Here is a 57,671-nt window from a genome sequence, read left to right on the forward strand (position 1 = left end):
GACGAATACCGAGCGAACCGCTCGCGGCATCCATGGTCAAGTAAGGATCGGTGGAATTCTCGAGGTGCGCGATGGCGGAATTTCCCACACCCATCAACGTGGCGGCAGTGTCGGTGGCTGCAGTCAACAGCTCCGACAGCTCGGCGACGACTGCGAACCGACTGAGGTCGGCCAGGGCTTTTTGCTCCTGTGCGTGTCGGCTGGCGGTTACGGCATCGGCCGCCATCCGGGCACTACGTTGTTCGACGGTGTGCCGATGCCGGATGATCGAGACGACGACGTCAGGTCGGCCGTCCGGGGTGTGAACGACGTATGCCGAGACCACGACCGGAATACCTGCACCGGTCCCGTGATGGCGTAGTTCGCAGTAGCCGTCCCACCTTCCCTCGGAACGCAGCGCCGTACCGATCTCCTCGGCGCGCTCACGGCCGTCCGCAGTGAGAAAATCCAAAGCCGGCAGTGTCGATGCCTCGGCCCAGTCGGACACGCCGATGAGTTCCAAGCCTGCTGGGTTGATGTGGAGAACTGTGCCCGTCAGGTCGGCGAGTGCAACGAAGTCCGGCGATCGCTCCAGAAATTGCCGAAGCGACATCACATCGTCGGCAGCATCGAACATCGGCCCTCCGATCTGCGTCGCTCGGTGTTCGAGCGGCTCGGGCAACGTTATTCGGCCACCGAGTTCGATGGGTTCGAACACGAGCGGGCTGTAACCCGATTGTCAGAAGCACGCCGCCTTCGGACAATCGACAGCGGTTGCGGTCAGAGACTTCTCCGCCACGGAGAACGCGAGCTTCGATGGGGCCGAAAAACAACTGGGCCAGCAATACATTTTCCGACTCGGACCCTCCCCGAGAATCACGTGCAGCGAGTCGGATGTCTTCACCAATTGTCTCGGCAATTCCGCAGAAATTCGGAACGTAGAGAATGCCCGATGACCCGTCCGCACACAGCGCCGAAAAAATCGATTTCATTGCTAGCCTCGCCTTCATGGTCATCGACGAGTGGCTGCTCGATTCCGATTCAGCGATTCGATGGCAGGTCCTGCGCGATCTGCGCGACGCGCCGCCTGCTGATGTGGCGAGTGAGCGCAACCGAATTGTGTACGAAGGCTGGGGCGCTCGTTTGCTTGCTGCACGCGACCCGAACGGCCTGTGGGCCGGAGGTGCTTGCTTCCCATCGGGTTGCGACGGCGATTTCTCAGGAGGGCAGCCGTGGACTTCGACGCTTCATTCGTTGACGTTGCTGCGCGAGATAGGTGTCGACCCGTACGCCGGTGAAGTACGGACCGCCATCGAGGCGGTGCGCCGGAATTGCCGGTGGGAACACGCACGCCAACGGTTCTTCGACGGTGAAGTCGAGCCCTGCATCAACGGGAGGACCGTCGCCGTGGGTGCATATTTCGGAGTCGACGTCGACGCGATCGTCACCAGACTGGTGAAAGATCAGCTCGCCGACGGCGGCTGGAACTGCGAGGCGGAGTACGGATCGACTCGCGGGTCTTTTCACTCGACGATCTGTGTGCTCGAAGGGTTGCTCGAGCACGAACGAGCCACGGGCGGCACTCCCGCGTCGATTGCCGCACGCCACCGAGGCGAGGAGTACCTTCTGGAACGCCGGCTGGCCAGGAGGGTGAGCACGGGGGAGCTCGTCGAACCGAACTGGTTGCTTTTCTCCTTTCCGACCTGGTGGCATTACGACCTGCTTCGTGGAGTCGACTACTTCCGAACCGCTGGATCTTTCGTCGACCCGAGGTTGACGGAGGCAATCGAACACATCCGGTCGAGACAGTGCGACGACGGCACTTGGCTGCTGGACAGAACTCACGCCGGTGCGGTCCACTTTCCGATGGAGAATGGCGATGGGCGTCCGAGCAGGTGGAATACCCTGCGCGCCCTGCGAATCATGAGATGGTCCGGAGTGGACACATCGTGACAATCCGCGCGTGAGCCGGCGACCGAGTGAGCAGCGAAAACCTCTGTGCGGACATCGGTTTGGTGAACCGATGCCGAATTCGCCGAGCCTCAAGAATTCTCGAGCCAGAGGGTTCCCGGATCGGACCGGACTGGTTAGAATAGTGCGGTGTCGGGGATCGACCACAACCAGGTGGATCGAGCGGGTTCGGCAGGCGAACCGGCTTCGGTGTTATTGATCGCTGATCCCGGCAAACCCACTGCGCTCGCACACCGGGTGGCTGCGCACCTACCGCAACACTTACGAAGCAGAGACCACCGCGAACGCAGATGGACGTCGCGAGTACGCAGTAAGCCGTACCTCTCTGGAGAGCAAGCGGACTTGGCGGACGTTATCGACGCTGTCGATCCGTCTTCGGAGGACGCAGAAATCGTCGTCTACCTCACCGATCTGCCACGGCGAGAAGACACCATGCCGGTGGTGGCCGACGTCAGCGCCGAACGATTGTTCGCACTCATCTCCGTTGCAGCGGTGGGTGGTGTGCATATCGAGGACCGCGTCCGCACGGTGACCGAACTGGCAATCGCCTATGCCGTGGGTGAACCGGAACTAGCCCCACCCGGCGCACCATCGCGGTTTCCCAGCGAGAACATCGAGGGCGGAACACGCTTCTTCGCACCCTCGGGACTTCGACGGTTGCGGCTGTTGTCGGGGATGGTGCGGGCGAACCGGCCGTGGCGGCTCGTGACAGGGCTGTCGAAAGTGCTGGTCGGAGCTTTTGCCACCGGAGCGTTCGCGCTGGCTACCAGCACGATTTGGTTGTTCGCCGACACAATGGGCCCATGGCGAATGTGCGCGGCGACGATTCTCTCCATTGCGGCGATGGTTCTGTGGCTGATTCTCGATCACGAATTGTGGGAGCGGCCGAAATCACCCGAAGAGCGAGACAGATCTGTGCTGTACAACGCAGCGACAGCCGTGACGTTGGTGATCGGCGTTGTCGTCCTCCACATAGCCCTGTTCTGCATGCTGCTGGGGGCCGCGTGTCTCACACTTCCTCCGGGACTGCTGTCCAGCACCCTCGGACACGCGGTCGGCTTTTCCGATTACCTCAGTCTCGCTTGGCTACTCGCGTCCATTGCGACCATCGGTGGGGCGCTCGGTTCGGGCCTCGAAGACGATCGCGCAGTCACCGAAGCCGCATACGGTGTGCGGCAGAGGCAACGGATCGAAGAGACGCAGGCACGCTCGAACGACCCGGAATGACACTGCGACCGATAGAATCGTGGCCCTCTTCGGCGGCGGCACGGATTCGTCGGCCGACCATCGGGGACTGCCCGGGTTCGCAACGCGCACAGTCTTTTCGATACCGGGCGAAAGCATCAATGGCACCCAAGATGGTTCGGGTGGTGCGCGTCGGGTTGCTCCATGGGATGAAGCGGTCACGGTTGTTCCGGTACCGATGGTCCGTAGTTTCGGTCTACCCTGTGGTCGGGCCGTGACTGGCGCTGTGGATGGATCACCATCGGGAAGCGGCCTCGTCTGTTGACGTCTGCCGCGCGCCTGGGCTCCCACCGAGCCGAGGAGAACCATGAGCCACACCCCACCGCGTGATACCGCCGATTCTGATGCACGTAAGACGGGTGGACTGGCGCCACCGATCACGGCAGGCGTGGTCTCGGCCTTGGTCGGGTTCACCAGTTCGTTCGTGGTAGTCCTGAGCGGCCTGACAGCGGTAGGAGCGAACCACGAGCAGGCCGCCAGCGGCCTGCTCGCTGTCACCGTCGTCATGGGTCTGGCCTGCATCGTCCTTTCCTGGCAGACTCGGCTGCCGATCACCGCCGCCTGGTCCACCCCCGGCGCGGCCCTGCTCGCGACCACCGGCACCGTCGATGGCGGTTGGCCCGCCGCGGTGGGGGCGTTTTTGGTCACGGGGGTGCTGATCGTCCTCACCGGTTTGGTACCCCAGCTCGCGGCGCTGGTCACCCGCATCCCCACCTCGCTTGCCCAAGCCATGCTCGCCGGGGTCCTCCTGCAGCTCTGTCTCGGCCCGGTCACCGGGTTGGCTGTGAACCCGATCGCTGTCGCCCCGGTTGTCCTGACTTGGCTTGTTGCACTTCGGTTCTCGCCCCGTTGGGCCGCGCCCCTCGCCTTTCTCGCTGCCGCAGTCGTCATCGGCATCACCGTGGCAGCCGGCGATACCACGGTGGGCCCGGCGGACCTGCTACCTCGGGTCCATTTCACGTCGCCGACGTTCACTGTCGCGGCTCTCGTCGGGATTGCACTTCCGCTGTACCTCGTGACCATGGCTTCTCAGAACGTCCCGGGTGTAGCGGTCATGGCCGGTCTCGGCTACCAGGTTCCGTGGCGGCGATCGATGGTTGTGACCGGCGCAGGCACCCTGCTCGGTGCGACCGCCGGCGGGCATGCGATCAACCTGGCGGCAATCAGCGCCGCCTTGGCTGCCGGGCCGGACGCGGGTGTGGATCGCACTCGCCGATGGATTGCAAGTCTGACTGCGGGAATCGTCCTGATGTTGCTCGGCGTGGCGTCGGCGTCGTTCGGCACACTCGTTGCACTTGCCCCCGTCGGAGTCATTGCCGCGGTCGCAGGACTCGCCCTACTCGGGACACTCGCCGCGTCGTTGACCGCCGCGTTCGCTGATCCGGTAGAGCGAATCCCCGTCGTCATCACTTTTGTGACCGCCGCGTCCGGCACAGTCATCGTCGGTGTCAGCGCTGCCTTCTGGGCGCTCCTGGCCGGGCTGGCTGCACGCTTGCTGCTGGGCAAGCCACGGTCCGCCGCTTGACGTCCTGGGTACCAGCGTGAGTCGACGGGGTGCCGGGGCGAGTGTCGGTCATGAACACCGGTGTGCCGATCCGGTATTGACCTTCCCCCTGGGGGAGGCATCACCGTGGTGTCATGACCACAGAATGGGATGCACTCCCGGACAACGTGCAGAAGTTCATGACCGCACTCGACGCCCGACAAGGCGCTCGAGTGATCACCGTGTTCACCGAAGCTGCCGTCGTGACCGATGAGGGTCGTGATCACTCTGGCCGCGAGGAGATCGAGGCCTGGCTGACCGCCTCGGTCAATGAGAGTGAGTACACCTACACAACGGAGTTCACGGGAGCGACCGCGACCGGCACGACCGTCGACGTCACGCAGCACCTGGAAGGCAATTTTCCCGGGGGAGTCGTCGACCTGCACTACCGTTTCACTCTGGACGGCGCGCTGATCAACCGGTTGGTGATCGAGCCATGAGCAAGCGATGGTTCATCACCGGTGGCACCCCAGGCGGCTTCGGCATGGCGTACGCCGAGGTGGCTTTGGGCGCGGGGGACCGCGTGGTACTCACGGCGCGGCGTCCAGGGGAACTGGCGTCGTGGGCCGATCAGTATGGTGACCGCGTTCTCGTCGTGCCCATGGATGTCACGGACGCGGCACAGGTACTGCAGGCGGTACGAACGGCCGAAGAGCATTTCGGCGGTATCGACGTGCTGGTCAACAACGCCGGTCGCGGCTGGTACGGATCGATCGAGGGAATGGACGAAGCCTCGATCCGGGCAATGTTCGAGCTGAATTTCTTTGCAGTACTGTCCGTTACGCGAGCCGTGCTACCAGGAATGCGCACCCGCAGAAGTGGGTGGATCGTCAACGTATCCTCAGTGGCCGGACTTCTGGCGGCGGTCGGATTCGGCTACTACAGCGCTACGAAATACGCGATCGAAGCCGTCACCGACGCTCTGCGCCAGGAGGTTGCCGAGCACGGCATCTCCGTGTTGGCGGTCGAACCAGGGGCTTTCCGCACCAACGCCTACGCTGGATTCGCCGACGAGCCTGTCGCGGAAGCGATTCCGGATTACCACGACATGCTGGAACAGGTTCGTGCCGATTTCGTCGACATGAACGGGGTGCAGCCGGGCGATCCGTATCGTGGTGCCCGTGCGGTGATCGAAGCGATGGCTCAGGACCCGCCGCCACGCCGACTGATCCTGGGCAACAGCGGGTACGACGCCGTGATCGGTGCGCTGGAACAAAACTTGGGCGACATCCGGTCGAACGAAAGGCTTTCTCGGAGCGCGGATTTTCCGGAGTAACCGAGTTGGTGGAGCTCTTGCTGATTCTGCTGCGGCTGCACGAGGGGACCGGTGAGATCCAGCGGTTGATCGTCGGAGGCGGACTGATGAGAGCCGAACAGAAGCGCAATTCGTGAAACATGCCAGGCGTAGGCTCCTGGCATGTCGTTCAGAATCCTCCGCTCCGACCACGTCGGCTTCGCCGTCGGTTCCCTCGATGACGCCCTTCGGTTCTGGATCGATGGTCTCGGCGCGGTCCTCGAACGCACCGGTGAGATGGGTGGAGAGTTTCTGGGAGAGGTCACCGGAGCGCACGGGGCTACAGTCCGGATGGCGGTGGTATCCGTTGCGGGGCAGACGATCGAACTGCTGGAATATCGCAACGTCGAGGGAGAGCAGGGATCCTCTCGACCCCACGATCCTGGTTTCGCGCATCTTGCCTTCGAGGTCGACAACATCGACGCGGTCCTGACGCGAATCGCGGACTTCGGGTGGACGGCGCAGGGAACTCCTCAACCTATTGCCGGCGGGGCAAAGGTGGGCACCCGCGTGATGTACGCGGTGGGTCCACACGGAGAGACGATCGAATTCATGGAGCCGCCGCAGTGACAACCGATTACCCAGGTCGATCGAACGTTCAGGACATTACCTGACATAATGTTGATTATCGGCAAACTGTCGACCTGCAGTTCGCTGGGATGGACTCGTGGTTCGCTGCATCCCAACCAGTTTCATCGACGCAGTCGATTCGGCTGAAGCTCTTCGTTGTCCGAAGTCTGCGTCGACGCGACGCGTCCCGGTGGTATCGAAATGCCTGCGGGGAAATGTGGCGGGTTTTCCGGTCAACAGCTGTCGCAGCCGGCCCGCTGACTGCCCGCTGTCATGGGATCGGCGCACTGCGGACCGGACGGCACCCTCTCCCTCTCTGCTCCTTCCTCCCCGTTGTTTCGTCACTGTGACGAAACAACGGGGAGGAAACCCGTTCTGGATATCCACTGCCGCGTCGGCCGATTGTGCTGGCTACCGTAGACGAACTCTGGTTAGAGTTCGTTCGATGGACGCCTTTCTCGAGACATCCCGTCGCCGGAACTTCCACCGCCGAGTTGCTGCAGCCGTACTGATGGCCCTCATTGCATCGTTCGGCCTCGTCGGCTGCTCCGACGATCCGTCCGGCGGAGACGCCGGCTTCGAGGGTTTGACCTCGGGTCAGCGTGTCTACGACCGAACGGGTTTTTCCCTGAATCCGGCGCAGACCGCGGACATCCAACGTCAGTTGGAGAACTTGAAGTCCGACACCGGTGCGGACGTGATCGCGTACGTGCGTGAGCTCGACGCGGACCCCGACGACACGTTGGATCAAGTAGAAGACCTGCAGCAGAGATGGGTGTCCCTGACGGGCGTCGACCAGGACACTGCAGGCGCAATACTGATCAACCGGGAGCCTGGAAAGATCGACGAGGCTCGCGCGGGCATCTTCGTCGGCTCCACGTACGACGACGGTAACGTTCCGCGGGACGAACAAGAGGCCATCATCGAGGACACACTGATTCCGCCGCTGCGAGATGGTGACGTCGCACGAAGCTTGACCGCGGGCATAGATCGCCTGGCGTCCGACATTCGCAACGGTCCGCCGGTGACTGCCCTGGACAGATTCGCCGACGGTCCAGGCTCGACCTGGCTGCCGTGGGCCGGTTCGGTGTTCGCGCTTCTCGGGCTGCTTCTGGTGGGAACGGTGTTTCGGGGACGAGCGAAACCGACTGTCTCCCAACAATATCCGACGACCGTTCGACCGGACCAGGCCACCGATGCAGCGTACGCGACCGCCCTGGTGCACCGCAGCGCGCAGCCCAGCGGCGTACCGGGGGCCGTACTGGCGCTTGCCACCGCCGATGCGCTCACCTTCGAGCAGGACAAGAAGCCGGGAAAGGTCGGCAAAGGAACAGTCAAGATCAGGTTTGTCGACCGAACCCGTGCCCGGGGCGAGGTTCAACAGGCGGTCTGGTCGATGCTCGCCGAACGAGCCGAGGACGATGTCGTATCCGGCGACGAGTTGAAGAAGATCGCTCGAGGCCCCGGTGCAACCAAAGAACTCGTGGAGAAAACACTGCGGGACAGCGGATTCGTTGCCGACGGCTCAGGTCGACGCCGGACAGCGTTGGCCGGTTTGGGCGTACTCGGCGGCGCTCTCGCGATCGGAGGAATTGCCGTGGCGACGTCGGGTGCACCGACGATGTGGCTCGCGGTGGTGTTGTCGGGCCTTCTCTTCGTTGCAGGACTGTGGACGGCGATCGCCTACTCACGCTTCTCGGTCGCGGGCCTGGACGCCTCTCGCCCCTGGGAGGCGTACCGCGACGGACTGAAGCAGGCCGCCAAGGACAACGACGAGTCGGTCGATCTGAACGTAGCCCTGCCGGACATCGTTGCGTTCGGTTTGGCCCCGTTCTTTCGGAAACGACTCGAGGCCGCAACCGACCCCGGGAGTGACACGCCGCTACGAGCCTTCACATCACCCGCGGATGCCGACTATGCGGCGGGTGTCCCGGTGGTCCTCCCCTGGTCTGCGTTCTCCGGTGTGTTCGTCTCCAGCAGTAGCGGATCCGTTGCGTCCGGTGGAGGTGCAGGTGGAGGAGGCGGAGCGGCAGGCAGTACCTGACGACTCCCCCATACGTTTCCGGCGACCGCCTCCATCACTCGCACCGCCGGCCTATCCGGTGTTGTCCGGTGTACGCGGCTCGTCGGGCTCGGAGTCGGTGCGATCGTCGATGTATTCCGGGGTCGAATGCCCCACCTGGTCGGCCAGTTCCAATCCCGCGCCGGCGTAGACGTTGAAGGCGATATCGACGCCCTGGTCTTTTGCCCACTGCACCTCGTCGTCGTACCGTGCGACCGCCGCCACTGTTCCGCCGAAGCCGGACTCTCGCAGACACGCCAGTGCAGTGACGTTCGCACCGTGCCGCGGCATGGCGAGCACCGCGATCCGGACGGAATCCGATCTGCGTAGTCGGTGCCAGAAGTCGAGGTCGGTGGCATCGCCCTCGATGACACGCAGTCCCTGCTCGGCCAGTCGACGGATGCGCGGGCCGTCGTAGTCGACTCCGACGACGTCCAATCGGTAGTGCTCGTTCAGTCGCTGGTAGGCCGCGAACCCCACACGCCCCATGCCGATGACGACGACTTCGGCGTCGCCGGCATCACCGGGGCGTTCCTCGGGGTGGAGGCTCTGCTCGTCCTGGACGGGCAGCCGGCTCGCCATCTTCTCGACCATCAGGTGGCCGCGGCCATTGACCAGCGCGGACACCACAAAACTCAGAGCCACCGCGATCGACATCTCGACCAGCCACGTGGGTTCCAGCAGCCCGGTCGTCACTCCGACGGAGACGACGATCAGACCGAACTCCGAGTAGTTCATAAGACTCAGTCCTGCGAGCAGGGCCGTTCGATACCGAAGTTTCATCGCGGCGAACAGCGCTACGTAGAGCACGGATTTGAGCGGCAGAACGAGCATCATCAGCAGAGCGACAACGAGACTGGGCACATCGGGTAGTCCGGACAGGCCTATCGAGACGAAGAAGCCCACCAACAGAAGTTCCTTGAGGTGGAACAGAGACCGTGCGAGTTCGGACGACGCGGAATGCGACGCCAACAGGACACCGATGATCAAGGCACCGAGGTCACCTTTGAGGCCGAGCGTGGAGAACAGTGCGTACCCCGGAACCAGAGCCATCACGATGCCGAACAACGACTGCATCTCGCCGTGTCCCAGCCCGCTCCAGATTCTCCGAAGAATTCGCGTGAGCGGCCACAGCAGGACGAGGGTGAAGGCCCATGGGCTGGGCAGAGTGCCGCTGGTGACCGTCAGGAAGACGACGGCGACGATGTCCTGCATGACGAGGACGCCGATAGCGACGCGGCCGTAGAGCGCATGCGACTCCCCCCGCTCCTCGAGTACCTTGACGACGAACACGGTGCTCGAGAACGAAATGGCGAAGGCCAGGAGTGCGATGGTCGTCAGGCTTTGCCCGGACAGCATGGCCAGGCCGGCCACTGCGGCCAACCACAACACCGTGGTTCCGAGCGCGACGCTGATCGCGAGATGGACCGACGTGGTGAGCCAGACCTCGCGGCGCAACAGAATGCGGAGATCGAGCTTGAGGCCGATGGCGAACAACAGCAGCGTCACCCCCAAGTCGGCGAGCAGGTCCAGCTGCGGCACCTCACCGACATCGAGAGCGTTGATGACGAACCCAGCCGCCAGAAAGCCGACCAACGGAGGAAGTCGCACCGCCATCGCGAGTCCGCCGAGGCCGAATGCGATGACGAGATAAATCGCGGCAACAGTCATGCTCGGTCTCCTCGGTCACGGATCGATCGGTCCGCTGACGCGTCGACGACGTCTGTGCACCCAGCCGGAACGAGCAAAGTAACCCGCGGAGTGGGAAATTGCAGGACAGATGGAATCCAGGGACGCCAACGGCGACCGACGACGTCGAAGCGTCGTCGGTCGCCGCAGACCTTATCCGGTCTCGATGCCCACGTCGGAGCGGGTCAGAGCTCGAACTCGGCCGGGTCGATTCCCACTGCGAAGCATGCGTTGCGAACGGCGGCCTTTTCGTGGTCGTCGAAATGCCCGTCGGCACCGCCGATGATGATGCCGATCTGGATGACGGCACGGGCCTGGTCCGGCTTGGACTTCAACTTGCCGATCGTCGCGGTGGCCTCGACCTTTCCGAAATCGAAGTCACCCTGCAACTTGTCGCAGTACCAGTCGAACTTCTGGCGGAGCTCATCGGACTCGAAGACGCGGAGAGCTTCGTTTCCGGCGATCAGCGCTGCCGTCTTCTGCCGCTCGGCCGGATCGATCGTGCCGTCCGCGGCGGCGATGAGAGCGCACATCGCCATGCTGCCGTTGGCGAACTCCTTGTTCTTGAACTGGCTGGTCTTGGTTTGCAGCTGCCCGTTCAATTCCTGTGCTTTGGACTTGAGTTGATCCCAGAACGCCATGGAGCTCCTCTGTGTGTCTTTGCGTCCGCGCAAGACGCGCGTGCGTCGCCCATTGTCCACGGAGACGGTGAACAACGACGGGAGCGATGTCGTCGACCGTCGCGCCGCACGAAGGACGACAGCGAGGAGCTTCGGAAATACTCAGCGCAGCCGCTCGGCATCGTGTGCTTTCGCCACGAGCTCGATGCACAGGCGCTGCAGTTCGTCGGCGGCGGCACCTTCTGCCACTGCGGTGCTGACGTCCTCGGCCGCGCAGCGCAGTTCGAATGCGCGATCCGCAACGGCCGATGCTTCTTCGGCGGTCAGCACGACGGCGTCGACGGGAATGGACGTCCCCTTGACGGCACTGCGCTGCTCGTACGCGCGTTGTCTGCACGATTGCCGGCAGTACCGTCGTTTGCGGCCGGTGCCGACATCGTCGATGGGACGTCCGCACCACTCGCACGTCTGGTTGCGACGGGTTTTCACGGACATGGTCGCTCAGCCTACTTTGCCGGCGAGGTAAGATGCCTTGATCTGCGCGGGCGAGCCGGGAACGAACGGACGCTCGACGACGTTGTAGATCAGTGGGTGGACGACGAAGCTCGGCCGCGCCGAAACCGGCCGGTGGAATCGGCGCACATACCTACTATCGATGGAGAGGACTTCACTATGGCAGATCGTGTACTTCGAGGTAGTCGACTGGGAGCCGTCAGCTACGAGACCGATCGTGATCACGATTTGGCACCCCGCCGCGTGGCTCGCTATCGCTGCGACAACGGTGAGGAATTCGACGTCCCGTTCGCCGACGACGCCGAGATTCCCGGTACGTGGGCGTGCCGTAACGGACTCGAGGGTTCTCTGATCGAGGGCACCGCGCCCGAGGCGAAGAAGGTCAAGCCTCCCCGTACCCACTGGGACATGCTCCTCGAGCGCCGTTCGGTGGATGAACTGGAAGAGTTGCTGAAGGAGCGCCTCGATCTGCTGAAGGTCAAGCGACGCGGAGCCTGATCCCCTGACCGATGCACCGCCCGATTGGAAACAATCCGGCGGTGCATTTTTTCGATGGGTTGGAAACTCGGAGATTTTTTTCGGGTGACTTGTGTGATTATTGTCGTTCAGCGTCCGTTTTCTTCGAGTTTGAGTGGCGCGAAAACGGCTCGGGATGACACCATCGAACATCGCATGTAGTCGGTTACCGAGTCTGTGATGATCGCGGTAACAAATGTCGGCTGCGACCGATAATCATCAGCACCGTAGTCGTCGAAAACAGGGGGCATCAACTCGTGAGCCAGGGTTCCGATCAGTGTCTGCACGACGATCCGCGGACGGCGGCGTCCGACTCGGAATCGGACGGACGCGTTGCGGTCGGCGAACAGAAGTTGGCGGAACTGCGCCGCGAATTGGACGGTATCGACGAGGTCTTGCGCGCAGCCGTACGCGACCGAATCGATGTGTGTGTACGGGTGGCCCACGTCAAACGCGAATTCGGTATTCCCATGATGCAGCCGGGCCGGGTGGGCGTGGTGACCGAACGGGCTCGTGAGTTCGCGTCCGCGAACGGATTGTCGCCCGACTTTCTCGAAGAGTTGTACAAGTCGATGATTGCCGAGGCGTGTCGCGTCGAGGATCTCATCATCGATTCTCCGGGGCCAGAATCTGGCTTCGAGGGCGAACGATAGAGGTACGTCGATGACGATCAGAACCCTCCTTGTGGACAATTACGACTCGTTCACCTACAACCTGTACAGCCTCCTCGCCGAGGTCAACGGCCGACCACCGACCGTGGTCAAGAACGACGTCGCGTGGTCTTCCCTCGACTTCGCCGCGTTCGACAACGTCGTGATCTCGCCCGGTCCTGGCCGCCCGGACGTCGAGCAGGACTTCGGTATCAGTGGTCGAGTGATAAGCGAATCCGGTCTCCCGATTCTGGGTGTCTGCCTCGGCCATCAGGGGATGTGCCACCTCTTCGGGGGCGAGGTCGATCTGGCCCCCGCACCGATGCACGGCCGCATCACCGACATCACGCACACCGGGGTGGATCTGTTCGAGGGGATTCCCTCGCCGTATTCCGTGGTGCGCTACCACTCTCTGGTCGTCACCCGGACTCCCGCCGACTTCGAGGAAGTCGCCTGGACCCCGGACGGTCTGGTGATGGCGGTTCGTCATCACAGCAAGCCGTTGTGGGGAGTGCAGTTCCACCCCGAGTCGATCAGCACCGAATACGGGCGTGAGCTGCTGGCGAATTTCCGCGATCTGACGCTAGCGCGGTCGAGCGCAGCGAACGCAGCGGGGACCCACGATTCGATGTTCACCATCGAAACCCGCACTATCGACAGCGATTTCGACTCCGAGCGCGTGTTCCAGACGCTGTTCGCGCACGACACCAAGAGTTTCTGGCTGGACGGAAGCGCCGCACTCGAGCCCGAGTGCCGATTCACCGTCATGGGCGATTGCTCCGGGCCGCACGCCGAATACGTGACGTACTCGGTAGCCGAGACGATGGTGACCGTCGAGGGCTCCGACGGCACGAAAGAACACATCCACTCGACGTTCTTCGACTACATCGACGCCCAACTACGTCGCCGAGCTACTCCCCCGCGGCACGATCTTCCCTTTGCATTCGGACTGGGCTACGTCGGCTACCTCGGGTACGAACTCAAGGCCGATACGGGCGGGCAGCTGGTGCACACCTCGGCGACCCCCGACGCCTCGATGGTGTTCTCCGATCGGGCATTGGTGTTCGACCACGAGGCCGGCACCCTGTACTTGATGGGGTTGGCCGATACCCCCGGGGATCCGGTCCTCGCGCAGTGGTTCGACTCGGTCACCGCAACGCTGAGTGGACTGTCCGAGAAGGCGCAGACCGTGAGCGCGCCCAGCGGGATACCTGCATCCGGTGCTCCGTTGCTCGGCGCAGAGCTGTCCCTCGAGCCACGGCTGAGGCACGATCGCACGCATTACCTCGACCTCATCTCTCAGTGCCTCGCCGAAATCCGTTCCGGTGAAACCTACGAGGTCTGCCTGACGAACACTGCCACCGTGGCCGGTTCCATCGACCCCGCGGCGACGTACTCCTACATGCGGGAAATCAATCCCACCCCGTACAGTGCCTTCTTGAATTTTCCCGACGTCTCGGTCCTGAGCGCCTCCCCCGAGCGATTCCTGCGTATCGACGCCGACCGCATCGTGGAGTCCAAGCCCATCAAGGGAACTCGGCCGCGCGGGGCCACCCCCGAAGAGGACAACGCACTCAAGGCCGACCTCGTCGCGAACGAGAAGGACAAGGCCGAGAATCTGATGATCGTCGATTTGGTGCGCAACGACCTGGCTCAGGTGTGCGTTCCTGGTTCGGTACACGTGCCGAAGCTGTTCGACGTCGAAACCTATGCTCCCGTGCACCAATTGGTCTCCACGGTTCGTGGCCGGCTGCGTGACGACGCGTCGGCTGCCGACTGCATCAGAGCGGCGTTCCCCGGCGGCTCGATGACCGGCGCTCCGAAGATTCGCACGATGGCAATCATCGACAAGCTCGAAGATGGGCCGCGCGGAGTGTATTCCGGTGCCATCGGCTACTTCTCGATCACGGGTACGGCAGATTTCTCGATCGTCATTCGCACGATCGTGGCGACCGAGCACGAGGTCACGTACGGCGTTGGAGGCGCGATCGTCGCGCTCTCGGACCCCGACGAGGAGTTCGAGGAGACGATGGTCAAAGCGGTGTCGATGCGTCGAGCCCTCACGGGCCGGACAGCGAACAGCGGGTAGAGCGCACGCGCTCTACCCGCTGTTCCACATCTCTCGGCCAGTGGCCGTCGTGCTCTACGCAGTGGTGAAGTACTCGAACACCGCAGGCTGAGCTTCGGGGTTGGCGTTGTTGATTCCGATGACCGTGCCGGCGACCGTACCGATCACGGTTCCGATGATGCAGCCCGAGATGAAGTTCGGGAAGATCGAGACGCAGCCGATGGCGAAGCCGAGGCCTGCACCGATGGCCGTGCCGACGCCGCCGCCGTTGTTCCATCCGATGGCGAGCTGGTTGACCATGTTGTCGAAGGCCTGCTGCTTGGTCTTCGCGCCTGCGACCTCAGCGACAGGAACGGTCTGCGGGGTGAGAGTGAGCTCCCGACCTTCGGCACCGATCAGGGGCGCAATGGAGTAGACGGTTCCATTGATGGAGTACTCCAGCGGGATCGACGCCACCGTGGAGCCGGCCTGGTCGACGATCGACACCGTCTCGCTCGTCGCATCGACGCGGAAGAGACCGGCGTCGAGGATGGTCTTGACGGTTCCATCCGGGTTGACCGACGTCTGGTAGTTCATCGACTCCGACGTCGGATCCGCTACGGCCTGGCCTGCGCCGGTGGCTACGGCTGCGGTCAACGCCACCGCGACCGTTGCTGTTCTGATCAGTTTCACTGTGTCCCCTGGTAGTAGTGATTCGCATTCGACCACTCGAGTATCGAAAGCCGATGGTATTCGAGCGAGTGCTCTTTCACGGAAGAACACTCGCAAACGTTATGGATATGTATTGCCCAGATGTGCGTCGACAACCGGACCGATCACCGAGACAGCATCGGGATTGGTCATTTCGTTGTGGAAAACGTCCACACCGTGGATGACGATATCTCCTGACACGTACGGTCGCCATTCCTGTGGTGACCGAACAATTCCGTCACTCGCGCCTTTCGTTGCAGAAAAGAACAAAACATTTCCGTCGAACACGTCCGGGATGAACTCGGCCATGATTCGCGTCGAGTTCTCGAATCCTGCATTGATTCTGCGCAAATGATCCGCCGTGACACCGGTGGTCTGCCCCAGGGATTCGTCGAGCAGTTCGACACCACGTTCGTAGGTCAACGGCTCGGACGACGCCTGAGCAGTCAGATCCAGCCCCAGACCCGCGAGCAGGTTCTCGACGCTCAGCTCACCGTCGGCCGTCTCGTCATGGCCGTCGACATAGCTGTCCAGCAACGCGAGAGTCTGCACTTCGCTGCCGGTGCTGCGTAGTTCCACGGCGATCGCATGGGCGAGCGAACCACCGAGCGACCACCCGAGCAGGTGGTACGGACCGACCGGCTGGACAGCCCGAATCTCGTCGGCGTACCGGTGCGCGAGGTCTCGAATCGAGCCGAACGGCGTGCCTTCCACGATGCTGGGCAACTGCAGGCCGTACACGGGACGGTCGTCACCGATCTGGGACACCAGGCCCGCATAGCCCCACGACAACCCAATTCCGGGATGGACGCAGAACAGCGGTTCCTTGGAGCCTGTGCTGCGCAGTGGGATGACCACTCCGAACACCGAATCCAGTTGCGCACCGGACGAATCGACGTCCGACGCGACCCGAGCCGCGAGCCCTGCCGGGGTCGGATCGACGAACAACGCCTGCAGCGGGACGCGAACTCCGACCGCGTTCTCGATAGCCGGGCCGATCTTGGTTGCCACCAGCGACGTGCCACCGAGCTCGAAGAAGTTGTCGTCCATACCGACTCGTTCGACACCCAACACCTCGGCGAACGCGTCGGCGATGGCTGCTTCGAGATCGGTACTCGGTGCCCGATACGGCGTCGTCGACACCGTCAGTTCCGGCACCGGGAGCGCGCGTCGATCCAGCTTGCCCACCGGAGTGAGGGGGATGTCGGCGAGTTCGATGATCGTCGACGGGACCATATGGCGCGGAAGAACGGTCGCGACACTGTCGCGCAATGCCTCGACGTCCACCGATGCACCCTCGGCCGGCAGGACGTAGGACACGAGAACCGTGTCTCCCGACGCCGCATTGTGACCGATGGTCGCCGCGAAGCCGACCTCGTCGTGATCGGTGAGCGCGGAGTCGATCTCGCCGAGCTCGATACGGAATCCGCGGACCTTGACCTGGAAGTCGCTGCGTCCGACGAACTCGAGCACACCGGTACTCCCCCAGCGCACGACGTCACCGGTTCGGTACATCCGCTCACCGGCGGTACCGAACGGGTCTGCGACGAAGCGTTCGGACGTGAGCCCGAACCGTCGCAGGTAACCGCGTGCCGTACCGGGGCCTGCGATGTACAGCTCGCCCGACACCCCGGCCGGGACCGGCCGCAGACGTGCGTCGAGCACCAGGAACCGGAATCCGGTACCCGGCCGGCCGACGTCCACCGTGCCGCCTGGCATCAACGGACCGCCGACACTCGCTTGAATGGTCGTCTCGGTCGGACCGTAGCCGTTGAACATCTTGCGGCCCGGTGCCCACTTCGCCACCAGCTCCGGAGTGCAGGCCTCGCCGCCGACGGCGAGGACGCGGACCGTGCCCAAACGCGTCTCGTCGATCGAGGACAACGCCGCCGGAGTCAGGAACGCGTGCGTGACATGTTCCGATTCGAGCAGGTCGGCCAGTTCGCTGCCACCGAACGTTCCCGGCGGCACGATCACGACGGTGGCACCGACGCCGAACGCCATCGTGAGCTCGTACACCGAGGCGTCGAAACTCGGCGAGGCGATGTGAGACACCCGCGAATCCCGGGTGGGACGGAATCGATCGATCACCTCGGCCTGCAGGTTGGCCAGGCCCCGGTGCCGCACTGCGACGCCCTTCGGGCGACCGGTCGAACCCGAGGTGTAGATCAGGTACGCCGGGTGGTCGAGGTGCAGCGTCGCGGTGCGCTCGGCATCGGTGACTGCGGCCACGGGATAGCGAGAGAGCTCCGATGACGTCTCGGGATCGTCCAGGACGAGCCACGGCACGGTGTCGGGCAGCGACTGCCGACTGTCGACGTCGGTCAATCCCATTGCTGCACGCGAATCTTCGAGCATGTGCGCAATGCGGTCGGCCGGGTAGTTCGGGTCGACCGGCAGGAATGCCGCACCGGTCTTGGCGACCGCCCACACCGACAGAACCGACTCGATGGACCGAGGTAGTGCCAAGGCGACGAACGTTTCCGGTCCGACGCCGTAGTCGATGAGCATTCGCGCGATTCGGTTCGACCAACTGTCGAGGTCGGCGTAGGACAGGCTCACGCCCCGATACGTGACGGCGACCGCGTACGGGTCGAGCGCCACCGAGGCGGCGAGCATTTCCGGCCACGTTCGCAACGCGACGTCGGCGGACCCGCGAGCCGGTGCCAGAGCCTGCTTCTCGTCGGCACCGAGAATGTCGATATCCCCCACCGCGGTGAGTCGATCGCTGCCGACGGCGTCGAGTACGCGAACCAGTCGCGCCGCGATCGCATCGACGGTGGACGCGTCGAACAGCGAGGTGGCGTAATCGAACGCTGCCTCGAATCCGGTCGGCCGCCCGTCGTCGTCGAAGGTCTCGGATACCAGGAGTTGCAGATCCTGCTTGGCCACGGGAACGTCGAAGTCGAAGCCCTCCACGCGCAGATCCGGTAGCTCGAGTGACGCCTTCTCGTTGTTCTGGAACGACAACGCCACCTGCGACAGCGGTGCATACGCCGTCGATCGCGTGGGATTGAGCACCTCGACGATGCGCTCGAACGGCATCTCGGTGTGATCGAAGGCGTCGAGGTCGTGTGCTTTCACCTGCGTGAGCAGATCCACGAACGAGGCGGAGTCGTCGATCCGGCTGCGCAACACCAAGGTGTTGACGAACATGCCGACGAGATCGTCCAGTGCCGCGTCGCCGCGCCCTGCCACCGGAGTGGTGATCGCGATGTCGTCGGTACCGCTCAGGCGCGCCAGCACCACCGCGAACGCGGCGTGCAACACCATGAACATACTGACGTTCTGCTCGCGGGTGATCTCGACGAGTGCCCGATGTATCTCGGCGTCGACGGTGAAGCGAACCCGGCCACCCCGGAAATCCTGCGTGGTGGGCCGCGGGCGATCCGTGGGCAACGGCAGCAGATCGGGTAGACCTGCGAGCGCTGTCGACCAGTACTCGAGCTGGGCCGCGGCCACGCTCGACTCGTCCTTCTCGTCGCCGAGCAACGAACGCTGCCACAGCGTGTAGTCGGCGTACTGCACCGGCAAGGGATCCCAGCCCGGCGCTGCTCCCGTGGTGCGCGCCGAGTACGCGAGCACCACGTCTCGTGCCAGCGGTGCCATCGAGGCTCCGTCGGCCGCGATGTGATGCACCACCATCGCCAGCACGAAGACGGGATCGGCATCGGTATCGGCACCGACGACGTGGAACAGCTCGACGTGCACCGGAATCTCGGTGGTCACGTCGAATCCACGACCCGCCAGGTGCGCCACCCGGTCGGTCAGCACACCGGCGTCGATCGATTCCGGCTCGACCACCGGAGCCACCTCGACGGCCGGATGTACGAGCTGGACCGGGAAGTCCGGTCCGTCCGGGAACGTCGTCCGCAGCGATTCGTGCCGCTCGAGGACGTCGACGACTGCCGCGGCGAGGGCCGCAGTATCGAGCTGCCCGGTCAACTTGACGACCAGTGGCACGTTGTACGCCGCCGAGGTGGTGTCGAACTGGTTGATGAACCACATGCGTTGCTGTGCGAGCGACAGCGGGATGTGATCAGGACGTTGTGTCGCAACGAGATTCGGACGCTGCGCCCGTGTGGACGTTGCGCCGACCGCGCTCGCCAATCCGGCGACAGTCGGCATCTCGAAGATCGTGCGCACGCCGATCGTGGTGCCGAGTTCGGCGTTGACGCGGGCGATGACACGGGTGGCGCTGAGCGAGTCTCCACCGAGCTCGAAGAAGCTGTCGTCGGCACCGACCCGATCGACGTCGAGAATCTCGGCGAACACGGCGGCCACGGTGAGCTCGGCCGGCGTGCTCGGCTCGCGGTACGACGTCGCCGACCCGAACTCGGGCACCGGCAACGCGGACCGATCGAGTTTTCCGACCGGCGTGAGCGGAATGGCGTCGAGCACGACGATGGCTGCGGGAACCATGTGCGACGGCAGCATGCCGGCCAGGTGGTCACGCAGGACACCGGTATCGAACGCGTCCGCCGCGCCCTCGGTGGTTCGTACGTACGACACCAGAACGGTCGCTCCCGAGGGACCCGGAGTGCCGAAGGTCGCGGCGAAGTCCACGGAGGGATGCGATGCGAGCGCCGCGTCGATCTCGCCGAGTTCGATGCGGAAGCCGCGAACCTTGACCTGCGAATCACTTCGACCGACGTATTCGATCGTCAGATCGGGCGACCACCGCACCACGTCTCCGGTGCGGTACATCCGCGCACCGGGTACGCCGAACGGGTCGGCGACGAATCGCTCCGCCGTCAGGCCCAATCGATCGTGGTAACCGCGGGCGAGTCCGACACCCGCGAGATAGAGCTCACCTGCGACGCCGACAGGAACGGGCTGCAGCCGTGAATCGAGCACCACCTCGTACACGCCACGAACAGGACCACCGATCGAGACGGTGTCACCTGCAGTCATCGGCGTGCTGATGTTGGACATGATCGTGGCCTCGGTCGGACCGTAACCGTTGTAGAGATTCCGACCCGGTGCCCACTTCGCGACCAACTCGGCCGGCACGGCCTCGCCGCCGACGACGACGTCGGCGAACGTGTCGAGCCCGCTCGGGTCGACCGACGCCAGAGCCGACGGGGTGATGAAGCCGTGGGTGACCGACTCCGCTGCCAACAGTGCCGCGAGTTCGTCGCCGCCGTAGACGGTGGGCGGCACGATGATCATCGTCGCACCGACGCCGAAGGCGAGCAGGTACTCGAGCACGGATGCATCGAAGCTCGGCGACGAGACATGCAGTGTGCGTGAATCTTTCGTGATTCGGTATCGCTCGCGCTGCTCGGTTGCGAAATTGTCGAGACCGGAGTGCGTGACGACGACACCCTTGGGCACACCCGTCGAACCCGAGGTGTAGATGGTGTACGCCGCGCTCTCGAAGGCGATGCGTCCGTTCCGCTCGGTGGCGTCGATCGGCTCGTCGCTCACTGCGTTCGGGCCGTCCGTCGCCAGATCGTCGAGGACGATCCAGGGCACGGTCGACGGTAGGTCGTCGAGATGGGCGCGGGTGGTGACGCCGAACGTTGCTCCGGAGTCGGCCAACATGTGCTCGATGCGATCGGCCGGGTAGTTCGGATCCACCGGAACGAATGCCGCGCCGGATTTTGCGACGGCCCAGACCGTCAGCACCGATTCGATCGATCGTGCGATGCCGAGTGCCACGAAGGTCTCGGTGCGCACGCCGTGGCCCAGCAGAATTCGAGCGAGTCGGTTGGACCGACGGTCCAACTCCCGGTACGTCATTTCGCCGTCGGTGCTGCGCAGTGCAATGGCGTCCGGGTTCACCGCGGCAGCGTCGGAGAAGATCTCCGGCAGCAGCCGGGCCGAGCGTCCATCGGGTCCGAACACCGGTGCCAGCGAGGCGAACTCGGCGTCACCGAGGAGTCGCAGCCGTCCCAGTGGCTGCTGTTCGTCCTCGAGCACGGCGTCGAGGACACGCTCGACGCGATCGACGATGGCGTGTACAGCATCGACGTCGAACAGTTCCGGCAGGTACTTAGCCTTCAGGTTGAGGCGTTCGTCGACCGACGAAACCAGAGTCAGCGGGTAGTGCGCTGCGTCGGTTCCGAGAATGTCGGTGACCTGCATACCGGCGAAATCGGTTGCCGCAGAAGCGCCGGCCCGGTCGACGGGGTACGACTCGAACACCGTCAAGGTGTCGAAAGCCACGCCTGCACCCGCTGCGCGTTGGATGTCGGTCAGGCCGAGGTAGTGGTGGTCCAACAGCGAAGCCTGCTCGGCCTGAACCCGATCGACCAGTGCACCCAGCGTTTCGCTCCGGTCGAGCGTGACCCGGACGGGCAGGGTGTTGATGAACAGCCCGATCATGCCCTCGATACCCGGAACCTCCGGCGGACGACCCGACACCGTCGCACCGAACACGACGTCCTCGCGTCCGGTGAGGGTGGCCAGCACGACGCCCCATGCGGTCTGGACGAGGGTGTTGAGGGTCGATCCACGGCGAGCAGCGAAGTCACGCAGTGCCGCGGTGGTCTCGACCGACAACGACCGCTCGGTCTCCCGCGACACGGTGGACAATTGCCGGCCACGATCGTCGGTGACCAACAGCGTGGGTTCTTCCACGCCGGCCATTGCACTGACCCATTGCGCAGTGGAGATCGCCACGTCGCGTTGGCGCATCCACGCCAGGTAATCCCGGTAGGCAGGAATACGCGGCAGCATCGAGTCGTCGGACTCGGTGACGTAGAGCGTGATGAGTTCCTTGACGACCAGCGGCGTCGACCAACCGTCCAACAGGATGTGGTGGTTGGTCAGCAGCAGACGCCAGTGATCGTCGGCCAGGGTTATCAGCGTGAACCGCAGCAGCGGTGCCCGGTCCATCTCGAAGCGCACCGCACGGTCGGCCTCGAGAACTGCCTCGAGGGCCACCTCGACATCGGGCTCCCCCCGGAGATCGATCTCGGACCACGGAACAGTGACCGAACTCTGCACGATCTGCAGTGACTCGCCGTTGCTGTTGTGTACGAACGCTGCTCGCAGGTTGGGATGGCGAGAGACCAGTTTGTCGACGGCAGCATGCATCCGCGTCGCATCGACAGTTCCCCGGAGCTCGAGGCCCAGCTGAACCATGTACGCGTCGACACCCGAACCGGCACTGCCGATCTCGCCGGCCAGGCGAGCGTGGAACAGCAAGCCGGCCTGCAGAGGCGACAACGACCACACGTCGTCGAGATTCGGGAACTGCTCTTCCAGAGCATCGATGGATGTCTGATCGATGTCGACCAGCTCGAGATCCGACGGCGTGAAGCCGCCCGCACCGTCGGCCGAGGCGTGCTCGGTGATCGAGGTGAGGGCCTGCGTCCACAGTTCGATCAACCTGCCGACCTCGTCGGCGTCGAGAACGCCCGCGGGGAAGGCGAACGTCGCGTCGAGCTGCGGGCCGTCGGGGGTCGAGGTGGTGACAGCGTTGATGTCCAGCGCCGCAGGCACCGGCATGTCCGGATTCTGCGCGTCGCCGAGCTCTGCGTCGGCCACCGGGATCCAACCCACGTCGTCCATGCCTTCGGTGGATCCGGTGGAGAACCGGCCGAGGTAGTTGAAGCTGACCTGTGGTGCGGCGAAGCCGGACAGAGCCTCGGCTGTAGCGGAATCGAGGTACCGCAGCATGCCGTAGCCGATGCCGTGATCGGGGATCTCGAGCAGCTGTTCCTTGATGGTCTTGACCAGGGCACCGGCCGACGCGCCGCCCGCCAGAGCGTCGGCGACGTCGAGCGACCCGAGATCGAGACGCACGGGGAAGATGGTGGTGAACCAGCCGACGGTCCGACCGAGATCGGCACCGGGCACCACCGCGTCCTCGCGGCCGTGGCCCTCGAGAGTCACGAGAGCGTCCCGCACCGCATCGCCGCGTTCGCGACGCCACGCCGTCAGGGCCAGAGCCAAACCGGCCAGCAGGCCGTCGTTGACGCTGCCGCGGAACACGTCCGGGACAGTGGTCAACAGGCGCTCGGTCACCTCGACCGGCAGGGACGTGCGGACACGCTGCACGGTGGCGTCGACGTCGATTCTCTTGTCGAGCGGGCGAGAACCGATTGTCGGGTCGGCTCCGTCGAGGATCCGACGCCACAGTCCGAGCTCGTCGGTTCGGGCGGCCGTGACCTCGGTGAGTCCGGTGGACCACCGACGCATCGAGGTACCGATCGGAGCCAGTTCAGGCTCCTGGCCGGCGACGATCCGACTCCATGCCGTGGCGAGGTCGGGAACCAGAATGCGCCAGGACACGCCGTCGATCACGAGGTGGTGGGCGACCACGAGCAGTCGACCCGAGCCATTGGGGCTCTGGAACCACACCATCTGCACCATGACGCCGTCGGCCGGAACCAGACGATCGGCAGCGGCGTCGAGCTCGGCCGCGGCAACGACGGAGAATTCGGGGCCGTCGACGGATTCGACCGAGACCGCGTGAAGGACGCTCGCAGCCGAGACTGTTCCGACCGGAGACACTTCCTCGTGCCACTCCCCGTCCGCGTCCTGGTAGAGGCGCGCACGCAGCATGTCGTGACGATCGAGCACCGCTGCCACCGTGCGTTCGAGCGTCTCGCGCTCGATGCCGACCGGAAGCTGAAGCAGCGCTGTTTGTGTGTAACGGCCGAATTCGGTGCTGCGGTCCAACATCCACCGCACGACCGGGGTGAGCGGCATCGGGCCGACTCCCCCACCGTCGAGTTCTTCGAGCACCACGGCGTCGCCGCCGAGAACAGCGACCTCCGCGAGAGCGGCCACGGTCTTGCGCTCGAAGATGTCGCGGGGAGCCAGCACCAGCCCGGCGGCCTTGGCGCGCGAGACCAACTGGATCGACATGATGCTGTCGCCGCCGAGTGCGAAGAACGAATCGTCGACGCCGACGGTATCGAGCCCGAGAACGTCCGCGAACAGACCGGCCAGGATCGATTCGACTTCGGTTGCGGGCAAACGACTTTCGGTGACGTTTGCCGAGAAGTCCGGTGCCGGGAGTGCACGGCGATCGAGTTTGCCGTTGGCGGTCAGCGGCAGCTCGTCCAGGACGATCAACGCTGCGGGCACCATGTACGAGGTCAACGAGTTGCCCACGAAGTCGAGAACGGCCGCATGGTCGAGTGCGCGACCGGCCTCGGCCACGACGTAGCCGATCAGGCGATCACCGAAACCGTCGTCGCGGACGGCGACCACGGAAGCCGCTACCCCGTCGAATGCCAGTAGCGCGCTTTCGATTTCGCCCAGTTCGATACGGAAGCCGTGCAACTGGACCTGCATGTCGCTTCGACCCAGGTATTCGAGAGCCCCATCGCGATTCCACCTGGCGGTGTCACCGGTGCGATACATACGCGCACCAGCATCGCCGGAGGGGTCGGCAACGAAACGTGTTGCGGACAGCCCTGCTCGGCCGAGGTATCCGCGAGAGAGCTGTGCCCCGGACACGTACATCTCCCCGACGACGCCGGGCGGAACAGGATTGAGGCGGGTGTCGAGAACGGCGACACGCAGTGCCGGGATCGCCTGGCCGATGACGCTGGCCGAAGCGGACGCCGCGAACTGCTCGGTCAGAGCCAGATGGCTCACGTGGACCGTCGTCTCGGTGATGCCGTACATGTTGACCAGGGTCGGCGAGGTCTCCTCGTGCCGTGCGTACCAGCGACCGAGCTGCCCGAGATCGAGTGCTTCTCCACCGAAGATGACGTACCGCAGCGACAGTGCGTCCGATCCGTCGGCGGATCCACCGGCCGCGGTTGCCACACGATCGGCTTCGGCGAACTGGTAGAACGCCGTCGGCGTCTGGTTGAGAACCGTGACCTTCTCGCGAATCAGCAACTCACGGAACAGTTCCGGCGAGCGTGCGGTGTAGTAGTCGACGACCACGAGAGTGCCGCCGTGCAGCAGTGGTCCCCACAGTTCCCACACCGAGAAGTCGAACGCGTAGGAGTGGAACATGGTCCACACGTCGCGGTCGTCGAAGTGGAACAGATCCGTGGTGTTCGCGAACAGCGTCGCCACGTTACGGTGCGCGATCTGCACACCCTTGGGACGTCCGGTACTACCCGAGGTGTAGATGACGTAGGCGATCGAATCGGCATCGGTGGTGCAGATGCGGTCGGCGTCGGTCAGCGGGGCTCCGGACACGCTTGCCAGCTCGGCGACCGCTTCGGGTGCATCGAGCAGCAGCATCTCGACATCGGAAGCAGGCACCGATGCACTGTCGGCGACGGTGGAGATCACACAGACCGGTGACGCGTCGTCGAGCATGAAGGCGAGCCGGTCGGCCGGATAGCCGACGTCGATCGGGAGGTAGCCGCCGCCGGATTTGACGACCGCCAGCAGAGCAATGATCAGCTCCTCGGTGCGCGGCATCGCAACCGCCACCAGGGACTCCGACGTCACACCCCGAGCCACGAGGATTCGCGCAAGTCGGTTCGAGCGGTCGTCCAGCTCGGCGTAGGTCAGCGAGCGATCGCCGAACACGACTGCCTGTGCTTCGGGGAACTGCGCAGCGGCAGCGGCGAAGCGGTCGGCCAGTGTCGCATCGGTCGCCGTGTGGCCGTCGTGGTTCCACTGCCGGGCCATGGCGTCGAATTCACCCGGCAACAGGATGTCGATGTCGCCGACAGCACGATCGGGATCGGTGGTCACGCCGGCGAGGACGGCACCGAATCGAGTCGAGAACTCGTCCACGGAGATCTCGTCGAACAGGTCGACCGCATAGGTGATCGCAGCGGTCATACCCGCCGGAGCACCGGAGTCGTCGAACCGTTCCGCGACGGTCAGCTGGAGGTCGAACTTCGCGACGTGGGCGTCGATGTCGACGGCCTCGACGGTGAGTTCGGGTAGCTCCAGTGCCGCCGAGGTGTTGTTCTGGAATTCGAGCAGTACCTGGAACAACGGCGAGTGATCGGTGGAACGGGCCGGATCGAGGACGTCGACGAGACGCTCGAACGGCACGTCGGTGTTGTCGAACGCCGCCAGGTCCGCGGCACGGGTCCGGCGGAGCAGCTCGGTGAACGAGAGATCGGGCGCTACCTCGGTGCGCAGAACCAAAGTCCCGACGAACATGCCGACCAAATCGTCGAGCGCCGCGTCGCCACGCCCGGCGATGGGCGTGCCGACTGCGATGTCCTCGGTCCCGCTGAGGCGAGCCATGAGGATCGACCATGCTGCATGCATGGCCATGAACACGGTCGCGTCGTTCGCGCGGGCGAGGTCCACCAGGCCGGCGTGGACGTCTGGCTCGATCTCGAACCGAACACTGTTGCCGCGCATCGATTGCCGTGCCGGGCGAGGATGGTCGAGCGGAAGCGGCAGCAGCTCGGGTAGATCCGCGAGAGTGGACTTCCAGAACCCCAGCTGCTGTGCTGCCACCGAGCTCGGGTCGGACTCGTCGCCGAGGACCGAGCGTTGCCACATCGCGAAATCGGCGTACTGAACGTCGAGCGGCGCCCACATCGGGGCTGACCCCGACACGCGAGCCCCGTACGCCACCATGACATCTCGAGCCAGCGGTGCCATGGACGCGCCGTCGGCGGCAATGTGATGCACGATGATCGACAGCACGAAATCCTCGGGTGCCGTCCGGTACAGAACGGCCCGGAAGGGCAGGTCCTTCGACACATCGAATCCGCGGGCGGCAGCGGACGAGATCGCGGTGACGATCTCGGTGGCATCGACGTCGACGACCTGCAGATCGGTCGTCGCCGCGTCGGTGCCGAGAATGTGCTGCTCGGGGCGATCGCCGTGCGAGGGGAACACGGTGCGCAGCGACTCGTGCCGCGCCAGCACGTCACCGATCGCAGCGTTCATTGCCTCGATGTCGAGACGGCCTGTCAATCGAACCGCGAGCGGGATGTTGTAGGCGGCCGAGTCGACGTCGAACTGGTTGATGAACCACATTCTCTGCTGAGCCATCGACAACGGAATCGAGCTCGGGCGAGGCTTCGCAGTGAGCGCCGGACGGCGCGCGGCACCGGCCGGGTTGCTGTGCACTCGCACCGCCAACGACTCGACCGTGGGTGCCTCGAACAACGCACGAACGCTGACAGCGGTGTCGAGGGCTGCATTCACCCGAGCGGTGAGGCGGGTGGCGCTCAGCGAGTCTCCACCGAGATCGAAGAAGCTCGAGTCGATGCCGACGCTGCCTACGCCGAGAACCTCGCCGAAGATGTCGGCGATGATTCGCTCGGTCTCGTTGCGAGGAGCGCGCGAGTCGCTGCCGAGGTGCAGATCCGGGGCGGGCAGCGCCTGTCGATCGAGCTTGCCCGCGGGCGTGAGCGGGATCGACTCCAGGGCAACGAACGCCGTCGGAATCATGTGTGTCGGAAGCGAACTCGACGCCCGAGTGCGCAGCGTCGTCACATCGATTTCGTGGCCGGGCCGCGGAAGAACGTAGGCGACCAGGATCGTGCTTCCGGCAGGTCCGTCGACACCGATCGTCGTAGCGAATTCGACTGTCGGATCATCGGTCAGCACCGCGTCGATCTCGCCGAGCTCGATACGGAAACCGCGCACCTTGACCTGGAAGTCGCTGCGTCCGACGTACTCGAGGGTGCCCGACTCGGTCCACCGCACGACGTCACCGGTTCGGTACATACGCTCGCCGGGCTCGCCGAACGGGTTCGCGACGAACCGCTCCGCCGTCAGACCGAATCGCGAATGGTAGCCACGCGCCAGGGCGGGGCCGGCGAGGTAGAGCTCTCCTGCGACACCGACCGGTACCGGATGCAGACGCGAATCCAGCACTACTTCGCCGAAACCGATTGTCGGCGCGCCGATATCGATGGGCGAGCCCACGTGCAGCTGGTCACTGACGGAGGAGAAGATGGTGGCCTCCGTGGGGCCGTACGCATTGAACATGCGCCGGCCCGGTGCCCACCGTGCGACGAGCTCGGGCGGACACACGTCGCCACCGGTTGCAACGACGCTCAGTTCGGTCAGACCGTCGGGGTCCACCGAGGCGAGGGCCGCGGGAGTCACGAACGCATGCGTGACGTGCTGCTGCGCCAGGAGCTCGCCGAGCTCCACGCCGCCGTAGACGGAGGTGGGTGCGATCACCATCGTGGCGGCACCCGAGATCACCATGGCCAGCTCGAGAATGGATGCATCGAAGCTCGGTGACGCGAACGCGAGAACCCGAGCGTTCGGAGTCACCTCGAAACGAGACCGTTCTTCCTCGGCCAGGTTGGCCAGGCCGCGATGAGTGACGGTGACGCCTTTGGGAACTCCGGTGGAGCCGGAGGTGTAGATCAGGTACGCGACCTGGTCGATGTGTACCGGTCGAGTGCGGTCGGAGTCGAGAACCGATGCGGTCGAACGGTTCGCGAGATCGCGGCGAGTGTCGTCGCGGTCGAGGACGGACCACGCAGCCGAGCCCAGACCCTCGACGGCACCGACGTGTTCGGTCGACGTGACGCCGATGGACGCGCCGGAGTCGACCAGCATGTGCTCGACTCGATCACGGGGGTAACTCGGATCGATCGGCAGGAAGGCCGCACCGGTCTTGGCCACGGCCCAGATTGCGAGAACCGATTCGATGGAGCGCGGCAAAGCAAGTGCCACAACGGTTTCCGGACCTGCTCCGCGGGCGATCAACGCACGCGCCAGCGCAGACGACCGAGTGTCCAATTCGGTGTAGGTCAGTGTCCGACCTGCGCTCCACACTGCCGTACCACCGGGGTTGCGGGCAGCAGCATCGGTGAGGATGTCCGGCAGGAGGCGCTCGGTCGTGGAAGCGGGACCACGTACCGGGGCCAGCCTGTTCGATTCCTCCGAGGACAGCAGCGACAGCGATGCGACCCGTTGGTCGGTGTCGGTCGCGATCGCCTCGAGAACACGCACGATTCGATCGACGGTGGCGACGACGACACTGTGCTCGAACAGCTCGGGCAGGTACTTGGCTTCGATGTGCAATCGGTCGTCGACCATCGCGACCAGGGTCAGCGGATACTGTGCGGTGTCGCTGCCGTCGTGCACGTCGTGCACCCGCATGCCGGCGAGATCGGTCTCGGCCGACAGACCCGCTCGGTCCATCGGATACGACTCGAACACGGTGAGCGTGTCGAACGCGACCGCGGGACCGACGGCACGCTGGATATCGGTCAGGCCAAGGTAGTGGTGATCGAGCAGCGAAGCCTGTTCGGCCTGCACCCGATCGAGGTACTGGCCGAGTGTTTCGGCTGGATCCAGCACGATGCGCACCGGCAGCGTGTTGATGAACAGACCGACCATGGACTCGATATCCGAGACCTCCGGCGGACGTCCCGAGACGGTGGCACCGAACACTACGTCCGTGCGACCGGTCAACGTGCCCAGCACCATCGCCCACGAAGCCTGCACCATCGAGTTCATCGTGATGCCGCGTGCCCGGGCGAGACTGCGCAGTCGTTCGGTCTGCTCGGTGTCCAGGGAAACCAACGCGCGGCCGGCCAAGGTCGACTCCTGGCGACGGCTCTCGACCGGCGTCAGCAGGGTGGGTTCGGCGAGACCCGCGAGCGCTTCCGTCCATGCCGCACGAGCTGCCGAGTGATCACGCCGCGACAACCACGACAGGTAGTCGCGGTACGCAGGTACGCGCGGAAGAACGGCGTCGTCGCCGTCCACGACGTAGAGCGTGAGCAGGTCCTTGAGGAGCAGCGGCGTCGACCATCCGTCGAGCAGGATGTGGTGGTTGGTCATCACCAGACGCCACTCGCCCGGGGCCAGCGTCACGAGCATGAAGCGCAGCAACGGCGCCTGTGCCATGTTGAATCGCGTTGCGCGGTCGTCGTGTTCGATTCGCTCGAGCTCGGCTGCGCGATCGTCGACGCTCAGCGACGACAGGTCGACCGAGGTCCACGGCACATCGACGTCGTGATGCACGATCTGGATGGATTCGCCGTCGTTGTTGTGGACGAACGCCGTGCGCAGGTTCGCGTGGCGCCGCAGTAGGGCCTGGGCAGCGCGGCGGAAGCGAGCCTCGTCGACGTCCCCGCGGAGGTCGAGCACCAGCTGCACGATGTAGGCATCGACGGACTGATCCGACAGTTCGGCATGGAAGAGCAAACCGGCCTGCAGAGGCGTCATCGACCAGATGTCGTCGAGAGTCGGGTACACCCGCTCGAGATCGTCGATGGACTTCTGGTCGAGGCTCACCAGATCGAGATCGGACGGGGTGAACCCGCCGGTCCCCGGCCGCTGAGCGAGCTGCGTCAGCGCGGTGAGAGCCTGCTTCCACAACTGGGCGAGTTCGGTGACTTCGTCGGCGTCGAGCACGCCCGTCGGGAATGCGAAGGTCGCCTCCAACCGAGGTCCGGTCGGTGTCGCCGTGGTGACCGCGTTGATGTCGAGCGCAGCGGCGACCGGCAGGTCCTCGTCCTGGGAATCGCCGACGCCGGAGTCGTCGACCGGCAGCCACCCGTGTCCGCGGAGCTCGTCCGGAACGTCGGTGCTGTATCGACCGAGGTAGTTGAAACTGACCTGGGGTGCCGGGAAGTCACGCAGTGTCGCACCGGCCTCCTCGTCCAGGTAGCGGAGCATGCCGTACCCGATGCCGTGATCGGCAACGGCGAGCAACTGCTCCTTGACGGACTTGACCAGTGCTGCTGCCGCGTCCCCGCCGGCGAGAGCGTCGTCGAGGTCGATCCCGTCGAGGGTCAGTCGAAGTGGGTAGATGGTGGTGAACCAACCGATGGTGCGGCTGAGATCGGCTCCCGGAACCACATGGTCCTCTCGGCCGTGGCCCTCGAGAGAGATCAGCGCGTCGGACACGACGACACCGCGGTTTCGTCGCCACACGGCGGTCGCCAGAGCCAGAGCGGCCAGTAGACCGTCGTTGACGCTGCCGTGGAACGCCTCGGGCAGAGCCGTCAACAGGCCCTCGGTGACATCGGTCGACAGAGTGACCTCGACCTTGTCCACCGTTCGATAGACGTCGATCTCGCGGTCGAGTGCGCGTGAACCGATGAGCGGATCGGGATCGGCGAGCGCGTCGCGCCATACTGCGAGCTCGTCCGAACGCGTTGCGGTGACCTCGCGCAGGCCGTGCGCCCAACGACGCATCGAGGTACCGACCGGGGCCAGTTCCGGTGTGCTGCCGCCGATGATCTGAGCCCACGCCGACGCGAGGTCGGGCACGAGAATTCGCCACGAGACGCCGTCGATCACGAGGTGGTGCGCGACGACGAGCAGTCGGCTGCCTTCGGAGCCGGCGTCGAACCAGACCATCTGAATCATGACACCGGCATCGGGTGCCAGACGATCCACTGCTGCAGCGGCTTCCGACCTGGCCTGATCCGAGAACTCCGGTCCCCGAACACTGTTCGACTCCACCCGGCGGACGACGGACTGCGCCGTCACGGAACCGATCGGGAGCACCTCCATCGACGGCTCTTCGGCACGGTGCAGAACTGCACGGAGCATGTCGTGGTGATCGAGGACGGTCTGAACGGTTGCTTCGAGAACGTCGAGCTCGATATCGGACGGCAGTGTCAGCACGGCAGTCTGTGTGTGCTTGTCGAGTACCGACGTGCGGTCGAGCATCCAGTGCACGATCGGGGTGAGCGGGACGTCTCCGACGCCGCCGCCGGGCAGCTCGTCGAGCACGAGCGGAACGGTCCCGTCGCCGGCGGCGACGACCTCGGCCAGTGCGGCAACGGTCTTGTGCTCGAACACATCTCGCGGCGACAGAGCCAGCCCTGCCGCTTTCGCGCGGGAGACGAGCTGAATCGACATGATGCTGTCTCCGCCGAGCGCGAAGAAGGAGTCGTCGACTCCGACGCGATCGAGGCGGAGCACCTCGGCGAACAAACCGGCGAGCGTCTTCTCGACGGCATTGTCGGCGTCGCGTCCCGAGGTGACCTGAGCGGACCAGTCGGGTTCGGGGAGGGCTTTGCGGTCGAGTTTGCCGGCCGGAGTCAACGGGATCGACTCCAACATCACGAACGCCGAGGGCACCATGTGCGCAGGCAGCACCGACGCCGCATGATCACGCAGCACACCGGCATCGAACGACGCACCGGCCACCGGCAACACATACGACACCAACACCGTCGACCCCGCCGCGGACTCACGCCCGACAGTGACCACGAAATCGACACCCGACACAGCCGCCAACACCGAATCGATCTCACCCAACTCGATGCGGAAACCACGCACCTTCACCTGAAAATCGCTGCGCCCCACATACTCCAACGCACCCGAGGCATTCCACCGCACCACATCACCGGTGCGATACATCCGCGAACCCGCACCACCGAACGGATTGGCCACGAACCGCTCCGCCGACAACCCCGACCGCGCGTGATACCCACGAGCCAACGCCGGACCCGCCAGATACAACTCACCCACCACACCCACGGGCACCGGATTCAACCGCGCATCCAACACCACCTCCGCGAAACCGATCGTCGGCGAACCGATATCGACCGACTCCCCCACCACCAACGCCGACGAAATCGACGAGAAAATCGTCGCCTCCGTCGGACCGTACGCATTGAACATCCGCCGACCCGGCGCCCACCGCGCCACCAACTCCGGAGCACACACATCACCACCGGTGACCACGACCTCCACCGAATCCAACCCCACCGGATCCACCGACGCCAACGCCGCCGGAGTCACGAACGCATGCGTGACCCGCTCCTCGGCGAGCAACGACGCCAACTCCACCCCACCGAACACCATCGCCGGCGCAATCACCATCGTCGCCCCACCCGAGAACGCCAACACGAACTCGAGAATCGACGCATCGAAACTCGGCGACGCGAACGCCAACACCCGAGACGACGGCCCCACACCGAACCGAACCCGCTCCTCGGCAGCCAAGTTCCCCACACCACGATGAGTGACCACCACCCCCTTGGGCACACCCGTGGACCCCGAGGTATAGATCAGATACGCCGCATCATCGAGACGCAACACACCCGAACGCTCGGCATCCAACACCGGAGCAGGCGAAGCGAACGCCAGATCCGCCACCACATCGGCATCGTCGAGCACCACCCACGACACCCCACCCACACCCGCAACCGCATCCAGATGCGCACCCAACGTCACACCCACCACAGCACCGGAATCGACCAACATGTGCTCGATCCGATCCACCGGATAATTCGGATCCACCGGCAAGAACGCACCACCGGCCTTCGCCACCGCCCACACCGCCACCACGGACTCCACCGACCGCGACAACGCCAACGCCACGAACGACCCCGGACCCACACCACACGACATCAACACCCGCGCCACACGCGACGACGCCGCATCCAACTCCCCATACGAGAGCACCCGAGAACCCGACACCACCGCAACACCACCGACACCAGCAACACCGACCGCACCAGCCAACAACTCCGGCAACACCACACCCGCAACAGAACGCGGACCACGAACCGGAGCCAACGCTGAGTACTCGTCGCTCGAGAGGATGTCGATGTCGCCGACGCGAACGGACGGCGTGGCCGTCACAGCGTCGAGGATCCGCACCAGACGATCGGACATGACACGCACGGTGTCGGCATCGAACAGTTCTGTGGCGTAACGGAAGCTGGCTTCGATGCCGACCGGGTTCCCGGAAGCGTCGAACTCCTCGGAGACCGTGAGCTGCAGGTCGAAGTTGGAGATGTCGTTGGGCAGTTCGATGCCCTCGATCGACAGCCCGGGCAAGGTCACCGTCGGTCGATCGGTGTGCTGGAACTCGAGCATCACCTGGAACAACGGGGCGTGAGCGGTGGACCTGGCGGGGTCGACTGCGTCGACGACCCGCTCGAACGGCACGTCCGCGTGGGTGAAGGCCGCCAGGTCGACGGTGCGCACATCGGCCAACAGATCCTCGAACGGGGTCGACCCGGGCACCTGGGTGCGGAGGACGAGCGTGTTGACGAACATGCCGACGAGCTCGTCGAGTGCGGCATCGCCTCGACCGGAGATCGGTGTGCCGACCGAAATGTCCTCGGTACCGGACAGCCGTGCCAGCAGCACGGCCAGAGCGGCGTGCACGATCATGAACGAGCTCGAATTGTGCTGCGCAGCAACGGCGACGAGCCGAGCATGCACTGCGGGATCGATCGCGAACGAGACGGTGTCGCCGCGCAAGGACGCCACTGCCGGACGCGGACGATCGGTCGGCAACGGCAGCACTTCCGGGCTACCCGCCAACGCGTCGACCCAGTACGTCACCTGCTTCGCCATCAGGGAGTCGGGATCGGATTCCTCGCCGAGGAATCGGCGCTGCCACAGCGCGTAGTCGGCGTACTGCACCGGCAACGGTTCCTGGCTCGGCGCATGACCTGCAGCTCGGGCGCTGTACGCCACCATCAGGTCGCGGGCGAGCGGCGCGCTGGAGAAGCCGTCGGAGGAGATGTGATGGACCACCATGACGAGTACGTGTTCGTTCTCGTCCTGACGGATCAGGCGGACGCGCAACGGAACATCGGCCACGACGTCGAAGCCGGCACCGGCGACGGCGCCGATGAGCTCGGCGACCTGCCGGTCGTCCTCTGCGGGAACCGGAGTCAGGTCCGGAACGGCCGATGCCACGTCTAGGACGGACTGCACGGGGCCGTCGTCGGTGAGCGGGAACATCGTTCGAAGAGACTCGTGGCGTGTGAGCACGTCGGCTATGGCCGAGCGCATCGCGTCGACGTCGAGGATGCCGCTCAGGCGCATCGCGAACGCGACGTTGTAGGCAGCCGACTCGGTGTCGTACTGATTGATGAACCACATCCGCTGCTGTGCCAGCGACAGCGGCACCACCGCGGGTCGTTCCTGTGGCACCAACCGAGGCGTCGGTGCGGAGTCCTGTGTGCTGACGTCGATGCCCGCGGACAGCGATCGAACAGTCGGTGAATCGAACAGATCTCGGATGCCGATGTCGGTTCCGAGGGCGGCATTGACGCGTGCGACGAGGCGCATCGCGATCAGCGAGTTGCCGCCGATCTCGAAGAAGCTCGAGGTCGCGCTGACCTGTGCGACGCCGAGCAGATCCGCGAAGACGCCCGCGACGATCTCTTCGACCGGATTCTCCGGTCCGACGAATTCGGACGCAGCAACGGTGAACTCGGGGGCCGGCAGTGCCTTTCGGTCGAGCTTGCCGCTGGCATTGAGAGGAAGTGAGTCGAGTACGACCACATGCGAGGGCACCATGTACCCCGGCAGCCGACGTCCGGCTTCGGCGATCACCTCTGCCGAGTCGACCGCGTGACCGGATGCGGAGACCACGTAGGCCACCAACGTCTCGCCGGTGTTCGGATCCTTGTGCACCAGAGCGATTGCCTGGGCGACGGACTCCGAGCGCAGCAGCACCGCTTCGATCTCGGGAAGCTCGATACGCAGACCACGCAGCTTCACCTGGAAGTCGGTACGGCCGATGTACTCGAGTTCGCCGTCGGCGCGCCAACGAACCAGGTCGCCGGTGCGGTAGAGACGTTCACCCGGCTCGCCGAACGGATCGGCGACGAAGCGATCGGCGGTGAGATCGCCGCGGCCGACGTAGCCGCGAGCGAGCTGAACTCCGGCCAGGTACAGCTCGCCGGGAGCACCGATCGGGGCCGGTCGAAGCGACGCGTCGAGCACGTACAGACGGGTGTTCCAGACCGGCGAACCGATGGGAATGGACACGCCGTCGTGGCCGGTGACGTGGTAGTAGCTGACGTCGACGGCGGCCTCGGTAGGACCGTAGAGGTTGTGCAGCGCGGCCTGGGAGAACTGCGCGAACTGCGCGGCGGTGGCGGGCGGAAGTGCTTCGCCACTGCAGAAGACGAGCCGTAGTGACACACAGTCCGCAGCCCGAGCTCCGGCTGCGAACACCGCGAGCATCGACGGCACGAAGTGCGCGGTGGTGATGTGTTCGGCCGCGATGATCTTCGACAGGTACACCGGGTCGCGATGGCCGTCGGGCTCCGCCACGACGAGCTTGGCACCGACCTGCAGGGGCCAGAAGAACTCCCACACCGATACGTCGAACGTGGCCGGGGTCTTCTGCAACACCGTGTCGGCGGGCGCGAGGTGGTACTCGTCCTGCATCCACAGCAGTCGGTTCACGATGGCCGAGTGCGTGACGGCGACGCCCTTGGGTCGGCCGGTGGAGCCGGAGGTGTAGATCACGTAGGCGGTGTTGGCTCCGTGCAGGCTTCCGAGGCGGTCCTGGTCGGTGATCGAGGAGCGGTCGCGATCGGAGACGTCGAGAAGATCCACCGCGAGAACAGGAGTGGCGACCGCGATGTCGATCCAATCGCGGCTCGTGGTGAGAATGCACACCGGCTGAGCGCTCGACAGCACGTAGGACGATCGCTCGACCGGGTGATCGGGGTCGATCGGTACATAGGCACCGCCGGCCTTGACGATCGCGTACATACCCACGAGCAGATCGATCGAACGTCGGATCGCGAGCCCGACGTGGGACTCGGGCCCTACACCCAGTGAAATGAGATGCCGTGCAAGTTGATTGGCGCGCTCGTCCAGCTCCAGGTAGGTGATGTGCTCGTCCTCGAAGACGAGGGCGGTCGAGTACGGACCACGCAGCACCTGACGGTCGAACAGACTGCTCAGAGTCATGTCGACGGCCCCGGTGTGGAGCTGTCGGTGGACCGGATCCTCGATGAGACGTGCGGTGTCGTTCCACTCGAACAGTACGAGTTCTCGTTCGGCCGGGGACAGAATGTCGATGTCGCCGGTACGAATGTCCGTCGAGCTGCCGATGGTCGCGACGATCCTCAGGAATCGGTCGACGAAACGGTCGATGGTCTCGGGATCGAACAGATCCGTTGCGTACGTGAACGACGCCGACAGGGCTCCCGACTCGTCGACCGGTTCCTGGTCGACGCGAAGCTGCAGGTCGAATTTCGCAGTGTCGGTACCGATTTCCTCGAATTCGACGACGAGTTCGGGTAGCTCGAGCACGGCGGTGGCGTTGTTCTGGAATTCGAGGAGCACCTGGAACAGGGGTGAATGATCGGTCGACCTGGCGGGATCGAGTACGTCCACGAGCCGCTCGAACGGAATGTCGGTGTTGTCGAAGGCCGCGAGGTCGGAGCTACGAGCGCCGGCGAGCAGTTCGGCGAAGCTGGCCTGTGGCTCGACCTGCGTGCGAAGAACGAGGGTTCCGACGAACATTCCGACGAGATCGTCGAGTGCTGCGTCCCCTCGGCCGGCGATCGGGGTGCCGATGGCGATGTCCTGGGTGCCGCTCAGGCGCGCGAGGAGCACGGCCAGAGCGGAGTGCACGACCATGAACAGAGTCGACTCGTGTTCGGCAGCAACCGAAGACAGGCGAGCTGCGACATCGGCCGGAATGGTGAACGGTGTGACGCTGCCGCGCATCGACTGACGGGTGGGGCGTGGTCGGTCGAGCGGCATCGGTAGTACGTCGGGAAGGTCGGTCAGCGCGGACTTCCAGAATTCGATCTGGCGTGCTGCCACGGACGTGGGGTCGTTCTCGTCGCCGAGCACGTCGTGCTGCCACAGCGCGAAGTCTGCGTACTGCACCGGCAGTGGTGCCCACGTCGGCTGCGAACCCGCGGATCGAGCACTGTAGGCGACCATGACGTCGCGGGCGAGCGGTGCCATCGAGGCACCGTCGGCAGCGATGTGATGGACCACGATCGAGAGCACGAAGCTCTCCGGGCCGGTGCGGTACAGAACCGCCCGGAACGGGAGATCGACGGTGACGTCGAATCCCGTTGTGGCGGAGCTACGTACGAGCGCGTCGACGGCATCGGCAGCCACGTCGACGACGCGGAGCGGAAGGTTCGGTCCGGTGACGTTCTCGGGCGGAAGTATCACCTGATTCGGCAGGTCGCCCACTGTGGGGAACACCGTGCGCAGCGACTCGTGTCGAGTCAGCACGTCGCCGACGGCAGCGGACATCGCATCGACGTCCAGCCGGCCCGACAGGCGAACGAGAAGAGGAATGTTGTACGCAGGCGAGGATGCATCGAACTGATTGATGAACCACATACGTTGCTGCGCCAGCGACAGCGGAACGGACTCCGGCCGATCGGCGGGAACCAGTGCCGGGCGACGGTGCAGCGATGCGCCCGTCGACTCCGCACGGTCGGCGAGGGTGCGAACCGTCGATGCCTCGAACAGATCGAGGACCCGCAGATCCGTACCCAGAGCTGCGTTGACGCGGGCGATCAAACGTGTTGCGACAAGGGAGTTTCCGCCGAGATCGAAGAAGCTGTCGGTGACGCCGACACGATCGAGCTCCAGTACGTCGCAGAACACGGCAGCCACAGCCGCCTCGTACTCGGTTTCCGGCGACTCCGTGGTGCTCTGCGAACCGAGCTCGGGTTCGGGGAGGGCTTTGCGGTCGAGTTTGCCGGCCGGAGTCAACGGGATCGACTCCAACATCACGAACGCCGAGGGCACCATGTGCGCAGGCAGCACCGACGCCGCATGATCACGCAGCACACCGGCATCGAACGACGCACCGGCCACCGGCAACACATACGACACCAACACCGTCGACCCCGCCGCGGACTCACGCCCGACAGTGACCACGAAATCGACACCCGACACAGCCGCCAACACCGAATCGATCTCACCCAACTCGATGCGGAAACCACGCACCTTCACCTGAAAATCGCTGCGCCCCACATACTCCAACGCACCCGAGGCATTCCACCGCACCACATCACCGGTGCGATACATCCGCGAACCCGCACCACCGAACGGATTGGCCACGAACCGCTCCGCCGACAACCCCGACCGCGCGTGATACCCACGAGCCAACGCCGGACCCGCCAGATACAACTCACCCACCACACCCACGGGCACCGGATTCAACCGCGCATCCAACACCACCTCCGCGAAACCGATCGTCGGCGAACCGATATCGACCGACTCCCCCACCACCAACGCCGACGAAATCGACGAGAAAATCGTCGCCTCCGTCGGACCGTACGCATTGAACATCCGCCGACCCGGCGCCCACCGCGCCACCAACTCCGGAGCACACACATCACCACCGGTGACCACGACCTCCACCGAATCCAACCCCACCGGATCCACCGACGCCAACGCCGCCGGAGTCACGAACGCATGCGTGACCCGCTCCTCGGCGAGCAACGACGCCAACTCCACCCCACCGAACACCATCGCCGGCGCAATCACCATCGTCGCCCCACCCGAGAACGCCAACACGAACTCGAGAATCGACGCATCGAAACTCGGCGACGCGAACGCCAACACCCGAGACGACGGCCCCACACCGAACCGAACCCGCTCCTCGGCAGCCAAGTTCCCCACACCACGATGAGTGACCACCACCCCCTTGGGCACACCCGTGGACCCCGAGGTATAGATCAGATACGCCGCATCATCGAGACGCAACACACCCGAACGCTCGGCATCCAACACCGGAGCAGGCGAAGCGAACGCCAGATCCGCCACCACATCGGCATCGTCGAGCACCACCCACGACACCCCACCCACACCCGCAACCGCATCCAGATGCGCACCCAACGTCACACCCACCACAGCACCGGAATCGACCAACATGTGCTCGATCCGATCCACCGGATAATTCGGATCCACCGGCAAGAACGCACCACCGGCCTTCGCCACCGCCCACACCGCCACCACAGACTCCACCGACCGCGACAACGCCAACGCCACGAACGACCCCGGACCCACACCACACGACATCAACACCCGCGCCACACGCGACGACGCCGCATCCAACTCCCCATACGAAAGCACCCGCGAACCCGACACCACCGCAACACCACCGACACCAGCAACACCGACCGCACCAGCCAACAACTCCGGCAACACCACACCCGCAACAGAACGCGGACCACGAACCGGAGCGAGACGCGCACGTTCGGCGGCGGAGAGCAACTCCACGTCACCGACGGCACGCTGTGGGTCATTCGTCAGTGCGTCGACGATGCGCACCAGACGACGACCGATCTGAGCAACACTGCCGGCATCGAACAGTTCTGTGGCGTAATCGATGACGACATGCGGAGATTCGGACTCGTGAACCGTGACGACGAGATCGAAATCTATTCCGTCGCGCGGAAGCGGAGACTCCCCGAAGCGGAGCGCGACCTGGGCGAGGGGGTTGTGCGAGCCGGTTTCGGCCGAGCCGAGTGCTCGGGCTATCTCGGCGAAGGTGGCATCGGCGTGGGCGGACGCATCGACGAACTCTGCCGCGGTGGTGCCGACGAAGTCCGAGAACGACTGGCGGCCGTCGGGGCGGGTGCGCAGAACAACCGTCTCGCCGCGGCCGGAGGGTACTGCGATCGAGACGTCGTCGGTGGATGCGAGACGCGAAAGAAGAACGGCCACAGCGGATTCGAGCACGACGAACGGGGTGGTCGAGCTGTCGTCGGCGAGCCGGCTCACGGCATCCCACGCTGCGGACCCCAGGGCAACCTCGTGCGATGCACGAACATGCCCGATGCGCGAAGGCCGGGGGCGGTCGGTCGGCAGCGCGAGCAGGTCCGGTGCATCGGCCAGTCGATCGACCCAGTGGGCTACGTGCGCCGCAGCGCGTCGGCGGCGGCGACCTTCGAGGGCGCTGTCCGGATGAACTTGCAGGACGGGCACGTCCGGGCCGGAGGCGATGAATTCGGTGACCATGTCGACGAAACTGGAGTGATGCGTCGTCAGGTCGTTGTCGTCGTAGCGGTTGGGGTTTGCCCGGAAATCGACGAACGTTCTTGCAGGAGTACCACTCTGGTAAACGTTGACGAGGAGGTCCTCGACCGGGCCGGACGTGACGATGTTGAATTCGCCGACGATCGAGCCGAGCTGAATCTGCTGATGGAACAGCATCATGTTGACCATCGGGCCGGCGAGTTGTTTGTCGCTTCCCGTGGCTGCCAACTCGCGCCGGATGTCTTCGATGCTGAACCTCTGGTGCCGCAACGCACCCATCAGCTCGAGCTGTACCTGCTGTACGAGTTCACCGACGGTGGCCTTCTCGGAGACGCGCATCGGAATGGGTGCGACGTTGACCAACATTCCGCCGGATCGACGGAGGAGGGCCGTGGTGCGCGCGGACACGGGGATGTTGACCAGGACGTCTTCTCGCCCGGTCATGCGCGAGAGGTAACAGCCGAATGCAGCGATGAACACCGCGGCGGCCGTCCCGCCCTTCGTCGAGTCCGACGCTTCGAGTTCGGTGACGACGTCATCGGGCAGTGCGACACTGCGCAGCTTGCTGGCCGCGATGGTACGACCGGGTGTGTTGGACAGCGTGGCACCGTCGTGGATGCCCGCGGCCCTCGATGTCCAGTACTCCTTGTCCGTCTCGAAACGAGTGGACGTCCGGTACTCCTGATCGAGGTCGTACAGTCGCCGAAGTTCGGCTGCCTTGTTCGGCTCGGGTTCGACATTCTCGACCGCTGCGGTGTAGAGCGCAGCGGTGCGCTGGACCAGTGTCATGGCACCGTAGCCGTCGAGGGCGACGTGGTGGATCTTGCTGTACCAGAGGTTGCGTTCGTCCTCGACCTGAAGAATCCAGCTGTCGACGAGCGGATCGTTCTCCATGTCGACCGGCTTGACGTAGTTCTCGTCTATCCACGCCAGCGCCGACGCCATCGGATCGTCTTCTCCGCGAAGATCCAGGTAGTGCACCGACTGATCTATGCCGTGGTCGACCGTCTGAACCGGCTCCCCGTCGACCTGGGCCAGGCGCAGGTAGGCAGACTGGAACTCGTGCCCGGCGCGGGCCGACGCCTCCTGGAGAACCGCTATGTCGAGTGGTCCGCGCAGATCGACGTATTGGGCGATACAGACAGCGACGTCAGGCGCGAGTTGTTGCGCAAACCACATTCCGCGCTGCGCCGAGGACAGCGGGAAGGAATTGTCGAACCCTGTTCCGGTCGGCGGGACCTGAGAGCCACCGGTGGTCACTGCGCGCATTCACATGCCTTTCGGCGGGACGGAGGCACCGGCAAAAGCCGACGTCGAACCCGTGGAATCGGAGCCTTCGGCCGGGTGAGAGATCTCCGGCCGCGGCGGCGTCTGCGCGCGATTGAGCAATTCTGGCGTCCGTTCTGGTCTGCGTTCGTATCGGTCCACACACACTCGATGGCGGTTGTGGGGCTGTTTGGATTCGTCGCCTGGAGCTTGTCGGATTGAAACAGGGAAGAACCCCGTTTTCACCGGGCGGGCTGCATCGCGGGAACCTCACGCGAAGTAGAGCCGATCGACGGTGTCCGTGAACTCAGGAACACGGTTCCCCCTCCCTGTCAGGCGCTCGATCCGGACGCGGCATCGATGCCGATTGTTCGCTCCCCTGACATCGTGACCGAGGCGGCGTTCGGGGGTACGACGGCGGCCGCATCCTGGACCTCCAACACCTCCAGCGGCTTACAAAGATACAACATCGGCGAAGTTCTTTTGTGCGGTAGTCCTAGTGGGCATCGATTGTTCGGGGAAGCTTGTTACAAGATCGCTTGTGTGCGCCACCCGACCGCCGTTTTTACATCGAACGAATGATAGTGATTCGGACCGTCGATGCGCCGAATACCGACCCGAACGAACTTGACGACTGTTTCATTCCCGAAGCCGTCGACGTCGGACGCCGACGAGCGTCGCGATCAACCCCACTGCCGCGGCCAGAATCAGCGCCAGCTCCGCGCCGAAACCGATGCGTGTTGCCGGTGTGAGCGAGCTCCGCAGTTCGACCGTCGATACCAGTACATCCGGCTCGAACAGCGGGGTTTGCTGCAGGACGTTCCCCTCGGGTCCGACTACGGCACTGACGCCGCTCGTCGCGGCAACCACGACGGTGCGTCCGTGTTCGACGGCTCGCACCCGCGACATCGCCAGCTGTTGATACGTCATTTCCGTATCGCCGAACGTGGCGTTGTTGGTAGGGATCGCAATGAATTGCGCACCCGAACGAACGGACTCGTCGAGGGCTCGATCGAATGCGACTTCGTAGCACGTGGCTATTCCGGTCGCTATTCCTGCAGCGTGTACGACACCGTTTCCATTTCCAGGAACGAAATAGCCCGCTCGATCGGCGTATTCCGAAAACAGCCGAAAAAAACTTCGGTACGGCAAGTATTCACCGAAGGGCTGAATGATCTTCTTGTCGTGCCGCTCCCCTGGTCCGTCGGCACCGTTCCACGCGATGACGGAATTGGTGTTCGTGTTGTTCGCGTTGACCAGGACGGTGCCCACAAGAATCGGGGCACCGACGGCAACCGACGCCTGCGTGATGAGCGTCGCAGCGTCGGAGTTGCGCAGCGGGTCGATATCCGATGCGTTCTCCGGCCACACGACGAGATCCGGCGCGGGTTGCCTGCCCGCGTCGACATCGGCGGCCAGCGCCATCGTCTCGCGCACATGGTTGTCCAGTACCGCGCGTCGCTGCGCGTTGAAGTCCAGCCCCAGGCGAGGAACACTGCCCTGAATGGCAGCGATCGTCGCCGTGCGATCGCCGTCCCCGGTGTCGTTCGTGTGCAGAGTCGGGATCAGCGACACCGCAGTGATCGATGCGATCGCCGTGGTCACGACCGGTCCGACGAGCGATCGGGCGGTGACGCGACGCGTGAGTGTCAGCATCAGCGCGGCCAGTCCGGTACCGGTGAGCGCGACCCCGAAACTGAGCAGCGGTGCGCCTCCGACGCTCGCCAACGGAAGCAACCAGCCCTCGGGTTGTCCGAACGCCAGCCGGCCCCACGGAAATCCTCCGAAAGGAACGCTCGACCGAAGCCACTCGGCGGCGCTCCACATCAGTGCCATCGACAGCGGCCACCACGCACTGCGCGCAACCAGCACGGCCGTCATACCGAACAGACCGAGGAATAACGATTCGGCTGCGGCCAGCGCGACCCACGGCACCGGGCCGACGTAGACGCCGATCCACGGGAGCAGAGGAACGAAGAAGGCGAGGCCGGCCACGTAGCCGTATCCGAATCCGCCTTTCAGCGACACCGATCGCCGACCGCCGAACCCCGTCAGAACCAGTGCCAGTACTGCGATGCCGATGGGTCCCAGAAACCAGAGCGTTCGCGGCGGAAAACTGGCGAAGACGAGCGCGCCGGCAACGGCAGCCAGGACGGTCGACAGCGCAGGCCCGTACAGCCGGGTCAGTCGCGCAGTCGAGGAGTTCTCACTGCTCATGAACGACCCGTCCACGGTGCACCGTCATCGAGCAGCGGGGACCGACGGACGACGCCTCGAGGCTGGGCAGCGGTGCCACGCCCGCACGGGGGTCGGTCGACCACCGTTGAACGCTGTCCTTCGGTGCTCGAACGACGAGTTCGTCCACGTCCCACACCGCAAAGGACGCGGGGGCGCCCGGCACCAATGTTCCGGCCAAACCGTCGCGCACTCCCCCCGCCCGCCATGCACCGCGCGTCGCAGCCGAGAACGCCGCACGCGGCGACACCGAGCTCCCCGGAGTGCGGTGGTTCGCCGCAGCCCGGACCGTCGCCCACGGATCGAGGGACGTCACCGGCGCATCGGAGCCGAACGCCAGCGAGACTCCCGCAGACGCCAAGCGTGCGAACGGGTGGAGTTCGGCAGCGCGCTCGGCACCCAGACGTGCGGCGTAGAGGCCGTCGGCTCCGCCCCACGCCGCGTCGAACGCCGGCTGCATGCTGGCGATGACGCCCCACGACGCCAACAGGTCGGCTTGCTGCGCGGACACCATCGCCACGTGCTCGAGCCGGTGTCCGCAGGACGCGACGGCGGGCGTACCCAGATCGGCGACCACCCGGCCGAATGCAGTGACGGCGGCCGACACCGCGGCGTCGCCGATGACGTGGAAGCCGGCCTGAATTCCGGCCGTCGTGCAGGCGGCGATGTGTGCAGCTATCGCGTCGACATCTGCGTACGACACCCCGGTTCCGGGACCATCGGCGTACGGCGAGCTCAACCATGCGGTGTGCGACCCGAGGGATCCGTCGACGAAGATATCGCCTGCCAATCCGTGGGCACCGGTCTCTTCGAGCAATTCGCGGGCGCGTTCGGCGGTATCTGCCAGCTCGCCCCAGTAGCCGCGTACTTCGACGCCGTGCTCGGTGTTCATGAGTTCGCGGAAGTCGTCGATGCCCGACACCACCGGTCCTGCACATTCGTGGACCGCGACGATTCCGTGCGCCGCGGCGTCGTCCAGCGCAGCAGCCCTTGCTCGGCGTCGGGTGTCGGCGGTGAGCAGCGAGCGAGCGGTCTGCCGAGCACGATGGTGCGCGTCTGCGGTCAGTGGAGACTGTTCGGAGTAGCCGGAGGTGGCGTCGGCAGCGGACGCGGCGAACCGCAAGCGGGTGGATACGGCGGCCGAGTGCGAGTCGACTCGGGTGAGGTACACCGCTCGTCCGGGAGCAGCCGCATCGAGTTCGGCGGTGGTGGGAGGACGTTGTTCGGACCAGGTGGACTCGTCCCAACCGTGACCCCAGATCAGGTCGTCTTCCGAGGATGCCGCATGTTCTCGCACCATGCGTACGCAGTCCTCGACCGACGTGGACCGGCTCAGGTCCAGGCCGATCAACGACAGTCCGAGGTCGGTCACGTGAACGTGCGTGTCCACGAAGGCCGGAGCGACGAAAGAACCGGCCAGATCGATGACGGGAACGCCGGGATGCAAGGCTCGTCCGGTGCGATCCTCACCGATCCAGCTGATGATTCCGTCGGTCACGGCCATGGCGGTGGCATCGGGAGCCGAAGGACTGTAGATCCGTCCGCCGCAGAACAATTCGGTGGTCACGAGCGACCAGTCTGCCCCTACCGGTGGGACTTGGGGAAATCCCCGGCAGCGGGATCGACGCGGCCCGGGTCGATCACCTCACCCTCGAGAACGAGCGACGGTCCGGTGGTTCGTGGTCCGCGATTCTCGCCGGCCGTACGGTCGTCGAGTACCTCACCGTCGATGACCGTGGGGCGCATGCGCCGAGTGGACGCCGCGACTCGGGGCAGCCACCGCGCGGCCGCCCACAGCACGGCAGGCCGGAGCAGCCAGCGAGTCGGTGGGATCAACAGCAACAGGCCTACCACCGTGGTCACCAGGCCGGGCACGAACATGGCCACCGACCCTGCAGCGAAGAGTGCGCCGTCGGCCACGGCTCCCTCGGCCGAGCGTTCACCCTGCGATGCGCGTCGCAGGCCGTCCAGTACCCGCCGGCCTTGCGAACGGACCAGCAACGAACCGACCAACGATCCGGCGATGAGCAGCACCACGGTCCACAGCACACCGAGTGCACTGCCCACAGCGACCAGGGCTGTGACCTCGACCACGACGTAGAGCACGAACAGAGCGAGCATGACGGTCCTTTCTTCGCTTGGTCCGTACAACGTCCGGCACAGTCGTTTTTCTCCCGATGCGTCCTGTTTGCCGGGAGATTCTCAGGATCCAGGTCTGACGAGGCCGGATTCGTAGGCGAGTACGACGGCTTGCACTCGGTCACGTACTCCCAGCTTGGTCAGTATTCGGCCGATGTGGGTCTTGATGGTCGCCTCGGACAGGTGCAACACCGTCGCGATCTCGGCATTGGACAGCCCGGTTGCCAGGTGCGCCATGACCTCTCGCTCACGCCCGGTCAGGCCGTCCAGTACCGATGGGTCGACGGCCGGCTCGGTGCGCTCGACGAACCGCGACAACAGCCTCTTCGTGACTTTCGGTGATACGACGGCGTCACCCGCAGCCACGCTCCGAATCGCGGATACCAGATCCTCGGGCGGTGTGTCCTTGAGCAGAAATCCACTGGCTCCTGCCCTGAGCGCACCGAGTACGTGCTCGTCGAGATCGAACGTCGTCATGACCAGAACCCTGGTGTCCGATCCCGATTCGGTGATCGCTCGAGTGGCGGAGACCCCGTCGATCCCGGGCATGCGGACGTCCATCAAGACCACGGCGGGCGCCAGCCGTGCCACGGCTTCGATGGCACCGGAGCCGTCGGACGCTTCACCGATCACCTCGATGTCGTCCTGGGCTTCGAGCACCATGTTCAGGCCCATTCGCATCAGTTCCTGGTCGTCCACGACGACAACGGTGATCGGCACCGACACAACCTAACGCCTACTCGATCGGCAGTCTCGCCCGCACGAGCCATGAGCCCTGGGGTGTTCGACCGACCTGCAACGTGCCCTGCAACACCGCGACTCGCTCCCGCATCCCCACCAGTCCGTGTCCTCCGCCACCGGTCGGTGGCGCCGCACTGCCGGTGCCGTTGTCGGAGATTTCGACGGTGACGGTGTCTGCTTCGCGTGCGACCCGCACGACGGCTCGCGGGGCATGGCCGGCGTGCCGAAGAACGTTCGTCAGCGATTCCTGGACGAGTCGGTGGACGCCGAGACTGATCGCCGGGCTGATGTCGTCGAGATTGCCCGTCTGTTCCAACTCGACGTTCAGGCCGGCTCGACTCATCATTTCCACGACGCGGGCCAGACCGGCCGTGCCGTACTCGGGCATGTCGTCCGCGTCGGGGGTCGTCCGCAGCAGCGCGACCGTCCTACGCAGTTCGGCCAGCGCCTGTCGGCCCGTCGCCGAGATGTTGGCCACCGCCTGCTCGGCACGTTCGGGGTTGCGCCGGATGGCATACGACGCCCCGTCGGCCTGGACCACCATCACGCTCACCCCGTGGGCGACGACATCGTGCAGCTCGCGCGCGATACGTGTTCTTTCCATGAGCACGGCCTCCTCGGCGCGGCGATCCCGGTCGTACTCGGCCACGATCAGTCGGGCTTCCATCGCCTCGTCGTATGCGCGTCGGGCACCGAGGAATTCGGCAGCGACCCACGACAGTGCGTACAGCAGAGCGCTGAACAGCAGCGTCGTGAACAACGGCTGGTGGAAGAGCAACAACGACGACACCGAGTAGGCCGCCACACCGGCGGCGTAGACGGCCCCCTGCGCGCGGCCGACGTAGGCCACCAGGGTGTAGAGCATGATCGGCAACGCCAGTGCGGCCGGATGGCCGTTGGAGGTATCCCCGACCATGGCTCCCCACACGTCGGCGACGAACGTCGACACGAGCGCCACGGCCGCCACAGACCTGGGGAACCGACGCCGCCACGCCACGGGAACGGTCAGGACCACCGAGAAGGCCAGAAACAACGGCCCGTTCAGGCCGTCGGCCGAACTCACGAAAACGAGAATCTCGATGACGAAAAGCCCACCGGCGAGCAGTGCGTCGGCCACGAACGGTTGGCCACGGAGCCACAGGCTGAATCGACGCATGTGATTGAGTTTGCCGTATGACTGTCGCGGACTGGGGATTGTTGATGGCCGCCGCGACAGCAGCAGGATGGGTCGACGCCGTGGTCGGCGGAGGCGGTCTCATTCTGTTGCCGGCGATCTTGCTCGTGGCACCGCAACTGACACAGCAGGCAGCCCTCGCGACCAACAAGGCGACCGCAGTCTTCGGAACAGTCGCCGCCGTCGTCACGTTCGCCCGCAAGGTCTCGCTCGACTGGAAGGTGCTCGTTCCTGCCGGCGCGATCGCGGCGACGACCTCGGCGGCGGGCGCTGCCGCGGTGTCGTTGATCGACCGCGACCTCTTCGTGCCGATCATCATGGTCGTGCTGGTCGGCGTTGCGGTACTGGTGACCTGTCGACCGACCATCGGTCGTACCGCGGCACCGTCGCCCCCGACGCATCGCAAAGTTCTGATCGTCATCGGCCTCGCCGCAGCCGGCATCGGGTTCTACGACGGCATTCTCGGACCCGGCACCGGCACCTTCCTCATCATCGTCTTCGCGACGATGCTGGGCACCGAATTCGTCCGCAGCGCCGCGATGGCAAAGGTGATCAACGTCGGCTCCAATGTCGGTGCGCTGACCTACTTTGCATTCACCGGCAGTGTGTACTGGCAACTCGGTGCTGCGATGGCCGCCTGCAATGTCGTCGGTGCGGTACTCGGTTCGAGGACGGCGGTCGCCAGGGGTGCGGGCTTCGTCAGGATCGTGTTGCTCGTCGTCGTGATCGGCATGGTCCTACGCCTCGGCTGGCAACAATTCGGCTAGCGTCACAGTCGTGACGACACCATCGGACCGGTCGGTCGACGCCGACTTCCTCGCCCTCCCCCTGCGAGAACTGGCCGACGCGGCCCTGAGCGCGGCGCGCACGGCCGGAGCCTCGCATGCGGACTTCCGAGTGCAGCAGCTGACGACCCAGTCGATTTCACTGCGCGACGGCTCAGTGCAATCCGCCGTCGACGCCGGGGAAATCGGGTTGGCGGTGCGGGTGGTCGTCGACGGCACCTGGGGTTTCGCCTCTCACGCCGAGCTGAGTACCGACGCGGCTGCCACCACGGCGCGGCGTGCGGCCGAGGTGGCGACGGCGTTACGCGTGCTCAACCGCGAACGGGTCGAACTCGCGCCCGAACCGGTGTACTCGGACGCGGTCTGGGTCTCGCAGTACGAGATCGACCCGTTCGACGTTCCCACCACCGACAAAGTGGCGCTGCTGGCCGAGTACTCGGCCAGGTTGTCCGCCTCCGACGGCGTCGACCACGTCACGGCGTCGGTGCTGCAGGTCAAGGAACAGTCGTTCTATGCCGATTCGGCGGGCAGCTCGATCACTCAGCAACGGGTACGACTACACCCGCAGTTCGAGGCCACTGCCGTGGACCGAGCGGCCGGTGCGTTCGATTCGATGCGGACATTGGCACCGCCCGTCGGACGTGGCTGGGAATACCTCGGTGAACACAGCACGTGGGACTGGGCGGACGAACTCGCGCGCATCCCGGAGTGGCTGGCCGAGAAGGTCAAGGCCCCGTCGGTGGTGGCAGGTCCGACGGATCTCGTCATCGATCCCACCAACCTGTGGCTCACCATCCACGAATCCATCGGACACGCAACGGAATACGACCGAGCGATCGGGTACGAGGCCGCCTACGCCGGGACGTCCTTCGCCACACCCGATCAGCTCGGAACCTTGCGTTACGGCTCACCCATCATGCACGTCACCGCAGACCGGACCGAGGTGAACGGTCTCGCCAGTATCGGCTACGACGACGACGGCGTGGCCGCGCAGAAGTGGGATCTGGTTCGCGACGGAACACTCGTCGGCTACCAACTCGATCGGGTCTTCGCCCCGAGGCTCGGACTGGAACGGTCCAACGGATGCTCTTACGCCGACTCCGCACATCACGTTCCGATCCAACGCATGGCGAACGTGTCGTTGCAGCCCGATCCCGACACCGACCGGTCGACCGAGGAGGTCATCGCCGCGGTCGAGGACGGTATCTACGTGGTCGGCGACAAATCGTGGTCGATCGATATGCAGCGGTACAACTTCCAGTTCACCGGACAACGCTTCTACCGGATTCGAAACGGTGTGCTCGACGGCCAGGTGCGCGACGTCGCCTATCAAGCGACGACGACGGATTTCTGGGGTTCGATGGAACTGCTCGGAGGTCGCTCCACCTGGAAACTCGGTGGGGCATTCAACTGCGGCAAGGCCCAACCCGGTCAGGTCGCCGCGGTCAGTCACGGTTGCCCGGTCGCACTGTTCCGCGGGGTCAACGTCCTCAACACCCGATCGGAGGCAGGTCGATGATCGAGCCGCAGCAGGTGATCGAACGTGCGTTGGCGTGTGCGAACGTCGACGACACCGTCGTCCTCGTCACCGACTCCAGCGACGCGACGCTTCGGTGGGCGGGCAATTCGATGACCACGAACGGCGTCTCCACTTCGAGGCAGTGGGTGGTGGTGTCCATCGTCCGGAACGGGGACGTGGCGCGGGTGGGTTCGGTGTCGTCCACCAGTGTCGATCCGAGCGAGATCGCGGACGTCGTGCGTGCCAGTGAAGCAGCGGCCCGCGCCGCCGAGCCTGCGGACGACGCGATGCCGCTGCTGACCCCCGATTCCGAGCCGGACGGCTGGGATCGACACGCGCAGGCCACGTCGATCGACGTGTTCGGTTCGCTGGCAACGGAACTGAACGTCGGATTCGACGGCCGAGACACGTTGTACGGATTCGCCGAGCATCGCGTCGACAACGTGTGGCTCGGAACCTCGACCGGAGTGCGACGCACGTTCACACAGCCGACCGGGTCGATCGAAGTCAACGGAAAGCGGTCCGGGGCGAGTGCCTGGGTGGGAAAAGGTACAGCCGATTTTCGCGACGTGTCGGCGGCATCGATGCTCGGAGAATTGTCCACCAGGCTGGGCTGGGCGCAGAACACCGTGGAGCGTCCCGCCGGTCGGTACGACACGGTGTTGCCGCCCTCCGCCGTGGCCGATCTGATGATCTACCTGATGTGGACCATGGAGGGGCGCGGGGCCCAGGAGGGGCGCACCGCACTCTCGCGGGCCGGTGGCACCCGAGTCGGCGAGAAGCTCACCGAGCTGCCGCTGACGCTGCACTCCGACCCGCGCGAGCCCGGTCTCGGGTACGCGCCGTTCGTCGCGGCGGGCTCCTCCAGTGATGCGGTGTCGGTGTTCGACAACGGTCTCGGCATCGACCGGGTCGATTGGATCCGGGACGGCGCGATCGCAGCACTGGCCTATACACGCGCCGGAGCCCGGAAGTTCGAGGTACCCGTTGCCGTCCCCGGGGAGAATCTGATCCTCACCGGCGGCAGCGACACCGGGATCGACGCGATGGTCGCGTCGACCGAGCGCGGGCTGTTACTGACGACACTGTGGTACATCCGAGAGGTCGATCCGACCTCGTTGCTGCTCACGGGTCTCACCCGCGACGGTGTCTACGCCATCGAGGACGGCCGGATCATCGGAGCCGTCAACAACTTCCGGTTCAACGAGAGTCCTCTGGATCTGTTGCGACGTGTCACCGAGGCCGGACGGACCGAGGCGACACTGCCGCGCGAGTGGAAGGACTGGTTCACTCGCACGGCAATGCCGCCGCTGCGCATTCCGGACTTTCACATGTCCTCGGTCAGCGCCGCGCAATAGGGTCTGCGGGGTCGTTCCCGCAGGCCCTGCGTCCGACCGTTACTTGTCGGGTCCGGACAACTCGAGAGCGATGTTGTCGGGGTCGCGGAACTCCACGATGGACAGTCCGGGCCCTGCGTCCTTGATGCCCTCGTGCGCGATGCCGAGCTCATCGAGCGTCTTGACTGCATCCTCGAGCGCGGCACGGGTATCGACGGTGAAGCTGAGGTGGTCCAGCCCACAACGATCTTCGGCGAAGGTGTCGTCGCTCGGCGCGACCGGGCGCAGACCGAGCAAACCCCCGCCGAACTTGTAGATCACGCCGCCGAAGAGGAACCACAGGGCTTTCTTGGTCTCCTCGTCCGCGTCGGGATCCCAGGCGTAGGCCACCTCGAAGCCGAACACCGAGTCGTAGAACGATCGGGATCGGTCGATGTCACTGACGGTGAGTCGGACATGGTTGTAATCGGTCACTGCAATAGGCACGTGGTGCTCCGTTCCGGCAGCAGGGGAAGCCGCCTCATGAAGCATTCGGAACTGCGCATACCAACGATGGTGTCGTCGTGCAGACCGGTTACGCGGGAGTGATCGCGAGCCCGACCGAGCCGCTCTTGCCCCTTCGAAGAACGCTGCCCTTCACGGTGAGCCAGCCCAGGATGCCGTACTTCGACACTATCGCCGCGCGCGCTTTCTCGGTGCCGGCTGCATCGAGGATCTCGGCTGTCGCGTCGACCGCGTCGCCCTGGGGTTTGCCGCGCATGTCGCACGGTGCGAGCAGAACCTTCGAGTTACGGCGAATGCGCTTGACCTTCCACGAATCCGACACCGTCCACACGAGCAGACGATCACCGTCGAGCGCACCCCAGAGCGGGGTCGGTACGGCGGTGCCGTCCTTCTTGAACGTCGTCAGCAGTACGTACTTGCCCTTGGCAATGTCCTCGAAGGTGGCAGTCATACCGAGAAGGGTACGTCGCTACTCCCCCTCGAGCTCACCTTCGGTTTCCAGGTACACCTGGCGCAAGCCGTCGAGAACCTGCTTGTCCGGCTCGGCCCACATCTTGCGCTCCGCGGCCTCGAGCAGTCGTTCGGCAATACCGTGCAGTGCCCAGGGATTGGACTGTTGCATGAACTTCTGGTTCTGCTCGTCGAGCACATAGGTCTCGGCCAACTTCTCGTACATCCAGTCCTGCACCACATCGGTGGTGGCGTCGTAACCGAACAGGTAGTCCACGGTCGCCGCCATCTCGAACGCACCCTTGTAGCCGTGCCTGCGCATGGCTTCGAGCCACCGAGGGTTGACGACCCGAGCGCGGAAGACGCGGGCGGTTTCTTCCGAGAGTGTGCGCGTGCGAACCGATTCCGGCCGCGTGCTGTCACCGATGTATGCCTCGGGCGACTTTCCGGTCAGCGCGCGCACCGTCGCGACCATGCCTCCGTGGTACTGGAAGTAGTCGTCGGAATCGGCGATGTCGTGCTCACGTGTATCGGTGTTCTTGGCGGCCACGGCAATACGCTTGTACGCAGTGCGCATGTCGTCCGACGCGGGTACTCCGTCGAGTCCGCGGCCGTAGGCGAAGCCGCCCCAGGTGGTGTACACCTGAGCGAGGTCGTCGTCGCTGCGCCACGTCTTGCTGTCGATCAGCTGAAGCAACCCGGCGCCGTACGTTCCTGGCTTCGACCCGAAAATGCGTGTCGTAGAACGTCGTTCGTCACCGTGTTCGGCCAGATCGGCCTGCGCGTGTGCACGGACGTAGTTCTGCTCGGGCTCCTCGTCCAACGCAGCCACCATCCGAACCGCGTCGTCGAGAAGGGCGAGCACGTGCGGAAACGCGTCACGGAAGAATCCACTGATCCGAACCGTCACATCGATGCGAGGGCGGCCGAGCTCGTCGAGGTCGATCACCTCGAGGCGCGTCACCCGGCGCGAGGCCTCGTCCCACACCGGGGAGACTCCGAGCAGAGCGAACACCTCGGCGATGTCGTCGCCCGAGGTGCGCATGGCCGAGGTGCCCCACACCGAGAGACCGACGGATTTCGGCCACTCGCCGTGATCCTGGCGGTAGCGTGCGAGCAGGGATTCTGCCATCGCCTGACCGGTCTCCCACGCCAGTTTCGACGGCACGGCCTTCGGGTCGACCGAGTAGAAATTGCGGCCGGTAGGAAGCACGTTGATCAGGCCGCGCAGCGGTGAACCGCTCGGACCCGCCGCGATGAACCCGCCGTCGAGAGCGTGCAACACCTGCTCGATCTCGCGGGAAGTTCCGCGTAGACGCGGTACCACCTCGGCGGCGGCGAACCTCAGAATCTCTGCGACCACGTCACCGTGTTCGCCCGCAACCCGCTCGGCCTCGGCCGGTTTCCACTGCGTCGCTTGCATTGCCGCGACCAGTCCGTGCGCGACGGCCTCGATGCTGTCGACGCGCGTGCGTTCCTCGTCGCCGTCCTCGCTGAGCCCGAGAGCTTCGCGTAGACCGGGCACCGTCTGCTCGCCGCCCCACATCTGCCGAGCGCGCAGCATCGCCAGCACCAACTCGACCTCGGCATCGCCGACGGGCTCCTGGCCCAGGATGTGCAGCCCGTCGCGGATCTGCACGTCCTTGATCTCGCACAGCCATCCGTCGACGTGCAGCAGCATGTCGTCGAACACTTCCTCGTCGGGACGCTCGTCGAGTCCGAGGTCCTTGTGCATCTGTGCCGCGGTCATCAGTGTCCAGATCTGCTGGCGAATGGCCGGTAGCTTGGCCGGATCGAGAGCCGAAATGTTCGCGTGTTCGTCCAGCAGCTGTTCGAGCCGAGAGATGTCTCCGTAGCTCTCCGCTCGCGCCATCGGCGGGATGAGGTGATCGACGAGAGTGGCGTGGGCTCGCCGCTTGGCCTGTGTGCCCTCCCCCGGATCGTTGACCAGGAAGGGATAGATCAGCGGCAAGTCGCCCAATGCAGCGTCGGTGCCGCAGGAGGCGGACATGCCGAGGGTCTTGCCGGGGAGCCATTCCAGGTTTCCGTGCTTACCGAGATGAACCATCGCGTCGGCCCCGAAGCCGCCGTCCTCGCGGGCTGCGGAGATCCACCGGTAGGCGGCCAAATAGTGATGGCTCGGCGGCAGATCCGGGTCGTGATAGATCGCAACGGGCTTCTCACCGAATCCGCGCGGCGGCTGAACCATGATGACCACATTGCCGAATTGCATTGCTGCGATGACGATCTCACCGTCGGGATCAGCGGAACGATCGACGTAGAGATCACCCGGTGCCGGTCCCCAATGTTCGATCACACCCTCGCGAAGGTCGTCGGGAAGCTGCTCGAACCAGGTTCGATACCGGGCCGCCGAAATACGAATGGGATTGCCCTCGAGCTGGGCGTCGGTGAGCCAGTTGGGGTCCTGACCGCCACGGGCGATCAGGGCGTGGATCAGTGCGTCGCCGTCTCGGGCCGCCAGACCGGGCACCGAATCCGGGCCCTCGAGCGGTCCGAGGTCGTAGCCTGCCTCACGCATGTCCGACATCAACGCGATCGCGCTGGCGGGAGTGTCGAGGCCGACGGCATTGCCGATGCGGGCATGTTTGGTGGGATACGCCGAGAACATCAGGGCGATTCGGCGGTCGGCGGCCGGGATGTGTCGGAGCCGCGCATGGCGGACGGCGATGCCGGCAACGCGTGCTGCTCGCTCGTGGTCCGGAACGTAGGTGGTCAGGCCGTCGTCGTCGATCTCCTTGAACGAGAACGGAACCGTGATGAGGCGGCCGTCGAATTCCGGGACCGCGACCTGCGTGGCCACGTCGAGTGGGGAGAGTCCGTCGTCGTTCTCGGACCACGTCGCGCGGGAACTCGTCAGGCACAGACCCTGCAGGATCGGAACGTCGAGGGCGGCGAGTTCGGCGACATCCCAGGCTTCGTCGTCGCCGCCTGCCGAAGCACCGGCGGGTTTGGTGCCGCCTGCAGCCAGCACGGTCACGATCAAGGCATCCGCCGACTTCAGCGTCTCCAGCAAGTCGGCTTCCGCCGTGCGCAGTGACGCACAGTAGATCGGCAGTGCGTTCGCCCCGGCGTTCTCGACTGCGGCGGCGAGGGCATCGATGTAGGTGGTATTTCCGGCGAGATGCTGAGCGCGGTAGTACAGAATCGCCACGGTCGGGCCGTCGGAGTGCTGGGCGGAGTTCCGCTCGAGGTGGCCCCACGTCGGCAGGTGTCGAGGTGCGTCGAAACCGTGACCGGTGAGCAGCACTGTGTCGGACAGAAAGTTGTACAGCTGCCGCAGATTGCCCGAGCCGCCCTCGGCCAGATAGTTGTGCGCTTGGGCGGCGACGTTGGCGGGCACCGTGGAGATCTCCATCAGATCCGCATCCGGGGCCTGCTCGCCGCCCAGCACGACCACGGGCAAACCGGTGGCCAGGACGGCCTCGATTCCCGACTCCCACGAGCGACGCGATCCGAGAATGCGGACGATGATCAGCTCGGCCGATTCGGCCATCGACGGGATGTCTTCCGCCAGCAGGCGGGACGGGTTGCCCCACGTGAAATCGGCCCCACTGGCGCGGGCACTGAGCAGATCGGTGTCCGATGTGGACAGCAACAGAAACACGGGTAACGCCCTCCTCGGGGTTTCGCGCCCCTGGATCGGTGAATCGTCCGAGCTCGTCGGTGAGAGGGTCCGACTCCCGCCCCGTCCCGAAGGCACGATCCTCGAGAACAGGTCCCATGAACCATTCCCGACGGGCTGCTCTCGACGAACTACAGGGCGGTCACGGTGGCGCGACCGTACCGGGATTTCACCGGTTTCCTCTCGGCCGGAGCCGTGAACATCGAATGCTACCGGTGCCGGGACGAGATCGGGCCACCCGTGGCACTTGTAGCCTGGTGAACATGAGTTCGCCCAGTAGGTCCGTGCCCGACGGCTGCCCCGGAGCTCTGTCGACGCACCGAGCGGCGGACGGTCCGTTGGCCAGAATCCGGCTCCCGGGCGGCCTCGTGCTGCCGGAGCAGATGCAGGTCCTGGCCGAGGCCGCGGCCGAGCTCGGTGACGGCTCGCTCGAACTCACGTCGAGGGGCAACATCCAGGTTCGTGCGGTCTCGGACCCGGACGAGCTCGCGAACAGGTTGGCCGCGGCCGGGTTGCTGCCGTCTCCGACGCACGAGCGCGTGCGCAACATCCTCGCCTCGCCGCTGTCGGGCCGGGTCGGCGGACTCACCGACGTCCGCAGTCTCGTCGGCGAGCTCGACGCTGCCGTGTGCGCTCGCCCCGAGCTCGCCGAACTACCCGGCCGAACATTGTTCGCCCTGGACGACGGCCGTGGGGATCTGTGCGGACTCGAACCCGACTTCGGGGTGTACGCCCAGGCCGACGGGTCGTTTGCAGTGCTGTTGGCAGGACGCGACAGCGGTGTACGCGTCGACCGCGAGCACGTGGTCTCGACTCTGCTCGACTGCGCGGATGCCTTCGTCCGGTTGCGCCACAAGGAATGGCGACTGGCGGAACTGGACGGCGGTGCCGCGCGCATCGTC

General features: G+C 65.0%; 29 protein-coding genes and 1 riboswitch (2 of these 30 running past the window's edge). Of the genes, 14 read left to right on the forward strand and 15 right to left on the reverse strand.

What is annotated here, in order from left to right:
* Positions 1-697, reverse strand: the 5' portion of a protein-coding gene (locus VF34_RS16145; protein ID WP_230595111.1) for a sensor domain-containing protein. The gene continues 1,580 nt to the left of window position 1, outside the view; the window shows 697 of its 2,277 coding nt (coding positions 1-697); the start codon lies at positions 695-697; its stop codon lies beyond the left edge, outside the window.
* A gap of 290 nt (positions 698-987) precedes the next feature.
* Here VF34_RS16145 and VF34_RS16150 point away from each other — a divergent pair, with 290 nt between their 5' ends.
* The 7 genes from VF34_RS16150 (at position 988) to VF34_RS16180 (ending at position 8,646) form a co-directional block, all read left to right on the forward strand.
* Positions 988-1,932 carry a hypothetical protein gene (locus VF34_RS16150; RefSeq protein WP_032372766.1) on the forward strand — a complete coding sequence of 315 codons (945 nt, stop codon included), beginning with the start codon at positions 988-990 and terminating at the stop codon, positions 1,930-1,932.
* 147 nt (positions 1,933-2,079) lie between these two features.
* Entirely contained in the window at positions 2,080-3,177 is a 1,098-nt protein-coding gene (locus tag VF34_RS16155; protein ID WP_155289451.1) for a hypothetical protein, read from the forward strand.
* Between the two features lie 222 nt (positions 3,178-3,399).
* Positions 3,400-3,487: riboswitch (ZMP/ZTP riboswitch) on the forward strand.
* A gap of 15 nt (positions 3,488-3,502) precedes the next feature.
* Positions 3,503-4,720 (forward strand): benzoate/H(+) symporter BenE family transporter, encoded by a 1,218-nt coding sequence (locus tag VF34_RS16160; protein ID WP_045841755.1) that lies wholly within the window; start codon positions 3,503-3,505, stop codon positions 4,718-4,720.
* 113 nt (positions 4,721-4,833) lie between these two features.
* Positions 4,834-5,178, forward strand: coding sequence for a nuclear transport factor 2 family protein (locus tag VF34_RS16165; RefSeq protein WP_052062820.1), 345 nt, complete (start codon positions 4,834-4,836; stop codon positions 5,176-5,178).
* Positions 5,175-6,014 carry an SDR family NAD(P)-dependent oxidoreductase gene (locus VF34_RS16170; protein WP_032372408.1) on the forward strand — a complete coding sequence of 280 codons (840 nt, stop codon included), beginning with the start codon at positions 5,175-5,177 and terminating at the stop codon, positions 6,012-6,014. The genes VF34_RS16165 and VF34_RS16170 overlap by 4 nt, the downstream gene beginning before the upstream one ends.
* A gap of 141 nt (positions 6,015-6,155) precedes the next feature.
* Positions 6,156-6,602, forward strand: a complete 447-nt coding sequence (locus VF34_RS16175; protein ID WP_032372409.1) for a VOC family protein — start codon at positions 6,156-6,158, stop codon at positions 6,600-6,602.
* A gap of 445 nt (positions 6,603-7,047) precedes the next feature.
* The gene (locus tag VF34_RS16180) at positions 7,048-8,646 is read left to right on the forward strand and encodes a TPM domain-containing protein (RefSeq protein ID WP_032372410.1); all 1,599 of its coding nucleotides are present in this window, start codon (positions 7,048-7,050) and stop codon (positions 8,644-8,646) included.
* A gap of 51 nt (positions 8,647-8,697) precedes the next feature.
* Here the strand turns inward: VF34_RS16180 and VF34_RS16185 are convergent, their stop codons facing one another.
* The 4 genes from VF34_RS16185 to VF34_RS25025 all read right to left on the reverse strand — a co-directional run bounded on the left by VF34_RS16185 (position 8,698) and on the right by VF34_RS25025 (position 11,615).
* Complete coding sequence (locus VF34_RS16185) at positions 8,698-10,335, reverse strand: cation:proton antiporter family protein (RefSeq protein WP_032372411.1); 1,638 nt, start codon at positions 10,333-10,335, stop codon at positions 8,698-8,700.
* Between the two features lie 203 nt (positions 10,336-10,538).
* A complete protein-coding gene (locus tag VF34_RS16190) occupies positions 10,539-10,994 on the reverse strand; it encodes a tellurite resistance TerB family protein (RefSeq protein ID WP_027497122.1) in 456 nt (151 codons plus the stop codon).
* A 141-nt stretch (positions 10,995-11,135) separates the two neighbouring features.
* The gene (locus VF34_RS16195) at positions 11,136-11,468 is read right to left on the reverse strand and encodes a hypothetical protein (protein ID WP_027497121.1); all 333 of its coding nucleotides are present in this window, start codon (positions 11,466-11,468) and stop codon (positions 11,136-11,138) included.
* Between the two features lie 6 nt (positions 11,469-11,474).
* Complete coding sequence (locus tag VF34_RS25025; protein WP_155288453.1) at positions 11,475-11,615, reverse strand: hypothetical protein; 141 nt, start codon at positions 11,613-11,615, stop codon at positions 11,475-11,477.
* Between the two features lie 30 nt (positions 11,616-11,645).
* Here VF34_RS25025 and VF34_RS16200 point away from each other — a divergent pair, with 30 nt between their 5' ends.
* The 3 genes from VF34_RS16200 (at position 11,646) to pabB (ending at position 14,741) form a co-directional block, all read left to right on the forward strand.
* Positions 11,646-11,984 (forward strand): RNA polymerase-binding protein RbpA, encoded by a 339-nt coding sequence (locus VF34_RS16200; RefSeq protein WP_027497120.1) that lies wholly within the window; start codon positions 11,646-11,648, stop codon positions 11,982-11,984.
* Between the two features lie 275 nt (positions 11,985-12,259).
* The gene (locus VF34_RS16205; RefSeq protein WP_027497119.1) at positions 12,260-12,655 is read left to right on the forward strand and encodes a chorismate mutase family protein; all 396 of its coding nucleotides are present in this window, start codon (positions 12,260-12,262) and stop codon (positions 12,653-12,655) included.
* 10 nt (positions 12,656-12,665) lie between these two features.
* Positions 12,666-14,741, forward strand: coding sequence for an aminodeoxychorismate synthase component I (pabB, locus tag VF34_RS16210; protein WP_032372412.1), 2,076 nt, complete (start codon positions 12,666-12,668; stop codon positions 14,739-14,741).
* A gap of 54 nt (positions 14,742-14,795) precedes the next feature.
* Here the strand turns inward: pabB and VF34_RS16215 are convergent, their stop codons facing one another.
* The 7 genes from VF34_RS16215 to VF34_RS16245 form a co-directional block, all read right to left on the reverse strand.
* Positions 14,796-15,392 carry a DUF8020 domain-containing protein gene (locus VF34_RS16215; protein WP_032365824.1) on the reverse strand — a complete coding sequence of 199 codons (597 nt, stop codon included), beginning with the start codon at positions 15,390-15,392 and terminating at the stop codon, positions 14,796-14,798.
* Positions 15,393-15,491: 99 nt separating this feature from the next.
* Entirely contained in the window at positions 15,492-42,245 is a 26,754-nt protein-coding gene (locus VF34_RS16220; protein ID WP_197077478.1) for a non-ribosomal peptide synthase/polyketide synthase, read from the reverse strand.
* Between the two features lie 636 nt (positions 42,246-42,881).
* Positions 42,882-44,459: an apolipoprotein N-acyltransferase gene (gene lnt, locus VF34_RS16225; protein ID WP_032372771.1), complete on the reverse strand. Its 1,578-nt coding sequence runs from the start codon at positions 44,457-44,459 to the stop codon at positions 42,882-42,884.
* Complete coding sequence (locus VF34_RS16230; protein WP_032372413.1) at positions 44,449-46,044, reverse strand: amidohydrolase; 1,596 nt, start codon at positions 46,042-46,044, stop codon at positions 44,449-44,451. Before VF34_RS16230 ends, lnt begins: the two co-directional genes overlap by 11 nt.
* Positions 46,045-46,061: 17 nt before the next feature.
* On the reverse strand, positions 46,062-46,598 hold the full coding sequence (locus VF34_RS16235) for an FxsA family protein (protein WP_032372414.1): 537 nt from the start codon (positions 46,596-46,598) through the stop codon (positions 46,062-46,064).
* 81 nt (positions 46,599-46,679) lie between these two features.
* On the reverse strand, positions 46,680-47,336 hold the full coding sequence (locus VF34_RS16240; protein WP_027497113.1) for a response regulator: 657 nt from the start codon (positions 47,334-47,336) through the stop codon (positions 46,680-46,682).
* Positions 47,337-47,352: 16 nt separating this feature from the next.
* Entirely contained in the window at positions 47,353-48,513 is a 1,161-nt protein-coding gene (locus VF34_RS16245; RefSeq protein WP_032372415.1) for a sensor histidine kinase, read from the reverse strand.
* Between the two features lie 17 nt (positions 48,514-48,530).
* Between VF34_RS16245 and VF34_RS16250 the strand changes: the two genes are divergently transcribed.
* Genes VF34_RS16250 through VF34_RS16260 form a run of 3 tightly spaced genes read left to right on the forward strand, consistent with a single transcriptional unit; the run spans position 48,531 to position 52,193 of the window.
* Positions 48,531-49,298 carry a TSUP family transporter gene (locus tag VF34_RS16250; protein WP_032370548.1) on the forward strand — a complete coding sequence of 256 codons (768 nt, stop codon included), beginning with the start codon at positions 48,531-48,533 and terminating at the stop codon, positions 49,296-49,298.
* Positions 49,299-49,308: 10 nt separating this feature from the next.
* A complete protein-coding gene (locus tag VF34_RS16255) occupies positions 49,309-50,835 on the forward strand; it encodes a TldD/PmbA family protein (protein WP_032372416.1) in 1,527 nt (508 codons plus the stop codon).
* Positions 50,832-52,193: a metallopeptidase TldD-related protein gene (locus VF34_RS16260; protein ID WP_032372417.1), complete on the forward strand. Its 1,362-nt coding sequence runs from the start codon at positions 50,832-50,834 to the stop codon at positions 52,191-52,193. The genes VF34_RS16255 and VF34_RS16260 overlap by 4 nt, the downstream gene beginning before the upstream one ends.
* Positions 52,194-52,232: 39 nt before the next feature.
* Here the strand turns inward: VF34_RS16260 and VF34_RS16265 are convergent, their stop codons facing one another.
* From VF34_RS16265 to cobN, 3 genes are all read right to left on the reverse strand, one after another.
* A complete protein-coding gene (locus VF34_RS16265) occupies positions 52,233-52,658 on the reverse strand; it encodes a VOC family protein (protein ID WP_027497108.1) in 426 nt (141 codons plus the stop codon).
* 88 nt (positions 52,659-52,746) lie between these two features.
* Entirely contained in the window at positions 52,747-53,127 is a 381-nt protein-coding gene (locus VF34_RS16270; protein ID WP_027497107.1) for a PPOX class F420-dependent oxidoreductase, read from the reverse strand.
* A gap of 18 nt (positions 53,128-53,145) precedes the next feature.
* A complete protein-coding gene (gene cobN, locus VF34_RS16275) occupies positions 53,146-56,751 on the reverse strand; it encodes a cobaltochelatase subunit CobN (RefSeq protein ID WP_032372418.1) in 3,606 nt (1,201 codons plus the stop codon).
* Positions 56,752-57,032: 281 nt separating this feature from the next.
* Here cobN and cobG point away from each other — a divergent pair, with 281 nt between their 5' ends.
* On the forward strand, positions 57,033-57,671 hold the 5' portion of the coding sequence (cobG, locus tag VF34_RS16280) for a precorrin-3B synthase (RefSeq protein ID WP_045841901.1). It continues 492 nt past the right edge of the window; only the first 639 of its 1,131 coding nucleotides appear in the window; it begins with the start codon at positions 57,033-57,035; the stop codon falls past the right edge of the window.

This window comes from Rhodococcus sp. PML026 (genome assembly GCF_000963615.1).
Lineage (GTDB): Bacteria > Actinomycetota > Actinomycetes > Mycobacteriales > Mycobacteriaceae > Rhodococcoides > Rhodococcoides fascians.

Excerpts from the sequence above, each read along its gene's own strand:
- VF34_RS16150 (WP_032372766.1), top strand. The coding sequence starts at position 988 with ATGGTCATCGACGAGTGGCTGCTCGATTCCGATTCAGCGATTCGATGG.
- VF34_RS16160 (WP_045841755.1), top strand. The coding sequence starts at position 3,503 with ATGAGCCACACCCCACCGCGTGATACCGCCGATTCTGATGCACGTAAG.
- VF34_RS16165 (WP_052062820.1), top strand. The coding sequence starts at position 4,834 with ATGACCACAGAATGGGATGCACTCCCGGACAACGTGCAGAAGTTCATG.
- VF34_RS16170 (WP_032372408.1), top strand. The coding sequence starts at position 5,175 with ATGAGCAAGCGATGGTTCATCACCGGTGGCACCCCAGGCGGCTTCGGC.
- VF34_RS16175 (WP_032372409.1), top strand. The coding sequence starts at position 6,156 with ATGTCGTTCAGAATCCTCCGCTCCGACCACGTCGGCTTCGCCGTCGGT.
- VF34_RS16180 (WP_032372410.1), top strand. The coding sequence starts at position 7,048 with ATGGACGCCTTTCTCGAGACATCCCGTCGCCGGAACTTCCACCGCCGA.
- VF34_RS16185 (WP_032372411.1), bottom strand. The coding sequence starts at position 10,335 with ATGACTGTTGCCGCGATTTATCTCGTCATCGCATTCGGCCTCGGCGGA.
- VF34_RS16190 (WP_027497122.1), bottom strand. The coding sequence starts at position 10,994 with ATGGCGTTCTGGGATCAACTCAAGTCCAAAGCACAGGAATTGAACGGG.
- VF34_RS16195 (WP_027497121.1), bottom strand. The coding sequence starts at position 11,468 with ATGTCCGTGAAAACCCGTCGCAACCAGACGTGCGAGTGGTGCGGACGT.
- VF34_RS16200 (WP_027497120.1), top strand. The coding sequence starts at position 11,646 with ATGGCAGATCGTGTACTTCGAGGTAGTCGACTGGGAGCCGTCAGCTAC.
- pabB (WP_032372412.1), top strand. The coding sequence starts at position 12,666 with ATGACGATCAGAACCCTCCTTGTGGACAATTACGACTCGTTCACCTAC.
- VF34_RS16220 (WP_197077478.1), bottom strand. The coding sequence starts at position 42,245 with ATGCGCGCAGTGACCACCGGTGGCTCTCAGGTCCCGCCGACCGGAACA.
- lnt (WP_032372771.1), bottom strand. The coding sequence starts at position 44,459 with ATGAGCAGTGAGAACTCCTCGACTGCGCGACTGACCCGGCTGTACGGG.
- VF34_RS16235 (WP_032372414.1), bottom strand. The coding sequence starts at position 46,598 with ATGCTCGCTCTGTTCGTGCTCTACGTCGTGGTCGAGGTCACAGCCCTG.
- VF34_RS16245 (WP_032372415.1), bottom strand. The coding sequence starts at position 48,513 with ATGCGTCGATTCAGCCTGTGGCTCCGTGGCCAACCGTTCGTGGCCGAC.
- VF34_RS16250 (WP_032370548.1), top strand. The coding sequence starts at position 48,531 with ATGACTGTCGCGGACTGGGGATTGTTGATGGCCGCCGCGACAGCAGCA.
- VF34_RS16260 (WP_032372417.1), top strand. The coding sequence starts at position 50,832 with ATGATCGAGCCGCAGCAGGTGATCGAACGTGCGTTGGCGTGTGCGAAC.
- VF34_RS16270 (WP_027497107.1), bottom strand. The coding sequence starts at position 53,127 with ATGACTGCCACCTTCGAGGACATTGCCAAGGGCAAGTACGTACTGCTG.